Source organism: Bradyrhizobium zhengyangense, from assembly GCF_022012555.1.
In the GTDB taxonomy this organism is placed as follows: Bacteria; Pseudomonadota; Alphaproteobacteria; order Rhizobiales; family Xanthobacteraceae; genus Bradyrhizobium; species Bradyrhizobium zhengyangense.
Genome location: NZ_JAKLTZ010000012.1, coordinates 166895 through 207272 on the forward strand (window position 1 = coordinate 166895; position 40378 = coordinate 207272).

A 40378-nucleotide genomic window follows, 5' to 3' on the forward strand; every position below is an offset into this window, starting at 1 on the left:
TCACCGTCGTCGATCCGCGCACGGCCTTTGCGAGCCCCGAGCGCTTCCCTGATATTCCGCTCGTCGCCGAATGGCCCGACACGGCATTGCCGCCGCTCAATGTCGATGCGTACACCGCCTTCGTCGCCGTAACGCACGACCCCAAGATCGACGATCCAGCACTGCTGCATGCCTTCGAGCGCAACTGCTTCTATATCGGCGCGCTCGGCTCGCGGAAGACGCATGCCAAGCGCGGCGACCGGCTGCGGGCGCAGGGCGCCAAGGAAAGCGATATCGCGCGCATCCACGCGCCCATTGGGCTGGCGATCGGTGCGGTCTCTCCATCCGAGATCGCGGTGGCGATCATGGCCGAGATCACCGCGGTTCTGCGCCTGCCGCCCAAAGAAAAAGAAGAAGCGGCATGAAGTTCGGCCCGGCGAGTCCCAGGGATGCGATCGGCGGGGTGACAGTCCACACCCTGCGCCAGGGACCGCTCGTGCTGAAGAAAGGCACGACGATTGGGCCTGCCGAGGTCGAGCAGCTCGAGCGCGCCGGCATCAAGGACATCGTCGTGGTGCGGATGGAGGCGGGCGACGTCTCCGAGGATGTTGCCGCCGCCAGCATCGCGCTTGCGATCGGTGGCGAGGGCATCCATGTCGAGCGCGCCTTCACCGGCCGCGCCAATTTGTTCGCCGCGCAGCCGGGCGTGCTGGTGATCGACCGCGCCGCGGTCGACCGCATCAACAATGTCGACGAGGCCATCACCTTTGCCACGCTCGCCGCCTACAAGCCGGTGGTCGAAGGCGAGATGGTCGGCACCGTGAAGATCATCCCGTTCGGCGTTGAAGGAAATTTGCGCGATGCCGCGGTGAGGGCCGCCGGCAAGGACGTGCTGAAAATCGCGCCCTATGTCGTCAAGCGTGTCGGTGTGGTCTCGACGTTGCTGCCGGGCTTGTCGTCCAAGGTGGTCGACAAGACACTGCGCGTGACCGCCGAGCGTCTCGCGCCGGCGGGTGCCAGCATCATCGCCGAACGGCGCGTACAGCATGAGGAGCGCGCGCTGTCGGCTGCGATCAAGGAATTGCTCGCGCTTGGCGCTGAGCTCGTGATCGTGTTCGGGGCATCGGCGATCGCCGACCGCCGCGATGTGATCCCGGCTGCCGTTACCGGAATCGGCGGCGAGATCGAGCATTTCGGCATGCCGGTCGATCCCGGCAATCTGCTTTTGATTGCGCGCGCCGGCAGCGTGCCGGTGCTCGGGGCGCCCGGCTGCGCGCGTTCTCCGGTCGAGAACGGTTTTGACTGGGTGCTGATGCGGCTGCTCGCCGGCATCAAGGTGACGCGCTCCGAGCTGATGGGCATGGGCGTCGGCGGCCTGCTGATGGAGATCGTGACGCGCCCGCAGCCGCGCGCCAAGCCCGAGATCGAGGACAACAGGCAGGTTGCGGCCATCGTGCTCGCGGCCGGCCGCTCCACCCGCATGGGCGGGCCGAACAAGCTGCTCGCCGAGCTCGACGGCAAGAAGCTGGTGCGGATCGCCACCGAGCAGGCGCTGGCGTCGAAAGCATCCGAGGTGATCGTCGTCACCGGCCATCAGACCGAGCTGGTCGAGCAGGCGTTGCAGGGACTGAAGGTGAAATTCGTCAAGAACCCGGATTTCGCCGGCGGCATCGCGGGCTCGGTCAAATCAGGCATCGCGGCGGTGTCTGACGCCAGCGATGGCGCCGTGATCTGCCTCGGCGATATGCCGCTGATCGATGCCGGCCTGATCGATCGTCTCATCGACGGCTTTGCGCCGGATCGTGGCAATCTCATCGTCGTGCCCGTCAGCGAAGGCCGCCGCGGCAATCCGGTGCTGTGGTCGCGCCGCTTCTTCAAGGAATTGATGACGCTCGACGGCGACGTCGGCGCGCGGCATTTGATTGCCAAGCACACGGAAGCGGTGGCCGAAGTGCCTGTTGATGGCGAGGGCGCGTTTCTCGACATCGACACGCCGCAGGCCTTGGAAGCTGCTAGAGGCGGATGAAGGTGCCGTAACTTCGTAGGGTGGGTTAGACAGCGGCGGCGCGAAGCGCAGTCCGCTGGCGTAACCCACCACTTCCGTTTCCGCAGTGACACATTTGGCGGATTTACGCTTCGCTAATCCACCCGACGGCTCCTCGATTTCAACTCTCCATTCACCATCTGGAAACGGTCCCAGCTTAGAGTCGCCTGCACCTGCCTTGGGGGGAGGGGTTTTTCCATGGTTTCGAACCTCGTCGCGCGCCGTTGCGCGATGTTTTTCTTTGCGCTGTCGATCTGTGTCGCTGGCGCCCGTCACATCACCGAGGCTCATGCGGCCGGCGCCTTTGCCGTCGGCAGGTGCGGCGCCTATGGCCAAGCCTATGATTACGGCGCCGAGCACGAGGCGCGTGCCGCCGCTCAAAAGCAGTGCAAGGGTGAATGCACGACGGTGACAATGAAGCGGGCCTGTGCGGCCATGTCAGTCGACATGACCAACCCCTGTGGCGCTTATGGCTACGCCGTGAAGCCGAAGATCTCGGCCTCGCTCAACGCCGCCACCCGCGAATGCTACAAATATGGCGGCAAGGAATGCGTGATCCGTGCCTGGGCCTGCGACGCCAAGGGGTGATCAAGGGTTGAGCTGCGGTTAGCGCAGCCATCCCGCGTTGGCTTGCACCAGCTTGACCGGCTGCTCCGGCGCGTCGATCGACCAGGGCACCTTGGCCCCGGTGAATTCCGACCAGGCTTTTAGCAGGCGGACCTCGACGCCGACCATGGCGTGGGCCTGCCAGCCCGCGATCGCGGCTGCCGCCATGCCGCTGCCGGTCGCGCCGGCGTTGACGTCGGCAAGCAGTGACGTCGTCGTCGCCATGTCATTGTAGACGCCGAGCTGCTGCTGAAGGTCGGCCAGCCTGCGCGAAAATCGCTTTGCGGATTTGCCGTGCCCGCAGAGCGGAAGCAGGAAGTCGGCGACGTAGCGCAGCTTCTTGGCGGCGAGGCGGACACGATGCCGCTCCTCGATCGGCAGCGATTTGAAACGGCGACCGCGCTTCAGCACCTTGGCATGCTGCGCCGACAGGATGTTGCGGGCGAAATTGATCGCCGGCTCTGCCAGTTGCGCCAGGCCTTCGGGCGCAACGTCGCTGCGCCAGCCGCGCGCTTCGATCCAGGCGCCGAGCCCGATCACGAAGTAAGCGCAGCGCCGGTCGGCAAGGGCGCGGCGGGCCTCGTCGTAGAAGCTCGCGCGGCGTTCGTCGGCGAGCGCGCCGAGCGTGTCGAAGCCTGCAACCGACGGGCAACCCTCCGCAACGGTGTGCAACGTTTCCTGCCGGAACACATCCCAATCACGCGCGCCCGAAAGGCTACCCGCAAGCCATTTTGCTTCGGCGCGCATCAGGTCGAGCTTGGCCAGCGACACCACCGACCGCATCAGGTCCAGCGCGGAGCGCAGGCGGCGCAGCGCGACGCGAAGCTGATGCATCCCCTCGGGGTCGCGGCCATCCTCGGCGGCAGGCAACGCCTGGAGCAAGTGCAGGAGACAGGATCGCAGGATCTCGGAGAAGGCCTCGTCCAGCGAGATCGACGGATCGAGACGAAGCTTCGGCGGCTTCGGTGTGCGCGGCGGCGTATCGGCCGCGAGGTCAAATCCACGCGCCGATTTGGTGCGGATCGACGGCTTCACTTGACCATGCTCGGCGAGCCGAAGCGCGAGGTCCCAGATCGCGGACGGGCTGCCGCTCCTAAGCTCCAGCTCGATCTCGCTGACGGGCAGCGAGCGATCGCCTGACGTCAGATGGCCATGATCAAAGGCGACCTCGACCGTGCCCGACGGCAAGTCGACGAGGCGTTGATGCCGGTGGATATCGCTGCGGAAGACGGCTTCGATCGGGTGACGCTCCAGCTCGGCGCGCAGCTTGTCCGAAACGAGCGGCATCGCCAGCGCGATATCGGGCGCCATCGACGGCACCGCTGCCTCCCACTCGCCACGTCGCAGCGGATCGTTGCTGGATTCCGTTTTCACGGTCTGCGTGAATCGCGTGCCGCTCTGGCGAACCCTGAAGCTGAATCCATCGCGGCGAAGCGTGCGCTTGGGCGTATCGTAGTAGACAGCCTTGAGATGCTTGCGCGCCCCCTTGTTGCGCGCATTCGCGGCGATGATCGGCGCATCGTTGAAGTCAGCCAGACGATCGGAGTCCACGAGCAGCTTGAGTTCGATTTCAGTCGCGCGAGGCACACCGTCGCGGGGCGAAGACACATCCGGCCTCGTCGCATCGGCGCGAATATCTTCGGCGGACAGGTCGGCGTGAGAGAAACCGCTGCGCGGGGGCCCGTTGTCGGAGATTTCGGAACCAGGCTTTTGTTCCGCGTTGGAAGTTGCGGCGTTCCTGATCGCAATGTGTTGATTGTTTGACCCGGCGAGACGCCGCCTCGGTTCGAGGGCTCCCTTGATGGCGTCAATTTCGGACATTCGCAGCTTTATGACAGTTCAGTGACGGGCATCGACATATATCCGAGTTGTCCTGCGGAGAGAAGCACAGCCGATCGCATCCCGCATTGAAATTTCTACGCTGTGATCGCCCGGACAATCCGCGTTACATTGACATAAGCCGTCGCAGCGCTCGGAATTTCTTTTTCTTTCCAGACGCTTGGATGTGCGCGGGAGAGTTCATGCAGTTCGATACCAAGATTGCCGTTGTCATTCGCAACGACCTCCAGACTTGGCAGAAGCTCAATGTTGCGTCATTCCTGACGAGCGGCGTCGCGGCTGCTTTTCCGGAGTGCATCGGCGATGCCTATGAGGACGCATCGTCCACGAAGTATCTTGCGCTGATCGGCCAACCGATCCTGATCTATGGTGCCGATGGTCCGGCGCTGTCGCGTGCACTCGATCGCGCACTCACGCGCAATGTCACGCCGGCGGTCTATACCGAGGACATGTTCAAGACCACGCATGATGCTGCCAATCGCGCAGCTGTGAGAGCGGTCGCGCGCGGCGATCTCAATCTCGTCGGCCTCGCAATGCGCGCCGAGAGGAAGGTGATCGACAAGATCGTCGATGGATTGAAGTTCCATAGCTGACGCCAGGCGCGCTCTGCGCTGCCGCGGGCGTTCTGCGCAGCGCGACCAATAAACTTGCGTCGTTTGACTCCAATCAAGTGAGACCTGGGCGGTATCGCTAGTCTGCTTACGTAATGCAATGGAGCAGACCGATGCCGACCATGAAAGCCGCTGTTGTCAAACAATTCGGCAAGCCCCTGGCGATTGAGGATGTGCCGGTACCGCAGCCCGGTCCCGGCGAAGTTCTGGTCAAGGTGAAGGCCTGCGGTGTCTGCACACCGATCTGCACGCCGCCTCCGGTGACTGGCCGGTCAAGCCGGTGCCGCCGTTCATTCCCGGCCATGAAGCAGCCGGCATCGTCGCGGCGCTCGGACCCGGCGTCAAAAATCTGAAGGTCGGCGATGCTGTCGGCGTCGCCTGGCTGCACGATGCCTGCATGTCGTGCGAATATTGCGAGACCGGCTGGGAGACGCTGTGCGAGCATCAGCACAACACCGGCTATAGCGTGAACGGCGGCTTCGCCGAATACGTCATCGCCTCGGCGGCCTTCGCGGCAAAGCTGCCAGCAACGATCGACTTCGCGGCCATTGCGCCGATCCTTTGCGCTGGTGTCACCACCTACAAGGGACTGAAGGAGACCGACGCGCGCCCCGGCGAGTGGGTCGCGATCTCAGGCGTCGGCGGGCTCGGCCATGTCGCGATCCAGTACGCCAAGGCGATGGGGTTCAAGGTCGCGGCGATTGATATCGCCCAGGACAAGCTCGAGCTCGCGCGCGAGACCGGTGCCGATCTCGCGGTCAACGCGCTCGCAAGCGATGCCGTTGACAAGGTGCTCACGGCGAGCGGAGGATGGGCTCACGGCGTGCTGGTCACGGCGGTGTCGACCGCCGCGTTTGCTCAGGCGCTGAAGATGGTGCGGCGGAAGGGCACCGTCAGCCTCGTCGGCCTGCCGCCGGGTGAATTCCCGACGCCGATCTTCGATGTCGTGCTCAAGCGCATCACCGTGCGCGGCTCCATCGTCGGGACCCGCAGGGATCTCGACGAAGCCATTGCGTTCGCTGCGGACGGCAAGGTGAAGGCCGAAGTGACGAAAGTGCCGCTTGCGCAAATCAACGACGTGTTCGAGCGGATGAAGGCCGGCACGATCGACGGCCGCATGGTGCTCGACTTTGGCTAAACTCTCAGCCCGGCGGCATCCTCTCGAACTTCGTCAGGCCGGAATCGAGAGGATCCCAATCATACGCGCGCACGGCGTAGGTGATCGCTTGCGGCTTGTAGCGGGCCGGCTCGTCGAGGCTGGCAGCGCGGATGGTGAAGATATCGGGCATGGCCTTGAAGGTCATGTAAACGGCGACGCCGCATTCGGGGCAGAAGGCGCGCGTCTTCACGTTGCCGCTGTCGCCGGTCATGTCCCATGTCCTGGCTTCGCCCGTCACCGTGACGCCGCCGCGCGGAAAGGTGGCGTAGGAGCCGTGGCCGGTGCCGCTTTCACGCTGGCAGTCCCGGCACTGGCAATGGTTGGAGAACATGGGCTCGCCGACAATCGAATAGCGGATCACGCCGCAGGCGCAGCCGCCGATATAGGGCTTGGTCATCGCATTAACTCCTCAACTGTCTTCGCCGCTGATTTCGTCGAGCTGCCGAATGACCTTCTTCCATCCGCCGCTCATGACGGTGTAGGCGCTGTCGTTCCTCGGCATGACGAAGCCCGCATGAACCAGCTGAATGCGCGTGCCGGCTTCGACCGGGGTGAGGGACCAGGTCACAACAGTGTCGAGCGGCGCGCCGTAGCCGGTGTTGCGTTCATCGCCACCCGTCCAGGCGTAGACCAGACGCCGGTTCGGGACGACTTCCAGGACGCGGCAATGGATGACGCCGTCCCAGTGGCCGCCCGGCTTGGTCTGGTAGGTGAAGACATTGCCTTCGACAGCCTCGAAGCCGGTCGGTGGCATGAGCCAGCGCGCGATCAACTGGGCAGATGTCAGCACCTTCCAGACCGTCTCCGGCGCGTGAGGGAGCACCTCGTCCATCACGATATCTTTGGTTTCGGCTTTCAACGCGGCTGCACTCACGGGTCGATCTCCTTCAACAGGTCACGCAGGTTCTGGAAGCGCTCGCGCCAGAAGACACCGTAATGATCCATCCAGGTGACCAGCGGTTCGAGACCTTGCGGCGCGGCGCGGTAGTAGACGTTGCGGCCCTCGGCGCGCTCGGCGACGAGGCCCGCCTGCTTCAACGATTTCAAATGTTGCGAGATCGCGCCCTGCGTCACGCCACTGCCGCGCGTCAGCTCGGCGACGCTGATCTCCTTGCTGTCGAACACGCGCTCGAACACCGCGCGCCGGGTCGGATCGGCGAGGGCGCGCATGACGGCGGTGACGGGACTGGGGGCGGCATCGATCATGTCAACAGATTAGTATTCGCTAATGCATTAGTCAATACTAATTTGTTTGAGCGACGATCGAGTCAGCCCCTCTCATTGACTATGACTGACTAGTCAGTCATAAATGCAAAATGACAAAGAAGCTCACTAAAGCGGCTGCGGCCAAAGCTGCGACGCGCAATCCCGAAGCCGGCGAAGACGCCGCGCCGATGTCGAACCGCGCCACGCGCGCGGCCGAGCGGCGCGATGCGATCGTCGCAGCGGCGATGGAGGAGTTCATCGCGCGCGGCTTTGCCGCGACGCGGCTCGACGACATTGCCAAGCGTGCCGGCGTCGCGAAGGGCACCATCTACCTGCACTTCAAGGACAAGGAATCGATGTTCGAGGAGCTGGTGCGCACCGTGATCGTGCCAGTGGTGGTGAAGCTGAGTGCACTACCGCCGCCGACGGGCTCGGTCCGCGACCTCATTGAAACCTTTGCCGGCAACTTCCTCAAAGAGGTGATCGGCACGAGGCGCGGCGATCTCGTCCGCCTGATCGTGGCGGAGGGTCCGCGCTTTCCGGCAGTGGCCGACTTCTACTACCGCGAGGTGGTCTCGCGTGGGATCGCCGGCATGCGCGCGCTGATCGAGCTCGGCATTGCCCGTGGCGAGATCCACCAGGCAAATCTCGCGCGCTATCCGCAGATTGTGATCGCGCCGGCGATGATCGCGGTGATCTGGCAGAGCCTGTTTGCGCGGCACGCGCCGCTCGATGCGCAGGACATGCTGCGCGTCCATCTCGATTTGATCTTTGGCGAACGGAGGACGACATGACGTCGTCGCAAAGGATTTTTGCAGTCGCATTGGCCGCCGTGCTCGCAACCGGACTAGCCGGCTGCAAGGAGAAGCGCGATCCCGGTTTCCAGGGATGGGTCGAGGCCGACATGATCTATGTCAGTCCGGACGAGGCAGGCCGCGTGACCAAGCTCGATATCCGCGAGGGCGATTTGGTGAAGGTCGGCGATCCCCTCTATTCCGTCGACGACGACCTCCAGCTGGCCGATCTCAACCAGACCAAGGCGACGCTGGCCAACGCGCAGCAGGTGTTCGATCGCGCAGAGTCCCTGCGCAAAACCGGCTCCGGCACGCAAGCCACTCTGGATTCCGCTGTCTCTGACTTACGGGTCGCGCAGGCGCGGGTGGTGACGTCGGAGACGCGGCTGGCGCGGCGCAAGGGCTTTGCCCCGGTCGCCGGCACCATCCAGCAGATCTATTTCCGCGAGGGCGAGATGGTCGCCGCGCAGCGGCCGGTGCTCTCGATCATGCCGCCCGGCAACATGAAGCTGCGCTTCTTCGTGCCGGAAACGGAGTTGCCGAAGCTGTCGATCGGCGACGAGGTGCGGGTCGCCTGCGACAATTGCGCCGCCGACCTCACCGCAAAGATCTACTTCATCGCGACCTCGGCCGAATACACCCCGCCCGTCATCTACAGCCTCGAGGAGAGGGACAAGCTCGTCTACCTCATCCAGGCGCGGCCGTCGCGGCCCGATGCGTTGCGGGTCGGCCAGCCGATCGACGTCTATCTCAACCCGAAGACCCCGGTGGCGGACAAGCGATGAGCGTGAGCAACGAGATCGCGATCGACGTCAAGGGCCTGACCAAATCGTTTGGTGGTCGCGAGGTCGTGCACGACCTGTCGATGCAGGTGAAGCGCGGCTCGATCTACGGCTTCCTCGGGCCGAACGGCTCGGGCAAGACCACGACCATCCGCATTCTCTGCGGCCTGCTGACGCCCGACAGCGGCGAGGGCACCTGCCTCGGCTACGACATCCTGAAGGACGCGGAAAAGATCAAGCGCAAAGTCGGCTACATGACGCAGCGCTTCAGCCTGTACCAGGATCTTTCCGTGCGCGAGAACCTCGAATTCGTTGCGCGGCTCTATGGCCTTGCCGACGCGCGCGGGGCTGCCCGCGACATGATCAAGCGGCTCGGCCTCTCGGGCCGCGAGGAGCAGCTCGCGGGCGAGCTTTCCGGCGGCTGGAAGCAGCGTCTTGCATTGGGGGCCTGCACCCTGCCCAATCCGGAATTGCTGCTCCTGGACGAGCCGACCGCGGGCGTCGATCCCAAGGCGCGGCGCGATTTCTGGAACGAGATCCATGCGCTCGCCGCAGGTGGTCTCACCGTGCTGGTCTCGACACATTACATGGACGAGGCCGAGCGTTGCCATGAGATCGCGTATATCGCTTATGGCCATCTCCTGGCGCACGGTACCGTTGACGAGGTGATCGCGAAGTCCGCGCTGACGACCTACACCGTCACCGGCGAGTTGAATGGCCTCGCGGCCCAGCTCGCCGGCAAGCCCGGAATCGACATGGTGGCGCCGTTTGGCACCTCGCTGCACGTCTCGGGCCGCGACGTCGCGGCTCTCGAAGCCAGCATCGCGCCGTGGCGCGAGAAGGGCGACCTACACTGGCTGAAATCGGCGCCGTCGCTGGAAGACGTCTTCATCGAGTTGATGGGCCGTTCCAAGGACAATTTCCAATGAGCAGCATCCGGACAACCGGCCCAGTGCGGGAGATCCGCGACCGCTTCGGCTTCTGGCGCCGCTCCTATGCCATGATGGCGAAGGAGTTCATTCAGCTTCGGCGGGACCGCGTGTCGTTTGCGATGATCGTGGCGATCCCGGTGATGCAGCTCCTCCTGTTCGGTTATGCCATCAACACCACGCCGCACCATCTGCCGAGCGCGGTGCTGCTGCAGGAGGACTCGGATCTTGCCCGCTCGGTCCTGAAGGCGTTGGAGAATACCGCCTATTTCCGCTTCGTCTACGAAGTGCACGACGTCGACGAGTTCGACAATTTGCTGAAGTCCGGCAAGGTGCTGTTCGGCGTCGAGATCCCGCGCGGTTTCGAACGCGCGGTGCGGCGCGGCGACAAGCCGGCGCTGCTGGTTGCAGCCGACGCGACCGATCCGGTCGCCGCAAGCTCCGCACTCGGCGCGCTCGGCATGATCGTGCAGACGGCACTCGCGCACGATCTCTATATCGGCGATCCCCCGGCGATGCCGTTCGAGATTCGCGCGCATGCGCGCTACAATCCGGCGGCGGAATCGCGGCTCAACATCGTGCCGGGACTGGTCGGCACCATTCTCACTATGACGATGCTGATCTTCACGGCGCTGTCGGTGACGCGCGAGATTGAACGCGGCACTATGGAGAGCCTCCTGTCGATGCCGATCAAACCGGTCGAGGTGATGATCGGCAAGATCGTGCCCTACATCCTGGTCGGCTTCATCCAGGCCTTCCTGATCGTCAATATCGGAGTGTTCCTGTTCGGCGTGCCGGTGCTCGGCAGTCTGTTCCTGCTGGCGGCTCTTTCGACCCTTTTCATCGCTGCAAATCTCGCGATCGGCTACACGTTCTCGACCATCGCGCAGAATCAATTGCAGGCGATACAGATGTCATTCATGTTCTTCCTGCCAAGCATCTTGCTGTCCGGCTTCATGTTCCCGTTCGCGGGGATGCCGGCCTGGGCGCAATATGTCGGCGAAGGCCTGCCGCTGACGCACTACATTCGCATCGTCCGCGCCATCATGCTGAAGGGCGCCACCATGCCGAACCTGCGGTTCGATACGCTTGCGCTGGCAGCGCTGATGCTGGTCGCCATGACCATCGCCGTGACGCGCTTCCGCCGCACGCTGGATTGAGGCAAACTGCCCCGGAATCGGGGGATGGAATGGTCAGCTTTTTGAAAGCCCGGCAAAGGGCCGTCTTGTCGGAGGAGTTCGAGCGCGAGCTGACGCGCGAAGTGCTGCGCACCGAGTTGCTGCGGGTGAAGGCGCTGATCGCCACGGGCCTCGTCATGCTGGTCTTGCTCACGGCGACCTTCGTGATCGACCCTGCCATCGCGAACCGGATCTGGCGCGGGACCGAGGGGATGATCCGCGAATACGTCCTTGTGGCAGGATTCCTGCTGTTCGAGGTCTGGGTCCACAGCCAGATCAGGCGAAACCTCAAGCTTGATCGCGACCTGCCGGTGGTCAGGCGCTATATCGGCGCCTTTATCGAGACGTCGCTGCCGACGCTCATCTTGATCCTGCAGATCCGCAGCATGGGCGCTGGGCCTGCGCTCGGTTTCGTGTTGCCGATGGTCTATTTCATCTTCGTCATTCTTTCGACGCTGCGGCTCGATTTCTGGCTGTCGACCTTCACGGGATTTGTCGCAGCCGCCGAACTCCTGACAGTCGCGCTGTATTACAATTCCGCAAGCGACACCGGAGAACCCCTGATCTATTTCCACACCGTGCGCAGCATGGTGATCCTGGTCTGCGGCGTGCTTGCGGGCTCCGTCGGCGCGCAGTTGCGGCGACAATTCAGCGCGAGCATCGCGGCGGCCACCGCGCGCGATCGGGTGACCAACCTGTTCGGCCAGCACGTCTCGCCGCAGGTGGTCGAGCGGCTGATGGCGGAGGGGACGAGCGTCGCCGGCGATATCAGGCGCGTCGCGGTGATGTTCGTCGATTTCCGCGGCTTCACCGCCGGCGCGCAGTCGCGCACCCCGCAAGAGGTCGTCGACCGGCTCGACGGCGCATTCGCCGTGCTGGTCGACATTCTCGACCGCCATGGCGGCATCGTGAACAAGTTTCTGGGCGACGGATTTCTCGCGCTGTTTGGCGCGCCGCTGGAGGCGTCCGATGCCGCGCATCGTGCGGTCGCCGCAGGCCGCGACATGCTGACCGCGATGGATCACATCAATGCGCAGACGAGCTGGCCGCTCAGAATCGGCATCGGCATTCATTTCGGCGAGGTCGTCGCCGGCAATATCGGCTCGCCCCGGCGCAAGGAATACACCGTGATCGGCGACACCGTGAACTTTGCATCGCGGCTCGAGGCGCTCAACAAGGAGTTCGGCTCGCAGCTCCTGATCTCGGCGTCCGTGCGCGAGGCGCTCGGAGACGACGGCGAGGATGCGGTCGCGCTCGGCGAAGTCACCGTGCGCGGTTATGAGCAGCCGGTCGCGGTGTTTCAATTGGGGTGAGGGGACTGCTCGCGTTTCTTTGAAGGCGCGTGCCGAAATATCCTGGGCTGCCCTCCGCTCTTGCATTCGGGACGTCGAAATTGTTTCGACCTCCATTTGCTACGCGGAGAATATCCATGATCCGATTGAGCGTCGTCTCGGCCGCCGTGATTGCCGCGGCCGTTTATCAAATCGAGGCCGCGTCGGCCCGCGATGCGGCCCCCGCCCGGCGTGGTGTTGCGCATGCGACGGCGGATTGCGTCAGGGCGCCGGCCGAGGCGGCCTATGCGACCGCTCCCTACAAGGAGCCGCCCTGCATGCCGAAAGCCACGAACTGAGTTCGAACCCGGCGAAGCCGGGCTGGCCAGTGCCGCCAGCCCGGCTGTTTCTGCTGGCATATGCGGTATTCCAGTAGCGCTTGACTCCTCTTTCAACTAGTCATCTATATGACTATATGAATTCAGCTCCGCGCGACGGTCGTCTGCCCCGCTACCAGCGCCTGCGCGACGACCTCGCCGCGCGGATCAACCGCAATGAATGGCGGCCGGGCGAGCCGATTCCATCGGAGGCCGAGCTTGGCGCGCATTACGGTGTCGCCATCGGCACCGTGCGCAAGGCGATCGACCAACTCGTGGCGGATGCCGCGCTGGAGCGCCAGCAGGGCCGCGGCACCTTCGTGCGCCGTGCGCGGTTCAATTCCTCGCTGTTCCGCTTCTTCCGTTTCCAGTCCGAAAGCGGCGAGCGGCGCGTGCCCAAGAGCCGCATCCTCCGGCGCAGAAGCGTGCCGGCGACGTCAGCCGTGGCATCGGCGCTGCGCATGCCGGTCGGTGAACCCGTGATCAGCCTGTCGCGCCTGCGGTTGATCGATGATGTGCCGCTGCTCGCCGAAGAGATCTGGCTCCAGCAATCGCGCTTCGCGCCAATTCTCGAAATCGATACCGCTGAGTTCGGCGACCTGCTGTATCCGCTATATGAGGAGCGCTGCGGTGAGGTGGTGGTTTCCGCCGAGGAAATTCTGACGGTCGAGACCGCCAACGAGATGCAGGCGCGCCTGCTCAGGCTCGAGGCCCATGCGCCGCTGATCGTGATCGAGCGCCTCGCGCTCGACCTCGAGCGGCGGCCGATCGAATGGCGCAGGTCGCGCGGGCCGGCGGACCGCTTCCGCTACCACGCCGAGATCCGATAGAGCGGCTCTTCAACGTCATCAAGCAATAACGAGTACAGGGGTAGGGAACATGTCGAACTGGTACAGCGAAAGCTCGCCGCTGGAGCGGCGCACGTTCTGGGCAAGTTTTGGCGGCTGGGCGCTGGATGCGCTCGACGTTCAGATGTTCGGCCTCGCGATTCCGGCGTTGATCGCAGCCTTCGGCATCAGCAAGGCTGATGCGGGACTGCTCGGCTCGGTTACCCTGTTCTTCGGCGCGTTCGGCGGCTGGCTCGGCGGCGCACTCGGCGATCGCTTCGGCCGTGTCAAAGCACTCCAGATCACGGTCGCGACCTTCGCGCTCGCGACCTTCGCGTCGGCATTCGCGATGAGCTACACCCAGCTGCTGGTGCTCAAGGCGATCCAGGGCCTCGGCTTCGGCGCCGAATGGGCCTGCGGCGCGGTGCTGATGGCCGAGATCATCCGCCCCGAACATCGCGGCAAGGCGCTTGGCACGGTACAGAGCGCCTGGGCGGTCGGCTGGGGCGCGGCTGTGCTGCTGTCCGCGCTGGTCTTCACTTATGCACCGGCCGATATCGCCTGGCGCATCCTGTTTGCGATCGGATTGTTGCCGGCGCTGCTCATCATCTTCATCCGCCGCGGGCTGAAGGAGCCGCCGCGCGCCGTGGCCAAGGACGCAGAAGCGCCGTTCTTCGCCACGCTGGCAGGCATCTTCCATCGCGATGTGCTGCGCTCGACCCTGGTCGGCGGTCTGTTCGGCATCGGCGCCCATGGCGGCTATGCCGCACTGACGACGTTCCTGCCGACTTACTTGCGCGAAGTGCGGCACTTGTCGGTGCTCGGCTCCAGCGGATATCTCGCCGTCATCATCATCGCCTTCTTCTGCGGCTGTGTCGCCAGCGGGATCATCAGCGACCGCATCGGCCGTCGCGCCAATGTCGCGTTCTTCGCCAGCGCCTGCATCGTCACCGTGCTGGTCTACATCTTTGCGCCGCTGACCAACGGCCAGATGCTGTTGCTCGGTTTTCCACTTGGCTTCTTCTCGGCCGGAATCCCTGCGAGCATGGCCGCGCTGTTCAGCGAGCTCTATCCGGCCGGCGTGCGCGGCACCGGCGTCGGCTTCTGCTACAATTTCGGCCGCGTGGTCTCCGCCGCGTTTCCCTTCCTGGTCGGCTTTCTCAGTGATCGCATCGGCCTCGGGCCCGCAATCGGCATCGACGCGGCGTTCGCCTATGCGCTGGTGCTGATCGCGGTGGTTCTCCTGCCCGAGACCCGCGGCAAGGTGTTCGAGCAGGCCGCAGCCGCCCGCGTTTGACGGGAATGAGGAGCAACAACCATGACATCGTTCAAGCGCGGCCTGACGCGCCGCCAATTCGGCGCGGGCGCTGCAGCCCTGGTGGCAAGTGCGGCTGCGGGCAAAGCGGCAGGTGAGGCGACGATGCCTGTGATCGATACCCACGCCCATGTCTTCCATCGCGGATTGAAGCTCGCGCCGGGCCGGCGCTATGCGCCCGAATACGACGCGCCGCTGTCGCTGTATCTCGAGCAGCTCGACCACAACGGCATGAGCAACGGCGTGCTGGTGCAGCCCAGCTTCCTCGGCACCGACAATTCCTACCTCGTCGATTGCCTGAAGCAGACCAATGGCCGCCTGCGCGGCATCGCTGTCGTCGATCCCTCTATTTCGGCAGATGAGCTGCGCGCGCTCGACAAAGCCGGCATCGTCGGCATCCGCCTCAATCTCGTCGGCCAGCCCTTGCCCGATCTCGCGGCGAGCGAATGGAAGGGACTGCTCGCCAACGTGAAGGCGATGGGCTGGCAGGTCGAGATCCAGCGCAACGCGTCCGATCTCGCCGTGCTCACCCCGCAATTGCTCGATCTCAGCGTCACTGTCGTGCTCGATCATTTTGCGCTGCCGGATCCCAAGCTCGGCGTCTCAGATCCCGGCTTTCAATCCGTGCTGAAGTTAGGGGCGACGCGAAACGTGTGGGTCAAGATCTCTGCGCCGTATCGCAACGGACCAGCCGGCGAGAGCTTTGCGAAGGAGGCCTATCCGCTGCTTCGCAGTGCCTATGGTCTCGATCGCCTGCTGTGGGGCAGCGACTGGCCGCACACGCAGTTCGAGGCAACGCAAACCTACGCGAAGAACCGCCAATTTCTCGACATCCTCGTGGCCGACGAGCGCGAACGCGCGCAAGTGCTGTCCTCGCCGCGGCCTCTCTTTCGCTTCTGATACGCGCAGCGATTGCTCCGATTGCACTCAATTTTGGGGCATGACGAGCGATGTTTTGCCCTTGTAGAGTGCTGCGGGAGGCGGCCGGTTTGCGGCCGCCATTTGTGTGAGGAAACACCATGCAGCGCCGCTACGTCACCGTCGACGTGTTCACCGACCGCGCCTTCGGCGGCAACCAGCTCGCCGTGGTGCTCGATGCTGCCGGGCTCTCGACGCGTCAGATGCAGGCGATCGCGACGGAGTTCAACTATTCCGAGACGACCTTCGTGCTGCCGCCGCGCGACAAGGCCAACGACGCCGAGGTGCGCATCTTCACGCCGGTAAGGGAGATGCCGTTCGCCGGTCATCCCAATGTCGGCACCTCCTTCGTGCTGGCAAGTCTTGCGAAAGAGCCGAAGCCACGCCTTTTGTTCGAGGAGATTGCGGGCCTCGTGCCGGTCGACATTTTTCGCGAGCAGGGAAGGGTGGTCAGCACCGAGCTCACCGCGCCGCAGCCGCTGTCGCGACTGGCGGAAGTCTCGGCCGCTGACGTTGCAGCCTGCATCTCGTTGACGGCTGATGACATCAGGACCGATCACCATGCGCCGCAAGTGGTCGGTGTTGGAACGCCGTTCCTCGTGGCAGAGGTGCATTCGCGCGATGCGCTCAAGCGCGCGAGGCCCGACGCAGCCGCGTTTGGCAGGGTCCTTCCTCGCGACGATGCCCGCTCCGTGTGGTTCTACACGCGCGACGTGCCGGCGTCCGAGGCGCCGACCGAGCGGCAGGCGCGTATGTTCATGCGCGGTGCTGGCGGACTCGCCGAAGATCCCGCCACCGGCAGCGCCACCGTCGCCGCCGCCGCGCTGTTCGCCGATCTCGATCCCTTCAGTGACGGCGAACTGAAGCTCACCGTTGGCCAAGGCTTTGACATGGGCCGGCCGAGCATCCTGCAGACGCGCGTCGTCAAGCGGGACGGCAAGATCGTGTCAGCGCATGTCGGCGGTGCCTGCGTGCAGATGATGGAGGGGACGTTCAAGCTGGCAGGAGCGGAATGACGGCTACAGCTGCCGCCCCGCCAGATTCTTCACCGCCACGCCTTCGCGCTCCTCGATGATTTCCGCGATCATCTGGCGGTGGCAATGGGTGTGGTCGCGCTCGTAGCAGAGCAGGCAGACCGGGCCGGCCTTCTTCACCAGCGCCGAGAGTTCGTCCATCTGCTCCCTGGCCTCCGGTGTCTTCAGGTGCTTTGCGAAGATCTTCTCCAGCACGTCGTATTGGCCGCTGCGCGCGGCGAGGCGGCCTTCCTTCGGCGTGCCGAGGCCAGCAAGGTGGACATAGGCAATGCCGCGCTCGTCGAGGCCAGCGGCCAGCTGCTTCTTGGAAAAGCCCGGCCGCCGTGACGACGTCACCGCGCGTACGTCGACCACAAGCTTGACACCGGCCTGCTCGAGCTCATCCAGCACGGCCTTGGGCGGCGTCTGCTCATAGCCGATGGTGAAGAGTTTCTTCGCCGTGGCCATCCATTCTCCTCAGCTCACTCGCGCGATCAATTCCATGGCGCCGTGCGGTGCGCGCACCTTGCCCTCGTGGATGACATAGGCGAACACGTCGCGCGGTTCCTTCTTCGGCTTCGCCTTGTCAACCTTCGGCAGGTCGTCGGGTTCACTTCCCTCCGCCCAGGCTTGAAAACGTTCGGCCCAGGCGTCCAGCTGCTTCGGCGGATAGCAGGTCTTGATCTCGTCATTGCCCTTCTGCAACCGGGCATAGACGAAATCGCCGGCGACATCGGCAATCGCTGGATATTTTCCGTGTTCGGCAAACACGACCGGCGTCTCGAATTGGCGGATCAGCGCGATGAAATCGGGTGTGCAGAAACTGTCATGGCGCACCTCCACGACGTGACGCAGCGGGCGTCCGTCGAGCTTGCGTGGCAACAGCTCCAGGAACTTGCCGAAATCGGCGCCGTCGAATTTCTTGGTCGGCGCGAACTGCCACAGCGCCGGGCCAAGATGGTCGCCGAGTTCCAGCACGCCGGAATCGTAGAAGCGTTTGATGGAATCGCCGGCCTCGGCCAGTACGCGCCTGTTGGTGGCAAAGCGCGGCCCCTTGACCGAGAACACAAAACCATCGGGCACTTCGCTCGCCCATTTGCGAAAGCTCTCCGGCTTCTGCGAGCCGTAATAGGTGCCGTTGATCTCGATCGAGGTCAGCTTCGAGGCGGCGTAGGACAGCTCCTTCGCCTGCGTCAGCTTCTCTGGATAGAACACGCCGCGCCAGGGCTCGAAGGTCCAGCCGCCGATGCCGATGTAGATGTTGCCGGATTTCTTGGACGCGGTTTTTGCTTTGGCCACGGAGGATCTCGCATCGACGGGAAGGGGATGGCTGCATCCTATTCAAACCAGATGTGATTGGCCAGTTGTCGCATCCCGTCTAAGCTCGCCTCGCGATCTGCGAAAAAAAGGGAGAACAAGATGCGGATGCTGATACTGGGAGCGGCGCTCGTCATGATGACATCTGCTGCCATGACGCCTGTTGCGAGGGCGGATGACGACGATGCGAAAGGCGCGCAGAAGCTCGCCATGCAGGGCCGCGACGATTACTGGCATTGCCTGGCGCGGGAGTATTCGCGCGACAGCAATCAGGGCCTGTCGGAGCAGGAGTTCGGTCGCTCGGTGGCCGGGGCCTGCCCGTCGGAGCGGCAGTATTACCGGGTGGCGCTGCTCGACTATCTCACCTCGCAATATCCGAACATCGATTCCGGTGCCCATCTCGCGACCGCGAACAGGGCGGTGGAGTCGGCGCAGAAGGACATCGTGACCGCCTACGTCAAGCACCGGCCGCCGACGAAATAGGGCCATGACCTGTTGCGGCCCGGCAGCCCTTCCGACCGCGCCTTCATCCGTGATATGAGAGGGCTCATCTGGAACAGGGACGTGGTGGTATGTCGTCTGAGTCGGTAGGTGGCATTTTTGGCGCGATCGTCGCCGCGGTCGTGCTCGCAGTCGCCGTCGTCTTCGGGCCGATCGGCCAGTACGGCAAGCCCCCCAAGCCGGCCAAGGTCGATCCCGCCCCCGCCGCCATGGCGCCTGCCGCCCCTGTGGCCCCCGCGCCTCGGGGCCCGGTGATCCGGGAAGTCCCGAATCAATAATGGCCTGAAAAGGGGCGGTTTCGGCCACTTGCAAAGCGGCTTAGCCATTCCCATTTAGCTTGTAACGGCGACGTTGAGTCAAAAGCTCCGGCGCTGGAACGACCTTGGAATAGCTTGGGCCTGCGCCGGATGTACGCGCGGTCCCGCCGTTCCGGGGTCGTTGGCATTTTAGGCCCCCTTTTGGGGCTGTCTCCCTGAAAAAGCTCCGGCTTGGCAGCGCAGGACGCGGCGGATATACGCTGCCGTCATGAATGAAGCGATCAAACCGGGCGTCGACGGCCAGGCCCAAGAGGGGCCGGAACTGTCGGTCATTGTCCCGACCTTCAACGAGCGCGACAACGTCACCGTGCTGTACCGGCGGCTGGAGGCGACCCTTCCCAACGTCGCCTGGGAGGTCGTGTTCGTCGACGACAACTCGCCTGATGGCACCTGGGACGTCGTGCGCGAACTGGCGCAGAAGGACAGCCGCGTGCGCTGCATCCGCCGTATCGGCCGCCGCGGCCTGTCAGGCGCCTGCATCGAGGGCATTTTGGCCTCCAGCGCGCTTTATGCGGCCGTGATGGACGCCGACCTCCAGCACGACGAAACCCAGCTGCCGAAGATGCTGCTGCTGCTCGCAAGCGACAAGGCCGACCTTGTCGTCGGCAGCCGCTACATCGAGGGCTACAAGAGCGAAGGCTTCAACAAGCAGCGCGCCGGCGCCAGCGCGCTGGCGACCGAGGTCGCCAGGAAGATACTCCGGGTCGAGATCGCCGATCCGATGAGCGGCTTCTTCATGGTTCGCCGCGACCGTTTCGAGCAATTGGCGCCGAAACTCTCGGTGCACGGCTTCAAGATCCTGCTCGACCTCGTTGCGACCGCGCACGGCTCCCTGCGTGCGATCGAAATTCCCTACACGTTCGGCGCCCGCCAGCATGGCGAAAGCAAGCTCGATTCCCTGGTGGCGCTCGACTTCCTCGGCCTCGTGCTGGCGAAGCTGACCAACGACATCGTCTCGCTGCGCTTCATCCTGTTCGCGATGGTCGGCGGCATCGGCCTCATGGTGCATCTCGCAACGCTGTTCATCGCACTTCAGCTGATCAGGGTGCCGTTCGCGGAGGCGCAGGCCGCCGGTGCGATCGTCGCCATGACCACCAATTTCATCATGAACAACTTCCTCACCTATCGCGATCAGCGGCTGAAGGGTTTTGCGATCCTGCGCGGCCTGATCATGTTCTACGTCGTCTGCAGCGTCGGCCTGCTCGCCAATGTCGGCGTGGCCTTCTCTGTCTACGATCAGGAGCCGATCTGGTGGCTGGCCGGCATGGCCGGGGCGCTGATGGGCGTGGTGTGGAATTACGCGATGTCCGGACTGTTCGTCTGGCGCAAGAAATAGCGCGCCAAGGATTCAGCTATGGGTGGGGCTGACGCGCGGATCGTCCGCAATGCGGCGCTGGTGATCCTCGCGCTGGTCGTCTTGCGGCTGGTCGCGGCCGCCTTCACGCCGATCACCTTCGACGAAGCCTATTACTGGATGTGGTCGAAGAATCTGGCGGGCGGGTATTACGACCACCCGCCGATGGTGGCTTACGTCATCCGTGCCGGCACTATGATCGCCGGCGATACCGAGCTCGGCGTCCGCCTGGTCTCGATCCTGCTCGCGCTTCCGATGAGCTATGCGATCTATCGCTCGGCCGCGATCCTGTTCGGCGGTGCGCGGGTGGCTGCGACCAGCGCCATCCTGCTCAACGTCACCATGATGGCCTCCGTCGGCACGCTGATCGTGACGCCGGATGCGCCGTTATTGGTTGCCTCCAGCTTCGTGCTGTTCTTCCTCGCCAAGGTGCTCGAGACTGGCCGCGGTGTCTGGTGGCTTGCGGTCGGCGCAGCCGTCGGCGCGGCGCTGCTGTCGAAGTACACTGCGATGTTCTTTGGCGCTGCGATCCTGATCTGGCTCGCTTCCGTGCCGAAACTGCGGCGCTGGTTCCTCTCGCCCTGGCCCTATCTCGGCGGCCTCGTCGCGCTGGCGCTGTTCTCGCCGGTGATCCTGTGGAATGCGGATCATCATTGGGTCTCGTTCGTCAAGCAGCTCGGGCGCGCCAAGATCGAGGATTTCCGCCCGGTCTTCATCGCCGAGCTGATCCCGACCCAGATCGCATTCGCGACGCCGCTGGTCTTCATCCTCGGCGCGATGGGCCTGCATGCGCTGACCTGGCGCCGGGCCGGCGCGCTGGCCTCCCGCGTGCTGATCGAGACGATGTTCTGGACCATCGTCGTCTATTTCTTCTGGCATTCGCTGCATGCGCGCGTCGAGGCCAACTGGTTTGCGCCGGTTTATCCGCCGTTCATTGTCGCCGCCGCAGCCGCCGCCAACCTTGCACAGTGGAAGCCGCGGGCGCGACGCCTGGTGGATTTTTGCCTGCGCTGGGCCGGGCCTGCTGGCATCGTGATGTTCGCCGCGCTGATCCTGCAGGCCAATACAGGCTGGCTATCCGGTTATCGCCGCGATGCGACCGTGCGCAGCGTCGGCGTCGGCTGGCGCGAGCTCGCTGCCAATATCGAAGCAGAACGCGTGCGCCATGGTGCGACCTGCGTGCTCACGCCTGATTACGGCACCACCGGCTGGCTCGCCTTCTATCTGCCGCGCGGGGCCTGCGTGGTGCAGCAGAACCAGCGCATCCGCTGGGTCAACATGCCCGAGCCGGATCCGAAACTGCTCGCAGGCAAGCTGCTCTATGTCGACGAAGTCAGGCCCGATGGCCATCCCTTCCTCAACGATCTCTTCACGCATGTGACGCGTGTCGCCGAGCTGCAGCGCAAGCGCGGGCCGCTCGTGGTCGAGACCTACGGCGTCGACCTGCTCGAGGGTGCCAAGGGCGACGTCCTGGATCGCTCGCCGCCGCCCGAACTGGTGCCTTGAGCGATCACAAGATCTTGCCGTTGAACGACAATTCCTTGATCCGCTTTTCCCAGTCGATCAGGGAACGGTACCATCCCAGCGTATGGGTGGTGGGATCGTCGCCACTCACCGTGCCACGCTCCAGAGCCTGTTTTATCTCCACGATACCTTCATGGACGCGGGAGGATGGATCGAATTTCAGGCGTTGGATGATCTTGGCAAAGGACAAATTATAGGTTCGCTTGTCCGTCGCATCCGGGATCGTATGCGTAACGATGTTCGGGATGATGTCCTTGACGAAGTTGGCGAGCTGCTTGATCTGATAGTTGAGATCGTCACTGCCGACGTTGAACGTTTCCCCGGACACGACTGACGCTTCGCTCTCGATGCCCATCATCAGGGCGCGGCAGACGTCATGAACGTGGATGAACGGCCGCCATTGCTCGCCGCCTCCCATGACGTAGATCACCCGCTCCTTCCAGGCGCGGAGCGTCATGACGTTGATGGCGAGGTCGAAGCGCATGCGCGGAGCCAGGCCAAACACGGTGCTGTTGCGCAAGATGACCGTTTCGAACGTATCGCTTTGCAGCTTGCGCAGCTCGTCCTCGACGTGGAGCTTGCTTTCGGCATACAGCGTCTGCGGCCGGCAGACCGCGTGCTCGTTGAGCGACACTTCCTGGCCGTGGCCGTAGACCGACGCCGAGCTCGAATAGACATAGCGGCGAACGCCGGCCCGCTTAGCCGCGCGAGCCAGACGAACGCCCCCCTGATGGTTGATCGAGACCGTCAGCTCGGGGTCGATTTCGGCGGAGGCGTCGTTGCTCAGTCCCGCCAGATCGATGACAGCGTCCATGCCTTCGAACTGTTGGGGGTCGACGGTGCGGATGTCGTCGACGAGCATCTTGATGTTCGGGTGGGAAGCCGCCTGCATGAATCGATCCCGGCCGAAAAAACATCGATCGAGCGCAGTCACCGAATAACCCTTTTGGGCCAGCATCTGGCACAGTGGAATGCCGATATAGCCGCCTGCTCCAGTGACGAGAACTTTCTGCATGTCCTAGACTTCTATATGCTTGGGAAACATCGGGTTGGCTGCGACTATGCGATTAAGGCTTCGTTCTGTTTTGCGCCGATTGGCGCGCATACCGGATGGCGGCAACGATGAGATCGCATTCCTCGTCGGTCATGTCGTTGTAGACCGGGAGCGCAATGACGTTGTAAGCGACCCTTTCCGTCACGGGTAAATTCACTTCCCTCTGCGTCGTGTAGGCGGTCATGTGGTGGCAGGGCGGGCTGTAATACTTCCGGACGAAGACATTGTGGGTCTCGAGCGCTGACGTCAGTGCATCCCGGTCGAGCCCGAACTCCCTGGCGTCGACGACGACCGGCAGATAGAGCCAATTCGTTTGCACGCCTGCAGGCTCTCGCCCCACGCGCAAACCGGGAATTTTGGAAAGCCCGGTCCGCATGCGCTCGACGGCGTGTCGGCGCGTCGCAATGGCCTGCTCGAACGTCTTGAGTTGCTCGAGGCCGATGAGGGCCGATATCTCGAGCATTTTCCCGTTCAAGCCCGGCTCGTGACAATCGGCGCCGTCGACTTGCCCGAAGTTGCGCATCGCCTTGACGCGCGCGAGCAATTCCAAATCGTGGCTGCAGACGCAGCCGCCTTCCATTGTTGCGAAAGCCTTGGTGGCGTGGAAGCTGAACATCTGCGCGTCTGCGCAACCGCCCACCAATTGCCCATTGAAGCGCGTTCCGAAAGAGGGCGCGCTATCGACCAGAAATCTCAGCTTGTGAGTTTCGGCTATCCGGGCGAGCGTCGCGTAATCGCTGGCGATCCCATAAGCGTCGACAGCAAGAATGGCGACGGTACGGTCAGTGATCCTGCGCTCGACATCATCAGGGTCGAGGCGCATCGTCTGGTCGTCGAGAATGTCGGCAAAGACCGGTTCGGCGCCGACCCATTTGATGGCATGCGGTGTTGCGCTGAACGTGAACGACGGCACGATGACTTCGCCGCCGGTGATGCCCGCAGCCCGCAACATGGCCATCATCCCGATCTGGCCATTGCAGAAAACAAGGGTAGGAACGCCAAGATACTCGCTCAGGCGCGTCTCGAATTCGACAACCCAGCGGGAATTGTTCGTGACCTGGCCCGTCTCCAGCGCGGTTTCGAAAGCGGCCAAGAACTGTTCGGTTCTTGGAAACCTTGGACGCACGATATGAAGCGGGCTCCTGCCCAGGGGCGTGAGAGATTCAAGCGGGACTGCGGCAGTCATCTCGAGTCCTGAATATCGATTCAAGTCTGTGACGGCTTACCGATATAGATCGAGACTTGCGTGGAGCATTCGTGCGCGACGTGATCCGCGATTGACAGGCGCGTTTGGACTAGCCCCGACTGGCGAATCAATATTCTAGTGGCGCTCTCCGGCATCCATTCGCGAACGGTCCTTTTGGCATATGAAGAATTTCGTCATTAATCTCGATCGCCATCCAGAGAAATTCGAGAACTTCCTGAAGCGCAATGTCGGCTGTGGAATCGCCTTCGAGCGCTTCTCCGCGACGAATGGCCTTGAGTTGACCGATCAGGAGGTGATGGCGATGCGGCTCGTTGCGCCCCGATCGCAGTTCACCAGGGGAGCCGTTGGCGGCGCCGCTTCACTGTGGCGGATCTTGAACTGGATCGCCAAGCAGAATGAGCCTGCCCTTGTCTTTGAGGACGATTGTACCATCCGCCACGACATCATCGGACGCCTGGAGGCGCTTCTTCCGTCCCTTGGGAGCTGGGATCTTTTGGTGCTCGGATACAATACGGATTCGGTACTTGATCTCGAGCTCGCGCAGGGCATGAAGTCGATGATGGTCTTTCGGCCCATCCACCCGGATGACGCGAGTGATGCCGCTTTCCAGAAATCGAATTCTCAGGTGGCCGCGCTCCGGCTCAATTGTTGTTTCGGCCCGGCCGGGACCGCGATCTCTCCCCAGGGAGCGTCGAGGTTGTTGGAGCTCTGTTTCCCGATGGACAACCGGCCTGTCAGAATCGAGGCGCTCGGAAACCGCATGCTGCCAACGATAGGATTGGATGGGATGGGGAACAGCACCTACCACCTCTTCAAGGCGTATGCTTGCTTCGCGCCGCTTGTGGTGCCGCGCAACAACAATGCGACGTCGACTACCTATACTCACGATGCGCGCATCTGGGGCTAACAGGGGCGTCGCGCACGATGAAACTCGCGATCATGCAGCCGTATTTTCTTCCTTATATCGGCTATTATCAGCTCATTAGTGCGGTCGATCTCTTCATCGTCTATGATAACGTAAAATATGTAAAAAAGGGCTGGATCAACCGCAACAGGATGCTGGTCAACGGCAAGGACGCGTTGTTCTCGCTCCCGTTGAAGAAGGACTCGGACGCCCTCGATATTCGCGACAGGGAGTTGGCGGCCGACTTCGACCGTGCAAAGCTGCTCAATCAATGGCAAGGGGCCTATAGAACTGCGCCTTTCTTCAAGCAGACCTTTCCACTTCTGGAAGAGATTGTTGGCTTTCAAGATCCTAATCTATTTCGCTATCTCTTCAATTCGTTGCAGATGACCTGCGAGCATCTCGGTTTGAAGACCTCCTTCAAAATCTCGTCCGAGGTGCCGATCGATCATTCGCTCAAGTTCCAGGATAGGGTGCTTGCATTGTGCGAAGCGGAAGGCACGCAAAAGTACATCAACGCGATCGGCGGCCTGGAGCTCTACGATGCCAATGCTTTCAGTGCCCGTGGAATCGAATTCAGAGCGCTTCGCGCGCGACCGTTTCCTTATCAGCAGTTCGGGCAGCCTCATGTGCCGTATCTATCGATCGTCGATTTGCTGATGTTCAACTCGGTATCGAAGCTGGGCGAGATCATCGCCGAAAACTACGATCTGGTTCAACAGGACGTATAGGCCTTAAGCCCGGTTCGTCCGAAAACGGTCCGGCGTCGAGATCGACGCCTCATTCGAATACGACGTAACTCTGCTGCGGCGAGATCGTGCTGCGGCAGATACGATAGCCCTGGGTGCCCCATGCCTCGCGCAGGGCCAGGGTTTCGCCCGGATTCTCGGCGAGGACCAGCTCGTCAAACCCGACGATGCTGTTCTTTGCCAGATAGGGGCGAATGAGTTCGAGGCATCTCTTCGTCGGCTCGTAGAGATCAAGGTCGAAATAGGCCAGCGAGATGATCGTCTCGGGATGCTTCTCCAGATACACGGGAAGGGTTTCGGTCACGTCGCCCTTGACCAACTCGAACTTGCGAAGGTGGCTGCGCGGTGCGAGCTTCTCCTGCGCCGACAGGATGTCTGCCAGTACGTCTTCGTAATGGGGCGTGACGCTGAGCCCGCCGACCTTCAGCCCGTCGAAATCGCCATCCTGGGGCGCTACCGACGGGAAGCCCTCGAACGTATCGAAGCCAACAACCTTGCGGCTCATGTTGTAGGGCTCGTAGATGTGGCGCATCGTCGTGAACAGCGCCATGTTCTGCCCCCAGCGCACGCCGAATTCCATGATGACGCCATGCGTGTGCAGGGTCATCGAATAGAGATCGTGCATGAAGAGAATACGCGCCAGCGACGGGCGATTGAGGAACAGGCCGAGATTAGCGTGGAATTCGCGCGCAGGCATCGGCGACGTCTTCATCAGTTCCTGCAGCCGGCCGTAAGCGGCCACTTCGTCCTGGGCAGCAAAGGTAAAGTTCTGCGCGTCCTGCGGATCGCTTGGCGTCATGATTTGTGCTCACACGTTGCTATGTTGATGAGAGGAGAGGGCGCTGAGATCCCGACGCTCAATCCGCGAGCCGCCTGAGATTTTTCGCGCCAGTCTTCAGCCCGCCATAGTAGTAGTCGTGGAATCCAGCGGTCTCCATCAGGTCAAAGACCTTTTGCATGTCGTACTTGACCCGGTGCAGCGCGAAGGTCTCGCCGTCGAAGGTTGCAAACGCGGCGCGTGGATCGCCGTCGCGCGGCTGGCCCACGGACCCCGGATTGCAGTAGGTCTTTGCGCCGAAGCGGTGGATGCTTTGCACGTGGGTATGGCCGCTCACGAAATGGGTGCCGGACAGGCGCGCGAAATAGTCTTCGCTCGGGTTGGTCAGGTACTCGTCGATCGGATCGCCCCATCCGGCGTGAACGACCTGAACATTCCCGACCTGCATTTGCAGGTGAAAGGCCCTCAGCCAGTTCACGTTTTCGGACGTGATCGCCTTTCTCTGATAAGCCAGGCACTCGTTCACGCTCTTGGATCGGGTGCAGAACCCGCCGAAGCCCAGGTACCAGTCGTGGTTGCCGAGAACGCTGTGGATGCCGCGTCGCTTCAGTTCATCGCAGCATTCGTTCACCTGGGAATAATAGCCGACCACGTCGCCGACGCAGACGATCTCGGCGACGCGCATACGGTCGATCTCGGCGAGAACCGCTGTCAGCGCCTCGAAATTTCCGTGGATGTCAGAGATGAACGCTATTGTCATGGAAGATGAAATCCTCGGTATAGCGGACGGCTCTGCCACGCTTTATGTCCGGTTGCACCGGCAGTCGTTGCTCGATAGCCATGTCGACCGCCATGAGCGCTTCGTTGTAGCCAAAGGCGGCGCGGATCGAGGTGGATGACGAAATCCGCGGATTGATCTCGAGCAACTTCAGACCTGCATCGGTCTTGCGAAACTGAAAATTTGTCGGTCCGATCGGCGAAAACGCCTTGCACAAATCCCGGACCGCTTCGGAGAACTCGGCCTGGTCGACGACTTCGGCCTTTTCCGTGAATCCATCCTTGGAAAGTCTTCGCTGAAGCGCCATCGAGGCTGAATAGCCGCCTTGACCGTCGCAGAACGCGGACACCGTGAATTCGTCGTCGTCTCGCCCGACGATGGGTTGAGCCATCAACGTTGTCTTTGTCGCGGGAGCAATCTTGGCAAGCTGCTCCGCAGTCTCGACCACCACGATGCCCTTCGAGCCAAAGCCCCGACGAGGCTTCAGCAAGAACGGCAGGCCGCAATTGGCTTTGAGGGCATCGAAGTCCATGTCCAGATAGCTCGGGATCGCATAGGTCGGCATCAATTCCCGCTGCCGTTCGTAGAATGCCCATTTGTCCGAGCACATGGAGATCAGCGCTCGTGAGTTGAGAACCACCTTGGTTCCCGTCGCTTTAAGTTCAGCGACATGATCCGCCCACTTGTACATGTCGGCATCGATGCCGGGGAACGCCACGTCGACCCGATGCTTGCGCAGGAGCGCGACAAGCTGATCGATGTAGTCCGAAGCATCGGTCCTGGGTACGGCTTCAAACACGTCGCAAAATCCTGGTGCGACCGAGTCGGTATAGATCGAGGTGCCGATGAGCTTCATCGGTCGCTTCGACATCCTCAGGGAGCGAAGGATTCCGTAGCCGACGATTCCGGCGGCGCCGGAAACCAGTATCGTCGTCACGATGCCAGCTTTCGATGAACCGCTTCCATCTGCATGCCTTGCACGGAGGAAACGCGGGGAAGATAGTCGACCATCCGGAATAACGTGTCGTCGCAGGAAAAGCCGTTGTCCGGGATATCGGGCTTGTCCGTCAGGAACCTGACTTTGCTCGTGCTTGCAAAAGCCGAAATCGCCGCCGCCGCGATCTGCGAATATCTGACGTTGTCGGGGTTCACGCACCGATAGACGCCTTCGATCTTCATCGCAATGATGGCCGAGATAATTTTGGCGATGTCGTCGGCGTGAATGAAGTTTCTCAGCGGGTCGTTCGAGCCGAAAATGTCGATGTCTTCGTTTCTCTCGGCCTTGTCCATGATGGTGTACAGGAAAGGCTGATGTTTTCGAAACGACTCTCCCACCCCATAAATCTGAGAAGGCTTGAGTACCGCGACAGGCAGCCGAAACTTTCTGGCGCAGAACTGCGCAACATCCTCGGAATGCCTCTTTGAAAGAGCATAGGCTCCGAAGAAGGGAGAATCGTTCGCGAGATCCGAGAAAATACTGGAGATGTGCACGAAGTGCTTCGTGTTTGCTCTTGAGCTTGCGTGACAGAGCTTCATCAGGCCGAGTACGTTGACATTCATGATTTGCAGCGTGTCGGGCAATTCATTGCCATCGAAGGCGGCCGCCATATTGACCACGCAGTCGATCCTGTCGGGAATCTGGACGTGGTCCGAACAGAGGTCCAGCTCGACCTCACAGCCCCGGCGCCCGGCCGTCAGCACGTCGTACCGTTCACGAAGCAGCGGGATAACCGCCTGCGCTAGCGCGGAGGTTCCGCCTATGATCAACACCCTCATGATCGCGCCGAATCGTCCGGCGCGAGTTGCGCGAGTAGCCCGCAGGACAGTTCTGGGTAGTCAACACCGATCTCGCACAGGGCTCGGATGATCTTGGTGTCGAGATGTAGCGACAGGAGCTGACTTGTCGCAAAGGGCTTGAGATAGATGCCTTCGATCTTCTCTATCTTGTAGCCGGCATCGGTCGCCAGCTTGGTGAGGGAGCCGACCGTAAAGTACCGCTGGTGCCCAAGAACCAGATCGTTGTCCGAAAGAGCCTCCATGTCCGGCAGCATTCCCGCAAGATGTCCAAGCCTTCGGTTCATGACCTCGGCATTGGGAACCGCAACAAAGAGCTTCCCCGCGGGGGCCAGAAAGTTCCTGAAACGGTTCAAGATCAGAAGCGGGTCGTCGACATGCTCGAGGATGAAGCCCATGACGATGAGGTCGAATGTTTCGTCCGTCTCGAACTCTTCGAAATAGGTTTCAATGATCTCGCTTCTGCTCTCCGGAAACCGCAGCTTGAAGTTTTGGATCACCGCGGGAGAGCCTTCAAGAACCACATGACGCTTGCAGCCGTCCGAAAAGAGTTCAGTGGCGAAGCCGTGCCCCAGTCCGAGATCGAGGACGGCACGTGGATCTTTCACGACACGAGCAATGCGCTTCGGATACCAGGTCAGCGAAATCTCGTTGTCGAAATCGTAGATGCTTTTGCCCTCGTAGGCAGCGACATGGACATCCAGCCGACTGTTCATGGGTTCTCTTTCGTCAAATTCGATGCGCCATTGGACGCCCGATCTCACGCTTATCAACGGCCCCTTTGATTCGCCACGCGCCGGCGCGGTAGAGCGAAGGCGGTGTCAAGCCTCAAGCAAGCTTCAAGCAAGCTACGAGCGGGATAGTCGAGATGCGGCGAGCTTCCCAAGAGTTGGGAAGCGGATTGCTGTCTGCTGTGCCATGATCCGGAAGGTCCCCATGAACTATCACGACGGCACTCTCGCAAAGGCAAACGAGATCTCGACAGAGCCGTCTTCGCTGACGCGGGATGAAGTTTACCGGATCTGCCTTCGGCACCTGAAGACCGGTGAGTTCGAGCAGGCCGAAGCCCGTTGTCGGGAAGGCCTTGCCTCGGACGCTAACCATGCCGGGCTGCTTCATCTGATGGCCGGCGTCTCTCTGCTCAACGGCGATTACGACGCGGCCATCAACTGGGCCGGCCGCGCTCTCACGAACGAGATGAAGGCGACCTATCTCGCAACGTTCGGGACGGCACTGCTGGGCAAGGGGCTCCAGGCGCAGGCGCTCGAGGCGTTTCAGCGCGCGGTGGCGCTCGATCCCGTTGATCCGTCGATCTGGGAGAATTTCGGCAACACCCTGAACAGGGTGGGGCAGGCCAACCAGGCGAGCTTCTGCTTCCTGATCGCGCGGGCCTATCAGAAATTGCCGTTCCTCGGCGAGTGCCGCTCCGTCTCCCGCATTGCCTGGAACGCCCTGACGGCGCAATTCAATCCGCATCTTCGAACCCGCGCGACGCCGGACGTGGCGCGCGATCCCATCCACTGCTTCTGGTCGAACGCGCCGCTGAGCGACATGTCGCGCCTGTCGCTGCAATCGATGGTCCGTCAGGGCCATCCGGTGAAGCTGTACACCTATGACAACGCCGCCGCGATGCAGGCGCGCGTGCCGCCCGGGGTGATGCTGGTCGATGCGGCAAGCCTCGTGCCTGCTGCGATCTACCAGCATGCCGTTCTCAACAGCGAGATCCGCTATTTCAGCGACATCTACCGCTATGCCGTTCTTCACGAGTTCGGCGGCTGGTGGCTCGATACGGACATCGTGCTGGTCAAACCCCTGGATTTCGGCAGGGAGCATGTGTTCTCCGCGCAATGGTCCGGCGTCGAGCAGGGGCATGTTTGCGGCGGCGATGTGATGCGCGCGCCCAGGGGCTCGATTCACATGGCCAATCTCTATGCGCTGTCGCTCCAGCGGCTGTTCAGCGAAAAGCGCGTCGAATACGGCGCGGTGGGGCCGCTGCTGCTGAGCGAATATCTGCTCGTTGCCGGCGATGAGGATCTTCTGGCGTCGATCGTGCCGCCGACGACCTTCAACGCGATCGATCGGCGTGAAGTGGAGCTGTTCGTCTCCGAGAGCCGCGCCGGCTTCGAGCTGTTGAGCGACCCTCGCGTGACCGGTGTCCATCTCTGGGGCAGGATGTGGGCCGAGCGCGGCTTGCGCATCGATGCCGTCCCCGAGCAGAGTGTGGCGGGTTATCTCAAGAATCTGGTGCTCGAGCCGAACTGGCTGACGCAGCTCGCGGCGAAATACGACTCGGACAAGGGTGCGGTCTACAAGGGGCATGTTGCCCACCACTACACGCGCATCTATCACCAGCTGTTTCAGTCGAAGGCACTCGAGCCTATCCGTATCCTGGAAATCGGCCTGTGCCGCGGCCGCGTCGAAGGCTGGGCCCAGGATCAGGTGCCGTCGCTGCAGATGTGGCTGGACTACTTCCCGAATGCCGAAGTTATCGGCGTAGACATCGAGGATTTCAGCTGGTTCTCGCATCCACGCGTCCGGATCCATCGTGTCGATCAAGGCGACCGCAGCATGCTGGAAGAGCTGGCACGCAAGGAGGCGCCGCTGGACATCATCATCGATGACGGTTCTCACGCCTCAGTGCATCAGCACCTGACGCTCGGCGTGCTGTTTCCTTCGCTGAAACCGGGCGGCCTGTTCGTCATCGAGGATCTGGATTGGCAGCCGCCGGAGATCCCGTCCAATGGCGCGCCGCTGGTCAAGGATGTGCTCAACGCGATGAAAGCGGGCGGCGCGTTCACGTCCAACGTCATGACCGAGGCGGAGGCGAAGCTGATCTCGGACGAGGTCGACGAGATCCTCATCAATGACAGTTTCCGCGAGCTGATGTCGCGCGGGCTGCTCGGCGGCCTCGGCGTGCTCAGGCGCAAGGCGCAGAAGCTCAGTCGATCATCTCGGCCCGCGCAGTGATCTGGCTCGGGCTGTCCTGGTCGCGCCAGAACCAGACGGTCACGACGCCGGAGCGGCCGCGGACCTGGGTGAGCAGGGGACCCGACAGCACGCCGTCGGGCGCGCCGTGGAAGTCTGCGGCGTCCAGCAGCGTGTCGGTCAATGCGAGACGCGCATTGTTTTGCGCGGCGACCTCCATCAGCCGGCTGGCGAGATTGACGGTGTCGCCATTGGCCGTGATGTGCTGATGACTCTCGCCGAGACGCGAGGCGACGATCGGACCACAATGCGCGCCGATCTTGAAGCCGAGCCGTCCGCTGATCGCAGGCGGCAGCGATGCGATCCACCGTTCGACGCCGCGGTGCAGGTCGATCGCACATTTCAGTGCACGCGCCGCGTCGTCGGGCATCGCGCGCGGCAGGCCGAACAGGATCATGGCGCCGTCGCCGAGAAAGCTCGTGATCATGCCGCCGCAATCGACCGCGGCCTTGTCGATCAAGGCGTGGAACGCCTTCAGAATGTTCTGAAGTTCGTCCGGATCGATCTGTTGGCTCAACGCGGTGAAATCCGAGAGATCGATGAAGACGATGGCCCCATCCTGCCGAACGGGCTTCGCCAGGAAATCGGGATCGCGCGCCAGCCATTCCTGCACCGCTGGCGCCTGGAGTTGCGCCAGCGACCGGCTCTTGGCGGCGAGGTACTGCGTGCGGCGGGCTCCGGCCCAGGTCTGCACGCCGACGAACACGGCGACCGGCGGCACCGCGGCCGCGAGCGTGGTCGCGGCATCGAGCCAGACGCCGTGCGTGAACGCAAATAAATTGAGCCCGGCCCAGGCGATCATCAGCGCGGCCGCCGCGACGAAGCCGAGCGCGCTGCGCCGCCAGGCCAGCAGGCCGACCAGCAGCATCGGCAGCAGGATCGCGATCAGCGCATCGGCGATGTGGACCTTGCGGTCGCGCACGATGTTGTCGCCCGCGATGAGATGCGTGATTGCGGTCGAGATCACCTCGGCGCCGGGCATCAGGGAATCGAATGGCGTGGGGAAGAAGTCGCCGCCGCCGGCAACCGCAGCGCCGATCACGACGATCCGGTTCTCGATCACCTTGCGATCGAGCGTGCCGTCGAAAATGCTCTGCGCGCTCACGGTGCGGATGGTGCGGCGCGGGCCGTAGTAAGTGATAGGCAGCGAAAAGTCGGTGTCGGTCGGCACCGCGCGATCGCCGAGCATGAGGTGATCGGGCGCGATCGTCAGCTTCTTGTCGAGGGCGCGGCTTGCGACCCGCAGCGGCAACGACAGTTCGACCCTGTCGCGGGTCCGGAACAGCATCGGCACCGAGAGCGGCGAGCCGGATTGCCCGGTCGCGACGTTGACGACGCCGACATCGGCGTGATCGGCGAAAGCAGGTAACGGCAGCAAGAAGCGCTCGGCCTGGGGCAGAGCGGCGAGCGGCCCGGCGCTGCCGGGCGCCACCGTCTCGCTCGCGCTCGGGAAGATCGCCGCGGCCGCGAGCACCATGGGACCGGTCGCGAGCGTGTTGGCCAGCGTGGCGTCGCCGATCGCAGCGCTGCGGTCGACCAGCAGCAGATCGATCGCGATGACCTTCGGCTTGAACTGCACGATGGTGTCGACCACGCGCGCCAGATCGGCGCGCGGCAGCGGATAGCTGCCGCCGCGCTTGACCACGGTGTCGTCGATGGCGACGATGGTGACGAGATCGGGCGGCGCTTGCACGCCGCGCGCGAGCGTGCGCAGGTCCGTCAGCGTCGCCTCGAGCCGGTCGAGAAAGGCGAGATGGCCGTAAGCGTGAGCGGCAAAAATGCCGGCACCCCACAAAGCAGTGAGGATGAGGGCCACCAATATCTGTACGCGTCTATTCATTACGTCTGACTTGCAATCTTCTTTTTGTTCTCAGGGCCTGCCTGAGCAGGTCGTGCGGACCGGGGCCTATTGACCCAGCCTTGCCATCAGCGCGTCGACGCGTGGCTGGCCCCAAGTCTTGACAGTCAGCGTCTTGACGGTCAGTGGGCCGGTCGCTTCCACGTCTACGCCTTCGCCGGGGCCGAGCACCACGCCGCGTCCGCGTGCCGCCCTGCGGGTTACGCCAACGCGGCCGTCGGCGACGAATACGGAGGTTTTGGTCTCTGCGACATCGACCGCCCATTTGGTCCCGCGCACCGCGGCAATCGCTTGCGGTGTCAGCACCTTGAAGGGATTGCCGCCGGGTTTCTTGGGCACTTCGACCAGCAGCGCTTTGTCGCTCAACTCGACGGCATCTATATGTCCGTCGCGGTTGGCGTCTTTCAGTTCAAATCTCGCGCCATTTTCCGCAACGATCGTGACGCCGTTGTCGCAACGCCAAACTTGCGTGCCGGCGGCGGATGGCGATGCCGTGCAGCCCGCATCCGTAGCGGGCTGAGCCGTCGCCGAGCCAATCAACAACAACGACCACGCCAGGGCGCAAAACCCCGCGCGTGAAAACCCTCTCATGCCAGCCTCCGTTTGACGTGCTCGGCACGGTTCAAGGCGATGTTGATACGGTACCGTATCACACGCAGAGGCTGCTGAAAAGTGCCGAGCGTGTAGCTATTTTCGCGGCTCGGCCATTTCCAGATTGGCGCGATCAACTTTCAGTCAGGGCAACGTTTCTCTTCCACCTCTCCCCGTAAGCGGGGAGAGGCGGAGAGCGCGCAGCTCACCAGCCTCGCGCAACGCTTCCCCCGTTATCATCCCGATATTGATGACCACGAAAATGACTTGGTTGGCGGGTCCAAAGGTGAGGTCGGTGAGGCCCTGTGACCGTGCTGAACCGGCCGAGAATGATGGTTAACAGCGTCGTCTAAGTCCGTATTTCTGCGGGCTTTTTTCTCGAAATGGCACAGCGTTAACGAGTTGCCCTACAACTGCCCGAACTTAATCTGCATTTAACTAAAAGTCGCCTTAATGACGCTCCGACCCTCTGCGAGATGCTGGTTCCGGAACGTGACCAGCGGCACTTCGAAGGGGGACTGAGTGACACCGTCCTGGACGCAAGGCGAATGAGTACGAGTATCGCTGCGCAGAGTTACGCGGCACGGAAGCCAAACAATTCTCGGAAGTCTTCCCGGAAAATGACCACCCAAAACGTGCTTGGCGCCGCCGTGGCCGGCTGCGTCTTGCTTGCCGGCTGGACCGTCTACAACAACATCTTCGCCGCCAGCGTCTATCCGACCGTCGGCAGCGCCGGTTACGACGAGCCCGTGGTCAAGCGCGCGCCCAAGGTGGCGCTGCGCGAGGCGGGCGAGGCGATCCGGGAAACCTTTGCCTTGCTGCCCGACCGGCTGCAGGTGGCTGCACCGATTTCGCGCGAACAGTTCAACGAGCGTTTTGCCGCAGCGGCGACGCAGGGCGTGGATTCGAACGCCGCGAGTGCTGCGCCTGCGACGAAGGTCGCCGAAGCCACTTCGAAGCCGACCGTCGTCGCGAAGGTCGCCGAAGTGCTGAAGCCGCTCAACCCCGCCAAGGTGGCTGAGAGGGTCGCCGACAAGGTCGCTGACGTCGCGAAGGGCAAGCGCTCCGACGCGCCGGTGCAACTCGCCTCCGCCGATCCGGCCCAGATCGTGCCGGCGCCGGAAGCCAAGCCAAAATCCTTTGCCGACCGCGCCAAGGCTGCGGTGATGTCGATCACCGGTCCGCGCCAATCGATGGTGGAGAAGCTGTGGGGCAAGCGTGAGCCCTCCGGCGGTCTGCTCGCCTATGCTTCGGCCGATGCCAGCGTGACCTCGGCGATCGCGCCGAAAGAGCAGAACCCGATGTTCGGCGGCGCGCCGCCCTATGAGCGCGACACCGCGGTCTACGACATCACCGCCAAGACGGTTTACCTACCCGACGGCACCAAGCTCGAGGCGCATTCCGGCCTCGGCTCCAACCTCGACGATCCGCACTCGCAGCGTGTCCGCATGCGCGGCGTCACCCCGCCGCACATCTACAATCTGAAGCCGCGCGAGGCGCTGTTCCACGGCGTGCCCGCGCTGCGCCTGACCCCGATCGGCGGCGAAAGCGCGATCTATGGCCGCGACGGCCTGCTCGCACACACCTTCATGCTCGGGCCAAACGGCGATTCCAACGGTTGCGTGTCGTTCAAGGACTACTACGCATTCCTCGACGCCTATCGCAACAAGGGCATCCGCAAGCTCGCGGTGCTGGCGCGGGTCGAGTAGATCAGGTCAATTCGAGATCATGCAAAAGGGCCGCTCGCTGCGGCCCTTTTCATTTTCTGCTTCCAGAGTGACCCGCTACGCTGCGTTGACCGGCACGGCCTTGCGCAGCACCATTTCGGTGGCAATCGCCTCTCGCACCACCGGCCGCGCCTGCATGCGCTCGAGATATCTGGCGAGCGAGGGCCATTGCGCGATGTCGACACCTGCGGGACGAAGCAGCAGTAGAGCCCAGGTGAGATGTGCATCCGCAACGGTGAAGCTGCGACCGACGAGGAATTCGCGGTCCGCAAGATGCGCTGACGGCACCGACAGCGTTTGCAAGATCCGCGCGCGCGGCTTGGCGAGCGAGCCGTCGTCCTTGTACCAGAACGTCGGAAACAGGAACGCCTTGTGGATCTCGGCGCCGACGAAGCTCAGCCATTCCTGCAGGCGGTAGCGATCCAAATCTCCCGGCCGCGGTGCAAGGCCGCGCTCGGGCTTCAGGTCAGCGATGTATTGCAACACCGCCGCGCACTCGGTCAGCCGCTCGCCGTTTTCCAGCACCAGCACCGGTACGGCGCCCTTCAAGGAGATGTCGCGAAAATCGCCGTCGCCGTCCGCGACCGTCTTGGTCGCGAGATGAACTTGGTGATAGCGCGCATCGAGACCTGATTCCATCAGCGCGATGCGGCTCGCAAGCGAGCAGGCCATCGGTGAGAAATAGAGTTGCAGCATCAGCTTGCTCCGTTATCTCAGTGCATCGCCGCGCGCGATGATCGCGAAGCGGTCGGAGAGTTCGGCCAGCGCAACCTCGTGAATGGTGCGCGCGTCCAGCGTGCCGCCGCGTCCGTCGGGCAGGTCGCGCGTGGCGCAGGCATCGGCATCAATAGTGGTGCGAAAGCCGAGATCGAGCGCGGCGCGCGCCGTGGAGCTGATGCACATATGCGTCATGAAGCCGGCCAGCACGATGTTCTTCTTCTCGGTCGCGTCAAGACGCGCCTTGAGATCGGTGCCGGCAAAGGCGTTGGGCAGCTCCTTCTCGATCACGAGCTCACCGGCACGAGGCGCGAGTTCGGCGACGATGGCACCGCGATCGGCGCTGCGATCGAACAGGCTGCCAGGCTTGCCGCGATGGGCGATATGGATGATCGCGGCTCCGCTCTCGCGCGCCCGTGCCAGCAGCGCAGCCGCCCGCGCGATCGCGGGGCGCGCGTCGGGCAAGGCGAGGGGGCCTGCAAGATATTCATTCTGGATATCGATGAGCACCAGCGCGGCGTCGGAGAGGCGCGGCGGGTTGAGGTCGGCGCCGGCGAGCTGGAGCAGGGTCTTTGCGGTCGTCATGGTCGGGCAATCTCCGGGGCGAAAGGCTTGGCCAACATAGCGCCGGAGCCGCCTGCCGATATGCAGGGATATTGCAGCCGGTGGCTGCGATATTGCAGGCATCTCGCCGCCGATGTAGCCTCAGGCCCATGAACTGGGACGATCTGCGCATCATCGCCGCCGTCAGGGACGAGGGCACCTATGCAGGCGCCAGCGCGCGGCTGCGCATCGACGAGACCACGGTCGGGCGCAGGCTGTCGCGCATCGAGCGCGCCCTCGGCCTGCGCCTGTTCGAGGCCGCTGACGGCGTGCGCCGGCCGACGCGGAGCTGCGAGGCGGTGCTGGCGCATGTCGAGGCGATGGCCGCGCATGCCGCCGAGATCGGCCGTCTCAGCGAGAACCTGGAAGGACCGGTGGGGCGCCTGCGCATTGCCTCCACCAACACGGTGGCCGAAGCGGTACTGTCGCCGCGCGCGAGCGACTTCCTGCACGCCAATCCGGGCCTGACGCTGCAATTCCTCACTTCCAGCGAGAACGTCAAATTCTCGCGCTGGGAGGCTGATCTCGCCATCCGTCTGCGCAAGCCCGACAAGGGCGACTTCGTGATCTCCAGGCTTGGCGACATCAAGCTCTATTACTTCGAGCCTGTGACGACCGAGGGCGAGCCGATGCTGTGCGCCTATCCGGACGAGCTCGGCGCCATTCCCGAGATGCAATTCCTGCGCACCAAGACGTCGCGCACGCGCTGCGTCACCGACAATGTCCGCGTCATCCGCAATCTGATCCGCGCGCATCGGGCCGCCGGCGTGTTGCCGGAATATGTTTGCGCGGACCTGCTCGGCGATCGCCGCCTGCGCGCCAGCCTGCTGCCGAAACGGCGCGATGCCTGGCTCCTGGTGCAAAACCACCTCAAGCGCGACGCCGCAACGCGCGTGACGATCGACTGGATACGCCACTGCTTCCGGGATCTGGCGCAGAGTTGATTGCCGGCCAGCGGCGGCCTTGAACGCAGCCCGTCATCCGCACGACCAATCCAGGAAGGCCGGGATTGCGCGCGCCGACAGGTTGCGCAATCCTGTGGCGGCGACAATCTCGGGCAGGTAAGGCGATGACCACGCTTCAGGACACCGTCCGGCCGAAGGCCAGATCCAGCGGGTGGAAGGCGATTGTCATCCTGATCCTGCTCGTGCCCGTGCTGTGGTCGCCACTCCTGCTGTTTCGCTACGTCCTGTATCAGCCGTTCAATATCCCGTCCGGCTCGATGATGCCGACGCTGGTGGTCGGCGACTACGTCTTCGCGGCGAAGTATGCTTATGGCTACGGCCGCTATTCGTTTCCCTTCGCGCCGTCGTTCATCTCCGGCCGTTTCCGCGCCGCTGATCCCGCCTATGGCGACATCGTCGTCTTCCGATCGCCGAAGGACGATGAGATCGACTATGTCAAACGCGTTGTCGGATTGCCCGGCGATCGCATCCAGATGCGGCAGGGACAACTCTTCCTCAACGGCATCAAGGTCGCGCGCGTGGCGCTGAAGGAGGTGGCCGCGGGCTCTGCCTGCGGCGGCGAGACCGGGACCAGGGTCAAGCGCTGGCGCGAGACGATGCCGAACGGTGCGAGCTACATCACCTACGATTGCGTCGACAATGGCTATGCCGACAACACCGAGGTTTACACCGTACCTCCGGGCCATTTCTTCGCGCTCGGCGACAACCGAGACAACTCCACCGATAGCCGCTTCAAGTCGGTGATGGGCTTCGTCCCGATGGACAATCTCATCGGCAAGGTGACGCGGATCTTCTGGTCGCTCGATTCCGAAGGCGAGCTGCGGGCGGAGCGGCTGGGGAAGGTGGGGTAGGGCGATCTCCCTCCTCCGTCGTTCCGGGGCGGAGCGCCGAGCCCGGAATCCATTCATCCGCCAGGTCAGGCCGTAATTTGCGGATACAAATCGATCCACTGTGGATTTTGCTTCTCAACGAGCCTGATCTTCCAATCCCGGCGCCATTTCTTAAGTTCCTTCTCGCGAGTAATCGCGGTCACGGGATCATCGTAGATCTCGTACCAGACCAGTTTGTCGACGGAATATTTCTTGCTGAAGCCCGGGACCACCTTGGTCTTATGCTCATGGATGCGGCGAATGATGTCGTTCGTCACGCCGATATACAGCGTTTCGTATTTCTTGCTGGCGAGAAGGTAGACGTAATAGGCCATGAGCAAGTGCTGAAATGGATTCCGGGCTCGCGCCCCAAGCGGGCGCGCCCCGGAATGACGAGGGGAGAGGGCCGACGCCCCCCAAACAAAAACCCCGGCATCGCTGCCGGGGTTTCGCAAGTCTCGAGGATGGTGGACCTTAGAAGTCCATGCCGCCCATGCCGCCGCCCGGGGGCATTGCGGGGCCGGCGCCGCCCTTCTTGGGCAACTCGGCGACCATGGCTTCCGTGGTGATCAGCAGCGCCGCAACCGAGGCTGCGTTCTGGATCGCGGTACGGACCACCTTGGTCGGGTCGATGATGCCCTTCTTGACGAGGTCGCCGTACTCACCGGTCTGGGAGTCGAAGCCGAAGGCGTACGACTTGTTCTCCAGCACCTTGCCGACGATCACCGAGCCGTCTTCACCGGCGTTGATGGCGATCTGGCGAGCGGGAGCCGACAGCGCCTTGCGCACGATCTCAACGCCGGTCTTCTGGTCGTCGTTCTTGGTGCGCAGGCCCTTGAGCTGCTCGGAAGCACGGAGCAAGGCGACGCCGCCGCCCGGGACGATGCCTTCCTCGACAGCCGCGCGGGTCGCATGCATCGCGTCATCAACGCGATCCT

43 protein-coding genes and 1 pseudogene (1 of these 44 only partly in view) are annotated in these 40378 nt (G+C 62.9%); 25 read left to right on the forward strand and 19 right to left on the reverse strand.

All coding sequences use genetic code 11. The features are described from left to right. The 3 genes from L6639_RS32830 to L6639_RS32840 form a co-directional block, all read left to right on the forward strand. Positions 1-404 carry the 3' portion of an XdhC family protein gene (locus tag L6639_RS32830; protein WP_237865746.1) on the forward strand. It extends 298 nt beyond the left edge of the window, so 404 of the gene's 702 nt are visible here — the last part of the coding sequence; the start codon falls outside the window, past its left edge; it ends in the stop codon at positions 402-404. Further along, positions 401-2005, forward strand: coding sequence for an NTP transferase domain-containing protein (locus L6639_RS32835; RefSeq protein ID WP_237865747.1), 1605 nt, complete (start codon positions 401-403; stop codon positions 2003-2005). The genes L6639_RS32830 and L6639_RS32835 overlap by 4 nt, the downstream gene beginning before the upstream one ends. Positions 2006-2221: 216 nt before the next feature. After that, complete coding sequence (locus L6639_RS32840; RefSeq protein ID WP_237865748.1) at positions 2222-2611, forward strand: DUF4189 domain-containing protein; 390 nt, start codon at positions 2222-2224, stop codon at positions 2609-2611. A gap of 18 nt (positions 2612-2629) precedes the next feature. Here L6639_RS32840 and L6639_RS32845 read toward each other — a convergent pair whose 3' ends face one another. Next, positions 2630-4237 (reverse strand): CYTH and CHAD domain-containing protein, encoded by a 1608-nt coding sequence (locus L6639_RS32845; protein ID WP_237865749.1) that lies wholly within the window; start codon positions 4235-4237, stop codon positions 2630-2632. Between the two features lie 413 nt (positions 4238-4650). Between L6639_RS32845 and L6639_RS32850 the strand changes: the two genes are divergently transcribed. Together L6639_RS32850 and adhP are read left to right on the forward strand one after the other, a co-directional pair. Beyond that, complete coding sequence (locus tag L6639_RS32850) at positions 4651-5061, forward strand: DUF2000 family protein (protein WP_237865750.1); 411 nt, start codon at positions 4651-4653, stop codon at positions 5059-5061. 131 nt (positions 5062-5192) lie between these two features. Then, positions 5193-6217: pseudogene (gene adhP / locus L6639_RS32855) on the forward strand (alcohol dehydrogenase AdhP). 4 nt (positions 6218-6221) lie between these two features. On the opposite strand, the gene L6639_RS32860 reads toward adhP, so the two are convergent. From L6639_RS32860 to L6639_RS32870, 3 genes are read right to left on the reverse strand one after another with little or no spacing between them, the layout of a single operon-like run. Continuing rightward, complete coding sequence (locus L6639_RS32860; RefSeq protein ID WP_237865751.1) at positions 6222-6635, reverse strand: GFA family protein; 414 nt, start codon at positions 6633-6635, stop codon at positions 6222-6224. A 12-nt stretch (positions 6636-6647) separates the two neighbouring features. Further along, positions 6648-7112 (reverse strand): SRPBCC family protein, encoded by a 465-nt coding sequence (locus L6639_RS32865; RefSeq protein WP_237865752.1) that lies wholly within the window; start codon positions 7110-7112, stop codon positions 6648-6650. Then, positions 7109-7444 (reverse strand): ArsR/SmtB family transcription factor, encoded by a 336-nt coding sequence (locus L6639_RS32870; protein WP_237865753.1) that lies wholly within the window; start codon positions 7442-7444, stop codon positions 7109-7111. Before L6639_RS32870 ends, L6639_RS32865 begins: the two co-directional genes overlap by 4 nt. Before the next feature lie 110 nt (positions 7445-7554). Here L6639_RS32870 and L6639_RS32875 point away from each other — a divergent pair, with 110 nt between their 5' ends. The 10 genes from L6639_RS32875 to L6639_RS32920 all read left to right on the forward strand — a co-directional run bounded on the left by L6639_RS32875 (position 7555) and on the right by L6639_RS32920 (position 16851). Continuing rightward, complete coding sequence (locus L6639_RS32875) at positions 7555-8238, forward strand: TetR/AcrR family transcriptional regulator (RefSeq protein ID WP_237865754.1); 684 nt, start codon at positions 7555-7557, stop codon at positions 8236-8238. Next, positions 8235-9023 (forward strand): HlyD family secretion protein, encoded by a 789-nt coding sequence (locus L6639_RS32880; RefSeq protein ID WP_237865755.1) that lies wholly within the window; start codon positions 8235-8237, stop codon positions 9021-9023. Before L6639_RS32875 ends, L6639_RS32880 begins: the two co-directional genes overlap by 4 nt. After that, positions 9020-9949, forward strand: a complete 930-nt coding sequence (locus L6639_RS32885; RefSeq protein ID WP_237865756.1) for an ABC transporter ATP-binding protein — start codon at positions 9020-9022, stop codon at positions 9947-9949. The genes L6639_RS32880 and L6639_RS32885 overlap by 4 nt, the downstream gene beginning before the upstream one ends. Next, complete coding sequence (locus L6639_RS32890; RefSeq protein ID WP_237865757.1) at positions 9946-11109, forward strand: ABC transporter permease; 1164 nt, start codon at positions 9946-9948, stop codon at positions 11107-11109. The genes L6639_RS32885 and L6639_RS32890 overlap by 4 nt, the downstream gene beginning before the upstream one ends. A 29-nt stretch (positions 11110-11138) precedes the next feature. Further along, a complete protein-coding gene (locus L6639_RS32895) occupies positions 11139-12440 on the forward strand; it encodes an adenylate/guanylate cyclase domain-containing protein (RefSeq protein ID WP_237865758.1) in 1302 nt (433 codons plus the stop codon). 116 nt (positions 12441-12556) lie between these two features. Continuing rightward, on the forward strand, positions 12557-12757 hold the full coding sequence (locus tag L6639_RS32900; RefSeq protein WP_237865759.1) for a hypothetical protein: 201 nt from the start codon (positions 12557-12559) through the stop codon (positions 12755-12757). Between the two features lie 116 nt (positions 12758-12873). Then, on the forward strand, positions 12874-13605 hold the full coding sequence (locus L6639_RS32905) for a GntR family transcriptional regulator (RefSeq protein ID WP_237865760.1): 732 nt from the start codon (positions 12874-12876) through the stop codon (positions 13603-13605). Between the two features lie 49 nt (positions 13606-13654). Beyond that, positions 13655-14899, forward strand: coding sequence for an MFS transporter (locus L6639_RS32910; protein ID WP_237865761.1), 1245 nt, complete (start codon positions 13655-13657; stop codon positions 14897-14899). 21 nt (positions 14900-14920) lie between these two features. Continuing rightward, complete coding sequence (locus L6639_RS32915) at positions 14921-15817, forward strand: amidohydrolase family protein (protein ID WP_237865762.1); 897 nt, start codon at positions 14921-14923, stop codon at positions 15815-15817. 119 nt (positions 15818-15936) lie between these two features. Beyond that, entirely contained in the window at positions 15937-16851 is a 915-nt protein-coding gene (locus L6639_RS32920; RefSeq protein ID WP_237865763.1) for a PhzF family phenazine biosynthesis protein, read from the forward strand. 3 nt (positions 16852-16854) lie between these two features. Here the strand turns inward: L6639_RS32920 and L6639_RS32925 are convergent, their stop codons facing one another. Together L6639_RS32925 and L6639_RS32930 are read right to left on the reverse strand one after the other, a co-directional pair. Continuing rightward, positions 16855-17316 carry a DUF488 domain-containing protein gene (locus L6639_RS32925; RefSeq protein WP_237865764.1) on the reverse strand — a complete coding sequence of 154 codons (462 nt, stop codon included), beginning with the start codon at positions 17314-17316 and terminating at the stop codon, positions 16855-16857. Between the two features lie 9 nt (positions 17317-17325). Further along, on the reverse strand, positions 17326-18147 hold the full coding sequence (locus L6639_RS32930; RefSeq protein WP_237865765.1) for a DUF72 domain-containing protein: 822 nt from the start codon (positions 18145-18147) through the stop codon (positions 17326-17328). A gap of 120 nt (positions 18148-18267) precedes the next feature. Between L6639_RS32930 and L6639_RS32935 the strand changes: the two genes are divergently transcribed. From L6639_RS32935 to L6639_RS32950, 4 genes are all read left to right on the forward strand, one after another. Beyond that, a complete protein-coding gene (locus L6639_RS32935; protein ID WP_237865766.1) occupies positions 18268-18648 on the forward strand; it encodes a hypothetical protein in 381 nt (126 codons plus the stop codon). An 89-nt stretch (positions 18649-18737) separates the two neighbouring features. After that, entirely contained in the window at positions 18738-18944 is a 207-nt protein-coding gene (locus L6639_RS32940; protein WP_237865767.1) for a hypothetical protein, read from the forward strand. Between the two features lie 247 nt (positions 18945-19191). Beyond that, the gene (locus L6639_RS32945) at positions 19192-20319 is read left to right on the forward strand and encodes a glycosyltransferase (protein WP_237865768.1); all 1128 of its coding nucleotides are present in this window, start codon (positions 19192-19194) and stop codon (positions 20317-20319) included. Positions 20320-20337: 18 nt separating this feature from the next. After that, entirely contained in the window at positions 20338-21843 is a 1506-nt protein-coding gene (locus L6639_RS32950; protein ID WP_237865769.1) for a glycosyltransferase family 39 protein, read from the forward strand. A 4-nt stretch (positions 21844-21847) separates the two neighbouring features. Here L6639_RS32950 and L6639_RS32955 read toward each other — a convergent pair whose 3' ends face one another. After that, the gene (locus tag L6639_RS32955; protein WP_237865770.1) at positions 21848-22876 is read right to left on the reverse strand and encodes an NAD-dependent epimerase/dehydratase family protein; all 1029 of its coding nucleotides are present in this window, start codon (positions 22874-22876) and stop codon (positions 21848-21850) included. 52 nt (positions 22877-22928) lie between these two features. Next, entirely contained in the window at positions 22929-24008 is a 1080-nt protein-coding gene (locus L6639_RS32960; protein WP_237865771.1) for a DegT/DnrJ/EryC1/StrS family aminotransferase, read from the reverse strand. Between the two features lie 274 nt (positions 24009-24282). Between L6639_RS32960 and L6639_RS32965 the strand changes: the two genes are divergently transcribed. Continuing rightward, entirely contained in the window at positions 24283-25029 is a 747-nt protein-coding gene (locus L6639_RS32965) for a glycosyltransferase family 25 protein (RefSeq protein WP_237865772.1), read from the forward strand. Between the two features lie 17 nt (positions 25030-25046). Beyond that, on the forward strand, positions 25047-25757 hold the full coding sequence (locus L6639_RS32970) for a WbqC family protein (protein ID WP_237865773.1): 711 nt from the start codon (positions 25047-25049) through the stop codon (positions 25755-25757). Between the two features lie 49 nt (positions 25758-25806). On the opposite strand, the gene L6639_RS32975 is transcribed toward L6639_RS32970, so the two are convergent. The 5 genes from L6639_RS32975 to L6639_RS32995 all read right to left on the reverse strand — a co-directional run bounded on the left by L6639_RS32975 (position 25807) and on the right by L6639_RS32995 (position 29841). Continuing rightward, positions 25807-26574 carry a TylF/MycF family methyltransferase gene (locus L6639_RS32975; protein ID WP_237865774.1) on the reverse strand — a complete coding sequence of 256 codons (768 nt, stop codon included), beginning with the start codon at positions 26572-26574 and terminating at the stop codon, positions 25807-25809. A gap of 58 nt (positions 26575-26632) precedes the next feature. Next, complete coding sequence (locus L6639_RS32980) at positions 26633-27313, reverse strand: metallophosphoesterase family protein (RefSeq protein ID WP_237865775.1); 681 nt, start codon at positions 27311-27313, stop codon at positions 26633-26635. Continuing rightward, positions 27291-28202, reverse strand: coding sequence for an ATP-grasp domain-containing protein (locus tag L6639_RS32985; protein WP_237865797.1), 912 nt, complete (start codon positions 28200-28202; stop codon positions 27291-27293). The genes L6639_RS32980 and L6639_RS32985 overlap by 23 nt, the downstream gene beginning before the upstream one ends. A gap of 62 nt (positions 28203-28264) precedes the next feature. Further along, positions 28265-29107 (reverse strand): NAD-dependent epimerase/dehydratase family protein, encoded by an 843-nt coding sequence (locus L6639_RS32990; protein WP_237865776.1) that lies wholly within the window; start codon positions 29105-29107, stop codon positions 28265-28267. Then, positions 29104-29841, reverse strand: coding sequence for a class I SAM-dependent methyltransferase (locus tag L6639_RS32995; RefSeq protein WP_237865777.1), 738 nt, complete (start codon positions 29839-29841; stop codon positions 29104-29106). The genes L6639_RS32990 and L6639_RS32995 overlap by 4 nt, the downstream gene beginning before the upstream one ends. A 220-nt stretch (positions 29842-30061) precedes the next feature. On the opposite strand from L6639_RS32995, the gene L6639_RS33000 reads away from it, so the two are divergent. Beyond that, positions 30062-32092 carry a glycosyltransferase gene (locus L6639_RS33000; protein ID WP_237865778.1) on the forward strand — a complete coding sequence of 677 codons (2031 nt, stop codon included), beginning with the start codon at positions 30062-30064 and terminating at the stop codon, positions 32090-32092. On the opposite strand, the gene L6639_RS33005 is transcribed toward L6639_RS33000, so the two are convergent. Together L6639_RS33005 and L6639_RS33010 are read right to left on the reverse strand one after the other, a co-directional pair. After that, positions 32064-33950: a CHASE2 domain-containing protein gene (locus L6639_RS33005; protein ID WP_237865779.1), complete on the reverse strand. Its 1887-nt coding sequence runs from the start codon at positions 33948-33950 to the stop codon at positions 32064-32066. The two genes, L6639_RS33000 and L6639_RS33005, sit on opposite strands and share 29 nt — an antisense overlap. A 66-nt stretch (positions 33951-34016) precedes the next feature. Then, complete coding sequence (locus tag L6639_RS33010; RefSeq protein ID WP_237865780.1) at positions 34017-34559, reverse strand: FecR domain-containing protein; 543 nt, start codon at positions 34557-34559, stop codon at positions 34017-34019. A 620-nt stretch (positions 34560-35179) separates the two neighbouring features. On the opposite strand from L6639_RS33010, the gene L6639_RS33015 reads away from it, so the two are divergent. Next, positions 35180-36268, forward strand: a complete 1089-nt coding sequence (locus L6639_RS33015; RefSeq protein WP_237865781.1) for a tlde1 domain-containing protein — start codon at positions 35180-35182, stop codon at positions 36266-36268. Positions 36269-36343: 75 nt separating this feature from the next. On the opposite strand, the gene L6639_RS33020 is transcribed toward L6639_RS33015, so the two are convergent. Both L6639_RS33020 and L6639_RS33025 read right to left on the reverse strand, forming a co-directional pair. Next, positions 36344-36982, reverse strand: a complete 639-nt coding sequence (locus L6639_RS33020; RefSeq protein ID WP_237865782.1) for a glutathione binding-like protein — start codon at positions 36980-36982, stop codon at positions 36344-36346. Positions 36983-36994: 12 nt separating this feature from the next. Further along, positions 36995-37588 carry a cysteine hydrolase family protein gene (locus tag L6639_RS33025; protein WP_237865783.1) on the reverse strand — a complete coding sequence of 198 codons (594 nt, stop codon included), beginning with the start codon at positions 37586-37588 and terminating at the stop codon, positions 36995-36997. Positions 37589-37716: 128 nt separating this feature from the next. Between L6639_RS33025 and L6639_RS33030 the strand changes: the two genes are divergently transcribed. Further along, positions 37717-38550, forward strand: a complete 834-nt coding sequence (locus L6639_RS33030) for a LysR family transcriptional regulator (RefSeq protein WP_237865784.1) — start codon at positions 37717-37719, stop codon at positions 38548-38550. 125 nt (positions 38551-38675) lie between these two features. Next, positions 38676-39422 carry a signal peptidase I gene (lepB, locus tag L6639_RS33035; RefSeq protein WP_237865785.1) on the forward strand — a complete coding sequence of 249 codons (747 nt, stop codon included), beginning with the start codon at positions 38676-38678 and terminating at the stop codon, positions 39420-39422. Positions 39423-39487: 65 nt separating this feature from the next. On the opposite strand, the gene L6639_RS33040 is transcribed toward lepB, so the two are convergent. Both L6639_RS33040 and L6639_RS33045 read right to left on the reverse strand, forming a co-directional pair. Continuing rightward, positions 39488-39775, reverse strand: a complete 288-nt coding sequence (locus tag L6639_RS33040) for a GIY-YIG nuclease family protein (protein WP_237865786.1) — start codon at positions 39773-39775, stop codon at positions 39488-39490. Between the two features lie 139 nt (positions 39776-39914). Beyond that, positions 39915-40378: TCP-1/cpn60 chaperonin family protein (locus L6639_RS33045; protein WP_276576261.1), on the reverse strand; the 464-nt coding region annotated here is incomplete at its 5' end.

What these genes read in the sequence shown, in the direction of transcription:
- L6639_RS32975 (WP_237865774.1), bottom strand. Translation starts at nt 26,574, where the DNA reads ATGACGCCAAGCGATCCGCAGGACGCGCAGAACTTTACCTTTGCTGCC.
- L6639_RS32920 (WP_237865763.1), top strand. Translation starts at nt 15,937, where the DNA reads ATGCAGCGCCGCTACGTCACCGTCGACGTGTTCACCGACCGCGCCTTC.
- L6639_RS32890 (WP_237865757.1), top strand. Translation starts at nt 9,946, where the DNA reads ATGAGCAGCATCCGGACAACCGGCCCAGTGCGGGAGATCCGCGACCGC.
- L6639_RS32905 (WP_237865760.1), top strand. Translation starts at nt 12,874, where the DNA reads ATGAATTCAGCTCCGCGCGACGGTCGTCTGCCCCGCTACCAGCGCCTG.
- L6639_RS32840 (WP_237865748.1), top strand. Translation starts at nt 2,222, where the DNA reads ATGGTTTCGAACCTCGTCGCGCGCCGTTGCGCGATGTTTTTCTTTGCG.
- L6639_RS32925 (WP_237865764.1), bottom strand. Translation starts at nt 17,316, where the DNA reads ATGGCCACGGCGAAGAAACTCTTCACCATCGGCTATGAGCAGACGCCG.
- L6639_RS32875 (WP_237865754.1), top strand. Translation starts at nt 7,555, where the DNA reads ATGACAAAGAAGCTCACTAAAGCGGCTGCGGCCAAAGCTGCGACGCGC.
- L6639_RS32895 (WP_237865758.1), top strand. Translation starts at nt 11,139, where the DNA reads ATGGTCAGCTTTTTGAAAGCCCGGCAAAGGGCCGTCTTGTCGGAGGAG.
- L6639_RS33025 (WP_237865783.1), bottom strand. Translation starts at nt 37,588, where the DNA reads ATGACGACCGCAAAGACCCTGCTCCAGCTCGCCGGCGCCGACCTCAAC.
- L6639_RS32915 (WP_237865762.1), top strand. Translation starts at nt 14,921, where the DNA reads ATGACATCGTTCAAGCGCGGCCTGACGCGCCGCCAATTCGGCGCGGGC.
- L6639_RS33015 (WP_237865781.1), top strand. Translation starts at nt 35,180, where the DNA reads ATGACCACCCAAAACGTGCTTGGCGCCGCCGTGGCCGGCTGCGTCTTG.
- L6639_RS32860 (WP_237865751.1), bottom strand. Translation starts at nt 6,635, where the DNA reads ATGACCAAGCCCTATATCGGCGGCTGCGCCTGCGGCGTGATCCGCTAT.
- L6639_RS32885 (WP_237865756.1), top strand. Translation starts at nt 9,020, where the DNA reads ATGAGCGTGAGCAACGAGATCGCGATCGACGTCAAGGGCCTGACCAAA.
- L6639_RS32950 (WP_237865769.1), top strand. Translation starts at nt 20,338, where the DNA reads ATGGGTGGGGCTGACGCGCGGATCGTCCGCAATGCGGCGCTGGTGATC.
- L6639_RS32900 (WP_237865759.1), top strand. Translation starts at nt 12,557, where the DNA reads ATGATCCGATTGAGCGTCGTCTCGGCCGCCGTGATTGCCGCGGCCGTT.
- L6639_RS32850 (WP_237865750.1), top strand. Translation starts at nt 4,651, where the DNA reads ATGCAGTTCGATACCAAGATTGCCGTTGTCATTCGCAACGACCTCCAG.
- L6639_RS33020 (WP_237865782.1), bottom strand. Translation starts at nt 36,982, where the DNA reads ATGCTGCAACTCTATTTCTCACCGATGGCCTGCTCGCTTGCGAGCCGC.
- L6639_RS32940 (WP_237865767.1), top strand. Translation starts at nt 18,738, where the DNA reads ATGTCGTCTGAGTCGGTAGGTGGCATTTTTGGCGCGATCGTCGCCGCG.
- L6639_RS32985 (WP_237865797.1), bottom strand. Translation starts at nt 28,202, where the DNA reads ATGTCGAAGCGACCGATGAAGCTCATCGGCACCTCGATCTATACCGAC.
- L6639_RS32980 (WP_237865775.1), bottom strand. Translation starts at nt 27,313, where the DNA reads ATGACAATAGCGTTCATCTCTGACATCCACGGAAATTTCGAGGCGCTG.
- L6639_RS32880 (WP_237865755.1), top strand. Translation starts at nt 8,235, where the DNA reads ATGACGTCGTCGCAAAGGATTTTTGCAGTCGCATTGGCCGCCGTGCTC.
- L6639_RS32945 (WP_237865768.1), top strand. Translation starts at nt 19,192, where the DNA reads ATGAATGAAGCGATCAAACCGGGCGTCGACGGCCAGGCCCAAGAGGGG.
- L6639_RS32910 (WP_237865761.1), top strand. Translation starts at nt 13,655, where the DNA reads ATGTCGAACTGGTACAGCGAAAGCTCGCCGCTGGAGCGGCGCACGTTC.
- L6639_RS32995 (WP_237865777.1), bottom strand. Translation starts at nt 29,841, where the DNA reads ATGAACAGTCGGCTGGATGTCCATGTCGCTGCCTACGAGGGCAAAAGC.
- L6639_RS32970 (WP_237865773.1), top strand. Translation starts at nt 25,047, where the DNA reads ATGAAACTCGCGATCATGCAGCCGTATTTTCTTCCTTATATCGGCTAT.
- L6639_RS32990 (WP_237865776.1), bottom strand. Translation starts at nt 29,107, where the DNA reads ATGAGGGTGTTGATCATAGGCGGAACCTCCGCGCTAGCGCAGGCGGTT.
- L6639_RS33030 (WP_237865784.1), top strand. Translation starts at nt 37,717, where the DNA reads ATGAACTGGGACGATCTGCGCATCATCGCCGCCGTCAGGGACGAGGGC.
- L6639_RS32835 (WP_237865747.1), top strand. Translation starts at nt 401, where the DNA reads ATGAAGTTCGGCCCGGCGAGTCCCAGGGATGCGATCGGCGGGGTGACA.
- L6639_RS32965 (WP_237865772.1), top strand. Translation starts at nt 24,283, where the DNA reads ATGAAGAATTTCGTCATTAATCTCGATCGCCATCCAGAGAAATTCGAG.
- L6639_RS33010 (WP_237865780.1), bottom strand. Translation starts at nt 34,559, where the DNA reads ATGAGAGGGTTTTCACGCGCGGGGTTTTGCGCCCTGGCGTGGTCGTTG.
- L6639_RS32955 (WP_237865770.1), bottom strand. Translation starts at nt 22,876, where the DNA reads ATGCAGAAAGTTCTCGTCACTGGAGCAGGCGGCTATATCGGCATTCCA.
- L6639_RS33040 (WP_237865786.1), bottom strand. Translation starts at nt 39,775, where the DNA reads ATGGCCTATTACGTCTACCTTCTCGCCAGCAAGAAATACGAAACGCTG.
- L6639_RS33005 (WP_237865779.1), bottom strand. Translation starts at nt 33,950, where the DNA reads ATGAATAGACGCGTACAGATATTGGTGGCCCTCATCCTCACTGCTTTG.
- L6639_RS32935 (WP_237865766.1), top strand. Translation starts at nt 18,268, where the DNA reads ATGCGGATGCTGATACTGGGAGCGGCGCTCGTCATGATGACATCTGCT.
- L6639_RS32870 (WP_237865753.1), bottom strand. Translation starts at nt 7,444, where the DNA reads ATGATCGATGCCGCCCCCAGTCCCGTCACCGCCGTCATGCGCGCCCTC.
- lepB (WP_237865785.1), top strand. Translation starts at nt 38,676, where the DNA reads ATGACCACGCTTCAGGACACCGTCCGGCCGAAGGCCAGATCCAGCGGG.
- L6639_RS33000 (WP_237865778.1), top strand. Translation starts at nt 30,062, where the DNA reads ATGAACTATCACGACGGCACTCTCGCAAAGGCAAACGAGATCTCGACA.